Origin of the sequence: Phytohabitans sp. LJ34 (genome assembly GCF_052068095.1) — a bacterium.
Lineage (GTDB): Bacteria > Actinomycetota > Actinomycetes > Mycobacteriales > Micromonosporaceae > Phytohabitans.
The window spans coordinates 1-48426 of the sequence record NZ_JBQHDG010000041.1; the positions used below are offsets into that span (position 1 = coordinate 1).

Annotated in this window: 45 protein-coding genes and 3 pseudogenes; 17 read left to right on the forward strand and 31 right to left on the reverse strand. The window is 69.6% G+C overall.

Going from position 1 to position 48426, the window contains the following annotated elements; translation table 11 throughout:
• Positions 1–1173 precede the first annotated feature (1173 nt).
• The 4 genes from ACTMTJ_RS43600 to ACTMTJ_RS43615 all read right to left on the reverse strand — a co-directional run bounded on the left by ACTMTJ_RS43600 (position 1174) and on the right by ACTMTJ_RS43615 (position 4333).
• Positions 1174–1533, reverse strand: coding sequence for a cellulose binding domain-containing protein (locus ACTMTJ_RS43600; RefSeq protein WP_441224777.1), 360 nt, complete (start codon positions 1531–1533; stop codon positions 1174–1176).
• A 491-nt stretch (positions 1534–2024) separates the two neighbouring features.
• A complete protein-coding gene (locus ACTMTJ_RS43605) occupies positions 2025–2237 on the reverse strand; it encodes a hypothetical protein (protein ID WP_441224779.1) in 213 nt (70 codons plus the stop codon).
• Between the two features lie 404 nt (positions 2238–2641).
• A complete protein-coding gene (locus ACTMTJ_RS43610) occupies positions 2642–3244 on the reverse strand; it encodes a hypothetical protein (RefSeq protein ID WP_441224780.1) in 603 nt (200 codons plus the stop codon).
• A gap of 585 nt (positions 3245–3829) precedes the next feature.
• A complete protein-coding gene (locus tag ACTMTJ_RS43615) occupies positions 3830–4333 on the reverse strand; it encodes a hypothetical protein (protein WP_441224782.1) in 504 nt (167 codons plus the stop codon).
• A 321-nt stretch (positions 4334–4654) separates the two neighbouring features.
• Between ACTMTJ_RS43615 and ACTMTJ_RS43620 the strand changes: the two genes are divergently transcribed.
• Together ACTMTJ_RS43620 and ACTMTJ_RS43625 are read left to right on the forward strand one after the other, a co-directional pair.
• A complete protein-coding gene (locus ACTMTJ_RS43620; protein WP_441224784.1) occupies positions 4655–5110 on the forward strand; it encodes an NUDIX domain-containing protein in 456 nt (151 codons plus the stop codon).
• 160 nt (positions 5111–5270) lie between these two features.
• A complete protein-coding gene (locus ACTMTJ_RS43625) occupies positions 5271–5426 on the forward strand; it encodes a hypothetical protein (RefSeq protein WP_441224785.1) in 156 nt (51 codons plus the stop codon).
• A 61-nt stretch (positions 5427–5487) separates the two neighbouring features.
• Here ACTMTJ_RS43625 and ACTMTJ_RS43630 read toward each other — a convergent pair whose 3' ends face one another.
• The 3 genes from ACTMTJ_RS43630 to ACTMTJ_RS43640 form a co-directional block, all read right to left on the reverse strand.
• Positions 5488–8085, reverse strand: a complete 2598-nt coding sequence (locus ACTMTJ_RS43630; RefSeq protein WP_441224787.1) for a glycoside hydrolase family 44 protein — start codon at positions 8083–8085, stop codon at positions 5488–5490.
• A 266-nt stretch (positions 8086–8351) separates the two neighbouring features.
• A complete protein-coding gene (locus ACTMTJ_RS43635) occupies positions 8352–9242 on the reverse strand; it encodes an NAD(P)-dependent oxidoreductase (RefSeq protein WP_441224789.1) in 891 nt (296 codons plus the stop codon).
• Positions 9239–10108 (reverse strand): NAD(P)-dependent oxidoreductase, encoded by an 870-nt coding sequence (locus tag ACTMTJ_RS43640; RefSeq protein WP_441224791.1) that lies wholly within the window; start codon positions 10106–10108, stop codon positions 9239–9241. The genes ACTMTJ_RS43635 and ACTMTJ_RS43640 overlap by 4 nt, the downstream gene beginning before the upstream one ends.
• A 139-nt stretch (positions 10109–10247) precedes the next feature.
• Between ACTMTJ_RS43640 and ACTMTJ_RS43645 the strand changes: the two genes are divergently transcribed.
• Entirely contained in the window at positions 10248–10613 is a 366-nt protein-coding gene (locus ACTMTJ_RS43645) for a winged helix-turn-helix transcriptional regulator (RefSeq protein ID WP_441224793.1), read from the forward strand.
• A gap of 119 nt (positions 10614–10732) precedes the next feature.
• Positions 10733–11182 (forward strand): VOC family protein, encoded by a 450-nt coding sequence (locus tag ACTMTJ_RS43650; RefSeq protein WP_441224795.1) that lies wholly within the window; start codon positions 10733–10735, stop codon positions 11180–11182.
• A gap of 189 nt (positions 11183–11371) precedes the next feature.
• Here ACTMTJ_RS43650 and ACTMTJ_RS43655 read toward each other — a convergent pair whose 3' ends face one another.
• The 3 genes from ACTMTJ_RS43655 to ACTMTJ_RS43665 all read right to left on the reverse strand — a co-directional run bounded on the left by ACTMTJ_RS43655 (position 11372) and on the right by ACTMTJ_RS43665 (position 13696).
• Positions 11372–12553, reverse strand: a complete 1182-nt coding sequence (locus ACTMTJ_RS43655; RefSeq protein WP_441224797.1) for an NAD(P)/FAD-dependent oxidoreductase — start codon at positions 12551–12553, stop codon at positions 11372–11374.
• A gap of 175 nt (positions 12554–12728) precedes the next feature.
• Positions 12729–12902 carry a hypothetical protein gene (locus ACTMTJ_RS43660; protein ID WP_441224798.1) on the reverse strand — a complete coding sequence of 58 codons (174 nt, stop codon included), beginning with the start codon at positions 12900–12902 and terminating at the stop codon, positions 12729–12731.
• Between the two features lie 86 nt (positions 12903–12988).
• Complete coding sequence (locus ACTMTJ_RS43665) at positions 12989–13696, reverse strand: hypothetical protein (RefSeq protein ID WP_441224855.1); 708 nt, start codon at positions 13694–13696, stop codon at positions 12989–12991.
• A gap of 91 nt (positions 13697–13787) precedes the next feature.
• On the opposite strand from ACTMTJ_RS43665, the pseudogene ACTMTJ_RS43670 reads away from it, so the two are divergent.
• From ACTMTJ_RS43670 to ACTMTJ_RS43685, 4 genes and pseudogenes are all read left to right on the forward strand, one after another.
• Positions 13788–13859, forward strand: a pseudogene (locus tag ACTMTJ_RS43670) (hypothetical protein); the annotation flags it as partial.
• Positions 13828–14058 carry a ClpX C4-type zinc finger protein gene (locus ACTMTJ_RS43675; protein ID WP_441224846.1) on the forward strand — a complete coding sequence of 77 codons (231 nt, stop codon included), beginning with the start codon at positions 13828–13830 and terminating at the stop codon, positions 14056–14058. The pseudogene ACTMTJ_RS43670 and the gene ACTMTJ_RS43675, both read left to right, overlap by 32 nt.
• Positions 14059–14662: 604 nt before the next feature.
• Positions 14663–14896, forward strand: a complete 234-nt coding sequence (locus ACTMTJ_RS43680; protein ID WP_441224800.1) for a hypothetical protein — start codon at positions 14663–14665, stop codon at positions 14894–14896.
• A 488-nt stretch (positions 14897–15384) separates the two neighbouring features.
• Entirely contained in the window at positions 15385–16590 is a 1206-nt protein-coding gene (locus tag ACTMTJ_RS43685; protein ID WP_441224802.1) for a monooxygenase, read from the forward strand.
• Between the two features lie 237 nt (positions 16591–16827).
• On the opposite strand, the gene ACTMTJ_RS43690 is transcribed toward ACTMTJ_RS43685, so the two are convergent.
• The 6 genes from ACTMTJ_RS43690 to ACTMTJ_RS43715 all read right to left on the reverse strand — a co-directional run bounded on the left by ACTMTJ_RS43690 (position 16828) and on the right by ACTMTJ_RS43715 (position 22018).
• Complete coding sequence (locus ACTMTJ_RS43690) at positions 16828–17493, reverse strand: response regulator (protein ID WP_441224804.1); 666 nt, start codon at positions 17491–17493, stop codon at positions 16828–16830.
• 177 nt (positions 17494–17670) lie between these two features.
• Positions 17671–17973, reverse strand: coding sequence for an amidase family protein (locus ACTMTJ_RS43695; protein ID WP_441224806.1), 303 nt, complete (start codon positions 17971–17973; stop codon positions 17671–17673).
• A gap of 439 nt (positions 17974–18412) precedes the next feature.
• A complete protein-coding gene (locus tag ACTMTJ_RS43700) occupies positions 18413–18808 on the reverse strand; it encodes a hypothetical protein (protein WP_441224808.1) in 396 nt (131 codons plus the stop codon).
• A gap of 625 nt (positions 18809–19433) precedes the next feature.
• Entirely contained in the window at positions 19434–20486 is a 1053-nt protein-coding gene (locus tag ACTMTJ_RS43705; protein WP_441224809.1) for a T3SS effector HopA1 family protein, read from the reverse strand.
• The gene (locus ACTMTJ_RS43710) at positions 20483–21562 is read right to left on the reverse strand and encodes a phosphotransferase family protein (protein WP_441224811.1); all 1080 of its coding nucleotides are present in this window, start codon (positions 21560–21562) and stop codon (positions 20483–20485) included. Before ACTMTJ_RS43710 ends, ACTMTJ_RS43705 begins: the two co-directional genes overlap by 4 nt.
• Before the next feature lie 27 nt (positions 21563–21589).
• Entirely contained in the window at positions 21590–22018 is a 429-nt protein-coding gene (locus ACTMTJ_RS43715) for a hypothetical protein (protein ID WP_441224813.1), read from the reverse strand.
• Positions 22019–22207: 189 nt separating this feature from the next.
• Between ACTMTJ_RS43715 and ACTMTJ_RS43720 the strand changes: the two genes are divergently transcribed.
• The gene (locus ACTMTJ_RS43720) at positions 22208–22630 is read left to right on the forward strand and encodes a hypothetical protein (protein ID WP_441224815.1); all 423 of its coding nucleotides are present in this window, start codon (positions 22208–22210) and stop codon (positions 22628–22630) included.
• Positions 22631–23312: 682 nt separating this feature from the next.
• Here ACTMTJ_RS43720 and ACTMTJ_RS43725 read toward each other — a convergent pair.
• The 8 genes from ACTMTJ_RS43725 to ACTMTJ_RS43760 all read right to left on the reverse strand — a co-directional run bounded on the left by ACTMTJ_RS43725 (position 23313) and on the right by ACTMTJ_RS43760 (position 30624).
• Positions 23313–25049: a hypothetical protein gene (locus ACTMTJ_RS43725; RefSeq protein WP_441224817.1), complete on the reverse strand. Its 1737-nt coding sequence runs from the start codon at positions 25047–25049 to the stop codon at positions 23313–23315.
• 21 nt (positions 25050–25070) lie between these two features.
• The gene (locus tag ACTMTJ_RS43730; protein ID WP_441224818.1) at positions 25071–26051 is read right to left on the reverse strand and encodes a CU044_5270 family protein; all 981 of its coding nucleotides are present in this window, start codon (positions 26049–26051) and stop codon (positions 25071–25073) included.
• Positions 26039–26404: an RNA polymerase sigma factor gene (locus tag ACTMTJ_RS43735; protein ID WP_441224848.1), complete on the reverse strand. Its 366-nt coding sequence runs from the start codon at positions 26402–26404 to the stop codon at positions 26039–26041. The genes ACTMTJ_RS43730 and ACTMTJ_RS43735 overlap by 13 nt, the downstream gene beginning before the upstream one ends.
• A gap of 24 nt (positions 26405–26428) precedes the next feature.
• Positions 26429–26731, reverse strand: coding sequence for an RNA polymerase sigma factor (locus tag ACTMTJ_RS43740; RefSeq protein ID WP_441224820.1), 303 nt, complete (start codon positions 26729–26731; stop codon positions 26429–26431).
• 232 nt (positions 26732–26963) lie between these two features.
• Positions 26964–27512, reverse strand: a complete 549-nt coding sequence (locus ACTMTJ_RS43745) for a GNAT family N-acetyltransferase (protein ID WP_441224821.1) — start codon at positions 27510–27512, stop codon at positions 26964–26966.
• Complete coding sequence (gene rsgA, locus ACTMTJ_RS43750) at positions 27509–28576, reverse strand: ribosome small subunit-dependent GTPase A (RefSeq protein WP_441224823.1); 1068 nt, start codon at positions 28574–28576, stop codon at positions 27509–27511. Before rsgA ends, ACTMTJ_RS43745 begins: the two co-directional genes overlap by 4 nt.
• Positions 28577–29077: 501 nt before the next feature.
• Entirely contained in the window at positions 29078–30016 is a 939-nt protein-coding gene (locus tag ACTMTJ_RS43755; RefSeq protein WP_441224825.1) for a CU044_5270 family protein, read from the reverse strand.
• Positions 30013–30624, reverse strand: a complete 612-nt coding sequence (locus tag ACTMTJ_RS43760) for an RNA polymerase sigma factor (protein ID WP_441224850.1) — start codon at positions 30622–30624, stop codon at positions 30013–30015. The genes ACTMTJ_RS43755 and ACTMTJ_RS43760 overlap by 4 nt, the downstream gene beginning before the upstream one ends.
• 5 nt (positions 30625–30629) lie before the next feature.
• Here ACTMTJ_RS43760 and ACTMTJ_RS43765 point away from each other — a divergent pair, with 5 nt between their 5' ends.
• The 3 genes from ACTMTJ_RS43765 to ACTMTJ_RS43775 all read left to right on the forward strand — a co-directional run bounded on the left by ACTMTJ_RS43765 (position 30630) and on the right by ACTMTJ_RS43775 (position 34183).
• Entirely contained in the window at positions 30630–31016 is a 387-nt protein-coding gene (locus ACTMTJ_RS43765; RefSeq protein WP_441224826.1) for a hypothetical protein, read from the forward strand.
• 690 nt (positions 31017–31706) lie between these two features.
• Positions 31707–33044, forward strand: a complete 1338-nt coding sequence (locus ACTMTJ_RS43770; protein ID WP_441224828.1) for a hypothetical protein — start codon at positions 31707–31709, stop codon at positions 33042–33044.
• 257 nt (positions 33045–33301) lie between these two features.
• Positions 33302–34183 (forward strand): fructosamine kinase family protein, encoded by an 882-nt coding sequence (locus ACTMTJ_RS43775; RefSeq protein WP_441224852.1) that lies wholly within the window; start codon positions 33302–33304, stop codon positions 34181–34183.
• A 276-nt stretch (positions 34184–34459) separates the two neighbouring features.
• On the opposite strand, the gene ACTMTJ_RS43780 is transcribed toward ACTMTJ_RS43775, so the two are convergent.
• Positions 34460–35158: an SDR family NAD(P)-dependent oxidoreductase gene (locus ACTMTJ_RS43780; protein WP_441224829.1), complete on the reverse strand. Its 699-nt coding sequence runs from the start codon at positions 35156–35158 to the stop codon at positions 34460–34462.
• Between the two features lie 101 nt (positions 35159–35259).
• Here ACTMTJ_RS43780 and ACTMTJ_RS43785 point away from each other — a divergent pair, with 101 nt between their 5' ends.
• Positions 35260–36150, forward strand: a complete 891-nt coding sequence (locus ACTMTJ_RS43785; protein WP_441224831.1) for a helix-turn-helix domain-containing protein — start codon at positions 35260–35262, stop codon at positions 36148–36150.
• 458 nt (positions 36151–36608) lie between these two features.
• Entirely contained in the window at positions 36609–39848 is a 3240-nt protein-coding gene (locus ACTMTJ_RS43790) for a S8 family peptidase (protein ID WP_441224833.1), read from the forward strand.
• On the opposite strand, the gene ACTMTJ_RS43795 is transcribed toward ACTMTJ_RS43790, so the two are convergent.
• The 3 genes and pseudogenes from ACTMTJ_RS43795 to ACTMTJ_RS43805 all read right to left on the reverse strand — a co-directional run.
• Complete coding sequence (locus tag ACTMTJ_RS43795; protein ID WP_441224835.1) at positions 39833–42160, reverse strand: tetratricopeptide repeat protein; 2328 nt, start codon at positions 42158–42160, stop codon at positions 39833–39835. The genes ACTMTJ_RS43790 and ACTMTJ_RS43795 overlap by 16 nt on opposite strands.
• A gap of 110 nt (positions 42161–42270) precedes the next feature.
• Positions 42271–42573 (reverse strand): DUF305 domain-containing protein, encoded by a 303-nt coding sequence (locus ACTMTJ_RS43800; protein WP_441224854.1) that lies wholly within the window; start codon positions 42571–42573, stop codon positions 42271–42273.
• 49 nt (positions 42574–42622) lie between these two features.
• Positions 42623–42787, reverse strand: a pseudogene (locus ACTMTJ_RS43805) (DUF305 domain-containing protein); the annotation flags it as partial.
• A gap of 238 nt (positions 42788–43025) precedes the next feature.
• Here ACTMTJ_RS43805 and ACTMTJ_RS43810 point away from each other — a divergent pair.
• Positions 43026–43661, forward strand: a complete 636-nt coding sequence (locus ACTMTJ_RS43810) for a phosphotransferase (protein WP_441224836.1) — start codon at positions 43026–43028, stop codon at positions 43659–43661.
• Positions 43662–43719: 58 nt separating this feature from the next.
• Here ACTMTJ_RS43810 and ACTMTJ_RS43815 read toward each other — a convergent pair whose 3' ends face one another.
• Both ACTMTJ_RS43815 and ACTMTJ_RS43820 read right to left on the reverse strand, forming a co-directional pair.
• On the reverse strand, positions 43720–44409 hold the full coding sequence (locus ACTMTJ_RS43815; protein WP_441224838.1) for a RidA family protein: 690 nt from the start codon (positions 44407–44409) through the stop codon (positions 43720–43722).
• Positions 44410–44750: 341 nt separating this feature from the next.
• A complete protein-coding gene (locus tag ACTMTJ_RS43820) occupies positions 44751–45596 on the reverse strand; it encodes a hypothetical protein (RefSeq protein WP_441224840.1) in 846 nt (281 codons plus the stop codon).
• A gap of 452 nt (positions 45597–46048) precedes the next feature.
• Between ACTMTJ_RS43820 and ACTMTJ_RS43825 the strand changes: the two genes are divergently transcribed.
• Entirely contained in the window at positions 46049–46789 is a 741-nt protein-coding gene (locus ACTMTJ_RS43825) for a hypothetical protein (protein WP_441224842.1), read from the forward strand.
• 71 nt (positions 46790–46860) lie between these two features.
• Here the strand turns inward: ACTMTJ_RS43825 and ACTMTJ_RS43830 are convergent, their stop codons facing one another.
• Positions 46861–48093, reverse strand: a complete 1233-nt coding sequence (locus tag ACTMTJ_RS43830; protein WP_441224844.1) for a hypothetical protein — start codon at positions 48091–48093, stop codon at positions 46861–46863.
• Here ACTMTJ_RS43830 and ACTMTJ_RS43835 point away from each other — a divergent pair.
• Positions 48092–48426 (forward strand): annotated as a pseudogene (locus ACTMTJ_RS43835) (hypothetical protein); the annotation flags it as partial. The gene ACTMTJ_RS43830 and the pseudogene ACTMTJ_RS43835 overlap by 2 nt on opposite strands.

Consider the following 48426-nt stretch of genomic DNA (forward strand, 5'->3'; position numbering starts at 1 on the left):
CGTCATCCTATGGGCCTGGCACCGGCACTCGGTCTACCGGGATCGATACCTAGCCATGGCCAACGACCCCCTCTGGCGCCACCTGACGTTCGTACGAATCCAGTCCCGCAAAGACATCCGCCGCCTGCTAAACAGCATCAACTCTGCTCCATAGACTCGGACCCGCCACCACATAACATTTTTTCACTGAGACGCACTGTTCTCGGCAAATCAGGGCGTTGGTGTGGCGATGTGTCGGGTTCAGGGCTGCCATATGTCAAGGGGCGGTCAGGCAGTAACTCGGGAATGGGATGAAAGCATTGGTCGGCGGCGGCATCCGAGTGGGTGAATCAAACCGCAGAGCGGCGTGGAGGGAAATTCCCGCCGCCCGGTCCCCGACCTTCTCCCGGGTCACGGGCGGCAGCGTGTACACGTAGGCCTGACGGCCGGCGTCGTACTTCATCCAAGCTTCGCCCTCGTAGCCAGGGCTGCCGCCGACGCCGTACATCAGGCGCACGGCAACCGAGCCCGGAGCACGGCCGGCGCGGTCAACCCGCACTACCACCAGAGGCTGCTCTGGCGGGCTGGGAGGTATACAGGCGAGGGGATCGATAGTGGCCGGTACGGCTCGAACCGAACGAATGACCGCTGGGCGCTGGGGCGGCGCCGTCGACCGCGTGACCAACGTCGGCAAAGCCGGCGATACCGCCGCCGTTCGTGTGACCGCGGGCGTTGCCGTGGCTGCGGGTCGCCCTGACGCCGTCGACAGCACAGCGGATGACCGAGCCTCCGGCGAGGCCTGCGGCGGATAAGGGATGTCGCCGGTCCGACTCACGCACGCTGCGGCAACGATCACCAGACCAAGCAGGCACCCGGTCGCGTAGCCCGCCCGATGCAAGCGTGAAGGATCAACCAGCGACATGGCATGAGGGTAGAGCCCACACCACCGCCCACGGTACATACCGTCTGGTCCTCACAGTCTCGGTGATCCGAACCTGTCGCTCAGGATCACCAACTCGACAAATTCGGCCAACTGCGATTGGGCCGCCGCCCTGACGCGTCGGGGCGGCGGCCAGCCCGAATCTCGAACCTCCACTACTCGCGGCGAATGAGTGAGCCAGATATTGCGACTGGCGCTGCACAATTTGCGCCGGATGCCCTGCGCCCGGTGGCCGCGGGCGACCTCGCGACGCGCTAGGCCGGCTGGCAGAAGACGTTCGGCGGAACGTACTGGCCCGTCGCGACGTACGGGATGTAGATCTCTCGGCCAGGCGGCAGGACCGGTACCGACGGCCGGAGCCACGTGGTGGTGCCGCTGACGGTGGCGGTGGCGTTCCACACCTGGACGATGACGCCGGGCGGCGGGATCTGAATCGCCACATGCGCGGTGACCGGCACGTCGGAGACGTTCTTGATGCGGATCGTCGCCGCATGACCGCTGCTCCACACGACCACGCTGAGGAGCTCGACCTCGCAGTGCGGCGCGGGCGAAGTGGTGGTGGTCTGAGCGGCGGCTGGCGCGGCGAACGCGAGCGCGGCGAGCAGCCCAGCCACGAATGCGAGGAGTCTTGTCCGGTAACCCATCTTGTCCCCCATACATAGATACGTATGAGCAAACAATCCACTACGGAACAGACCTTCGTCAATGTCCGAGCGGCTTCGTGTTCGCTTCGCGGGAGCTAGGCAGAACTGGACCGGACCTGACGCGAGGCTCGTCCGGCCCAGACCATCCAGCGGGAAAGCGGCGCGTCCAGTGCGCCAGGCGGTTGCTTTTCGAGCGAGATGTCGACAAATCGACCGAATGGCAATCGCAAATCTCGACACACTGTCATCGGCAGATCCGTGCGTTGTTGGGGCGACGTGGCCGTGTTTGCGGTGGCCGGCCACGTCGCTGGCTGCTCAAGATACCCTTGTCCGAAGGATCTGCGCGGACGTCGACCGCGTGCCGGGTACGTGACGCGGTCGGAAAGGTGGAGGGCCTTTGGCTGGCCACAAAGGAGCAGGCGCACGCCGCCCGACTCGAGGCGCTGCTCACCGCGGAAGGGCTACACGACTCGCTGCTCGCGCCGGGCTACCGCATCATCGCGAACACGTTCACCGATCACGGCGGTGTCTTCGTCCGGTTCGTCGAGTCCGTGCAGGAGCTGGACGTCGGTGACCGGGCTTATCCGATACGCGAGGACTTCGAAACCTTCAGCCGTGATGCCGTGACCGGCAGCATCGCGCTGCTGAGAAACCACCATCGCGGCATTGACCATGGACGACGTCGGCCGGCTGCACGCGGTGCTGTCGGCGGCGCTCGGCGAAGACGCACCACAGACACGGGCGGTGGTCGGCCTCGCTGGCCTGCGACCACGACCGACGCACCGCGTCCAGATACCCAACCATGTACCTAACCCACGGCGATACCTGTCTCGGGTGCCAGCCGACCGGCTGGTCATCCGCGGCGACCCAAGAACCGCGTTCGCCTCGGCAACCACGAGCCCATCTGACCGGAACAGGAACTCCTGCCCCGGGCTGCGTCCCGCTCACCTCTGCGAACACTGCCAGCGTCGGCAGCCCCGCCGATACCGGATAGTGCCGTAGCTCCAGCGCCGTACGCCAGCTCCGTAGCACCCTCTCCGCCGACACCTGAAAGTCGGCGGATCTTGGCCGACCTGCCCTAACTGAGGCCTGCTGGCGAACGACGGCGGCTGCCCACCAGCACGACGACGTTGACCGCGATGATCAACACGAGGAGGGCTACCGCTAGCCAGAAACCCAGCCCGATGTGGACCACCTCACCGATTCGCCCATCCAGGTCCTTGCCCTCAACCTGAGGCAAGTAGGTGCCAAGGAGCAGAACGTATTCGGCCAATTCGGTGAGCCGCTCAACGGTCAGGTACTCGGTAACGGCCAGCACAACGATGGCGCCGCCGGCCGCGACAAGAGCCGCGACAGCGCGCACGCGGACGGTCCGGGCTAATGCGGTCGCCGCACCCACGACCATCGCCGCCGCTGCGAGGATCGCAAGGATCTGCACAACCGTCGTCATATGGAACCCCGCTGTCGCGCGTGACTGCTGAGCGGGGGTGAGGGCAAGCCCCCCGGTCGTGTCGAGCCGTTCACGGGATGCGATGAGATCCGCCCCGGTCAGGGACATCTCAATCGTGCCCGCCGCCGTGCTGCTATCTGCGGGTACGTCACACGACGCGGCCGCGAAGGGCAGGAAAAGAAACAGCAGAAGGGCGAGGATGAAGCCGGCCGGCGTGACTCGCCGAGTCACGATCTTCCCGGATACCCCAGGCGCCTGACGACCTTCTGCGCTTTGCACCGGGAGCAACCTCACTCTCGCCTGGGTAGGATCCGTCCCGAGCATCATCGAAGAGCGCCGCCGAACTCCGAACCATCGAGCCCACTTCACCATATCGGTACAGCGATCGGGCTACAGCCCCGACTGGACGGGAGATCCTCCACGGTGGCGGACGTAGCCGACCATGCCGTCGACCGCTTTCATGCCACCAATCCTTCCAGAGCAGGGAAGCCCCAACAAGATCCGGAGCAGCGCCCGCCCTCGCCGTCGGTGACGAGCGGATAGCGGCATGAGCGTGCACCGAAGTTGCGCTTAAGGGCCGCGCCGATCGCGGCAGACGGCGCAGGATTGGCCGTACCCGATGGTCGGTGCGTTCGGGCTGGTCCTCGCGGCGGTGTGGGCCTTGACTCATGTCCGGCTCGTCCGCGCCCTGGCCAGCGGCTGAGGGCGTCATGGTGCGTCGCTGGCGGTCCGGCGGGTCGGGTGCTGGTGGTGGGCTCGGGTGCTTTGCCGGGTGGCGACGCGCAGTGTGTTCGTCATTGCGACCCGTGGTTCGGCTCAGGCGGGAGCTGGGCGGATCACGAGGTGGTACTGCTCGATCGCGGCTAAGGGCTCAAGCTCGTCGAGGGTGACGGGGTCTCCTTGGCGGGCATGCTGCAACTCCAGCAGCCGGCTCGAGGCTTCGTCCCTACCCTTGTGGTGGACGTCCATTGTGTACTGGCCCGCTCCGGTCGGCATTGTCGCGAGGACCGCTTTTCCGGTGACGTCGCCCATCTGTAGCTCGCCGGTTGGACATTCCAGGTGCAGCCCGGTGACACTTGTCCAGGCTGCCGCGTCTTCAGGTGGTGACTCGCTGACCACCGGTGCGGCTGGGCCAGGCGCCCCACAGGGCCCGGCACTTACGTCGCCGGCGCCAACTGTGGAGGTGTGCGAGCCTTCGTACGTCGATTTGAACGGATACTCATCACATTGCAGTCCGCCTTCGGCGTACCCAGCACCCCAAACTGCGGTGCAGATGTTCACCGATGCGCGATGGTTCTGGTCGATGCGGCCGGTGTCCATCAGCCGGTGCAATGGACGCGCCGGTGTGCTGCCAGGGACACTCTTACTTATAAGTGGAGTCCAGGCGTTGGCGTCCGGGATCTGCGCCGCGACTGTCATAAACGATTTACCGGTAAGGCGCCGACTCTCTCAGTTGCCGAGGCAGCTGAAGGTTCGACAGCCGGTTGGTCCGCACCGAGGTACGTGGCGCCGTCGGGGCGTCGGACGAGGCGACTGCCACAGGTGAACCCGCGCGCACACCCGACCAGCGGCAGAGCCGGATGTCTGCGCGTGCCCTCTGGCCGGAGCGAGCTCGTCCTATCCCTGTGCTCTAATCCCGTCATGCATGTCGTCGTCTGCGGCGCACTCGTGGAGAGCGGCGCGGTCCTGCTGGTACACCGCAGCCCGAACCGCCGGGCATACCCGGATCTCTGGGATCTGCCCGGGGGGCACGTCGAAGCGGGTGAGTCGGAACTACAGACCCTCGCGCGTGAGATGCACGAGGAGCTAGGGGTTCACATTGTGGCGGAGTCCTCGTCACGGTTGGGCGACCTGCATGCCGGCAGTGGCGAGGACGCCGTCCACGTGGGCGTCTGGCAAATCAGAGACTGGGTCGGCTCTCCCACCAACCGTGCACCTGAGGAGCATGACGACATCGCATGGGTCGGGATCAGCGAGCTGGGCGGCCTCCCCCTCGTGTTTGGCGCCCTGCCGGCATTGCTTCGTTCCCTGCCTGAGCCTGACCGGCCGGTGACCAGGGCCGGTCCCATCGGGGTCATCGCGCCATCGCGTCGCTGAAGACTGACCACCACGACCGCTACGGCGCCTTGGAGGAGCGGCCCGGCGAGAAGGCCGACAACGGCTGCCTGCATTCTCAACCAAGCGCGGCTAAAGACGACCACGCCGGCGAGAACGACGTCTCGGAGGCCGAGCTGGCCTGAGAGCGCGAGCGCTCGCGGTGCAGCGCCGCACGTACACGCAGAACCACCTCGACTATGTCATCGAGGTCTGCGAGTACGTGGCGGACCTGCTCGGCTACCGGATCGTGGCCGAGCCGCCGGCGGTGCGGCATTCATGGCCCGCTTCGAACCGGCGGACTGAGCCGGCTGGGTGAAGGAGGGCGTCCTCGTACCCGGTCTGCCGGGTACGAGGACGCTCTGCTCAGGTGAGCACTGTCATGGGCTGGCGCAGGTTGGCGCCGGCGCTGGGTTGGTGCCCTGCCAGGTGCCGGTCATCCCGAACACTGTGGACCGGCCGGGCGGGATCGCGCCGTTCCAGACCACGTTGTGGACGCTGACCGCGCCCGCCGCGCCGGTCGTCAACGTCCCGTTCCACACGCGGTCGACCCGCTGGCCGGCCGTGTACGTCCAGGACACGGTCCACGCGTTCATCATGGTGGTGCCCATGTTGCGCACCGTCACCTCGGCGTGGAAGCCGCCCGGCCACTGCGAGACCACCCGGTACGCGGCCATGCACGGCGCCGACTCGGCCGGCGGCGTCGTCACGTCGACGAACGGGGACAGCGGGCCGCTCTGCCCGGCCGTGTCGAGGGCGCGCACGGCGAACCCGTACGTCCGGCGCGGGGTCAGGCCAGTGACCGTCAACGTGGTCGCGCCGTTCGTGTTGCCCGCGCGGCTGACCACATCGCCGACGACCATCACCACCTCGTACCGGGCCACCCCGACGTCGTCGGTGCCCGCCGGCCAGGTGAGGGTGACGCTGGTCGGGGTCAGCGCCGATGCCACCGGCGTGCCCGGCGCGGTCGGCGGCGCGTCGTCGCTGAACGGCAGCTTCACCGGCCCGCCGGATCGTTCCCCCGAGTAATTGCCGGCTGGGTCCTTGGCCCGGATGAAGAAGTGGTACGGCTCGCCGCGCGTCAGCCCGGTGAACCGGTAGATCGAGGACACGCTGGTGACCGTGCCGACCTCCACCTTGCCGTTCCACAGGCTGATCTCGTACTCGTCGACCCCGACGTTGTCACTCGACATCGGCCAGTCGATGGTGAACCCGGTCGAGTTGACGTCGCGCACCTCCGCCGGACCCGGCGTGGTCGGCGGCTCGGTGTCGCGGGCCACGTCGGCCACGAACGTGGTGATGGAGTTCGCCGGGAACCGGCCCGCCAGCGTCGGGTCGACCGCGCCGCAGTCCACGCACGGCGGCCTGGGCATCGTCTGGAACGTCGTGCTTGTGATGGTGTCGAGGTCGGCGGCCGAGTACTGGTACGCGGTGACCGCGCTGTTGAGGTCGCCGGCGGCGAGCCGGATCGCGCTGTTCAGGTCCTCGCCGGTCTTGTTGACGACGACGACGGTGAGCGGCTGGCCGGGCGTCTGGGCGGCGTACACGGAGAGCTTGTCCTGATCGCCGCTGACCGCCTTCACGCTGGTGTTGCCGAACTGACCACCCTGGCCGTCGTAGTCGCGGAACATGCGGAACGCGTACGCGCCGGGGTCGTCGGCGTCCGGGCCGGCCCACAGGGTGGCCAGGTCCAGCCCCTCGCGGCCGAAGATGCCGAGCACGTCGGCCTGGGCGAGCGCGCCGTTGATGTGGTCCAGCGCGCCCCAGTTGTACTCGGTGATGGCCGTCTTCGTGCCGGGGTAGTTCTCCGCCACCATCTCCTTCATCCGCGGGACGAGTCGGGTGGTGTCGTTGATCCAGCTCTCGTCGACGTACGCCGGGTCCCACAGGTTGCGGGTGGAGCGCAGCCGCAGCGCGTTGGTCGCGGGGTCGCTCCCGTTGCCGAACGCGACCCCGGAGCCCTGCGGGTACCAGTGGTTGTCGAAGTAGTCGAGTAGCCGCACGCCGTGCTCCTGCTCGTACGCCCGCAGCTGGGCAAGGTACCACTCGCCGAACGGCTCGCCGCCGTGCGCCGCCCGGTCCGGCGGGTTGCTCCAACAGGTGCCGCCGAGCCGGTTGCAGGTCTCCTGGTCATGGCCGGACATGAACAGCGAGTTCCAGCCCCAGCCGACCGGGCCGAGGGTCTGTGCGGCGGGGTCGGCGGCCTTGACGGCGCCGGCGATCTCGACCGTGCGGTCGCGAATCTCGTCGTACGATGTGCCGGCCGGGTGCACGTCGCGGTGCGTCGAGTGCCAGATGTCCGGCTCGTTGTCAAGGTTGTAGAAGCGCACGCCGCCCCCGTCGGCCGTGCCGTACTTGCCGGTCAGGTGCTCCAGCCAGTCGGTCACGTAGTCGGCGCCGGCCTCGACGCTGGTGTCGCGCGGGTCGTTCCCCGTCACGAACGTGCCGTCCGGCTTCACACCGTCGCCGCAGTCCGGCCGCCATTCGGCGTCGTTGCGCCGCTGCGGCCCGTACTTGGCAATGCTGAACCCGCAGCTGTAGTCGCGGGCCTTCGGCTTCCAGCCGATCAGCGGCACGGTCAAGATCGTGTCGGTGCCGGTGCGCCGGTCCTGCTCCACGAAGACGTCGGTCTCCGAGCCGTTCGGCAGGTCGGCCGGGTCCGCCGAGCCGGGCACGTTCTCGAAGAACCAGTCCGCGCCGCGGTTCGTGGTATCGGTGGCGAAGTCGTACCGGGTCGTCGCGTTGCCGCCCCAACGCCGGACGGGCAGCCGCAGCTCCTCGGCGAGCGCCTCGCCGGCACCGTTGATGCCGTAGATCTCCGGGCTGATCGGGTGGCGGGGCGCGGCGAGGTCGATGGTCAGGCTGGGGCCGGCGGCGGCCGCCGCGGGGGTCGCCGGCAGGGCAACGGCGCCGGCCGCCAGCAGGGGTACGGCCGCGAGGGCGACCAGGGTACGGACCGGTGGGGTTCGACGGGGCATGCCAGATCCTCACGATGAAATGAACGCATGGTGCGCTAGGGGCGCTCCACGAGGTGACCGGGCCCGGCGTCCGAACAGTACCCAGTTCATATATGACGGTCAATGACCGCGACGCGTTCGGCCTGCTGCATACGCCGGTGTGCGCACGCAGGAGGCGGACGGTCGCGCGGTCCAGGGCGATGGTGCGGCGGCTGGCCCTGGCGCCGAGCGAGAGCGAGCTGCGCCTCCCGGTGGTCGGCGGGGCGGGCGCTGGGCTTTTGAGCTACCTACCCGCCGGCCTTGATCACCTCGTAGAGAGCGGTCCAGTTTCTGGTGCCGTGGCCGGCGGCGATTGCCCGGTCGTAGTGTGACTTGACCGCTGTGGGCAGCTCGATGTCGACGCCGGCCTGCGTACTGGTCCGCAGGATGTGGTCGGCGGTCGCGCCCATCATCAGTGCCGTGCTGAGGTCGCCTGGGTGTTCGCCGGCCTCCAGCTCGCGGGCCAGCTCCAGCCCGTCGCCGATCATCGTCGGGATGCCGGTGAGGGTGTCCAGTGCGCCGGGGAGGAACTCGGCCGCCGGCACGCCGGCCGCCGTAACGAGCGCCGTGGCGTGCAGGAGGCTGGACAGGGCGGTGAGGAAGACGTCGAGATGAGCCTGGTAGAAGAGCTGGGCCAGCCCGGGATCGGCACCGAGGTACTTGGGCTCGCCGATCACCTTCAGCGCCGGCTCGTGCAGGGCGAAGACGTCCTGGGGTCCGCTGTAGAAGACGTACGCACCCGGCCCGCCGACCGCGGGAGCGGGCACCATCACCCCACCCGTGACGAACGCCGCGCCGTGTTTGGCGGCCCACTGCGCTGCCTCGCGGGATGCGTCGGGCGTGTCGGAGCTGAGGTTCACCAGTGTCTTGCCGGCGAGGAGACCCGCGACCGGGCCGAGGATGTCGTACATCGCCGGGTAGTCGGTGAGGCTGAGGACGATCAGCTCGCCGCCGGCGACGGCGGCCGCGGGCGAGGCCGCCCGTGTGGCTCCTTGGGCGACGAGGCCGTCAGCGCGACCCGGCGTGCGGTTCCACACCGTGACCGGGTGCCCGGCCCGCATCATGGCGGCGGCCATCGCTCGCCCCATCGGGCCGAGGCCGATGACCGTGACCGGTTCGCGGTCGTTGGTGGCGCTCATCGGGTGCTCCTCAGTTCCTCGAACATGCGGGCGGTGCCCTCCTCGCCGAACCCCGCGGCGATCTGCCGGCGGACGATGTCGTGTACGGGCTTCAGCACCTCGGCGTCGACGCCCGCGTCGTTGCTGGCCCGCATCAGCGCGGCGAGCGCTGTCTCGGTGAACCGCAGGCTCTGCTGGCCCTCGCCGGTGTAGTCCTTGGCGTCGATGATGGCGGCCAAACCGGCGAGCCCACCGGTCATGGCGGCCAGGAAGGCCGCCTGCCGCTCGGCGAACTCGGTCGCCGGCACGCCCGCGGTGCCGACCATCGCCGCGCCGTGCATGAAGCCGGCGAACATCGTGTACATGCCGGTGAGCATCGCCATGTCGTAGAGCGAGGCCATGCCGGCATCCGGCCCCAGGTACGTGCTCTCACCCCAGCGGTCGAGCAGCGCCCGGTGCTGCTCGAAGGCGATCGCCGAGCCGCTGTAGAAGATCACCGAACCGGCGCCGCCGATCATCTCCGGCACGGCCAGGATCGCGCCATCGAGGAAGGTGATGCCCCGCTCGGCGGCCCACGCGGCGAGCTCCCGCGACTCGTTGGGCGTAGTGGTGGTCAGGTTGATCACGGTACGTCCGGACAGGTTGCCGGCGACCGGATCGAGCACGCCGTGTACCGACCGGTGGTCCAACAGGCAGGCGACGATCACGCCGTCGCCGGCGACCGCCTCCTCGACGCCGCCAGCGACAGTGGCGCCGCGCTCGCCGAGGGCCGCTGCGCGGCGCCGGGTGCGGTTCCACACGACGGTGGGCCGTCCGGCGTCGAGAGCTGCCGCAGCGAGCGCACTGCCCATCGCTCCCAGTCCCAGGAACGTGGTGCTGGTGGTCATTGGATACTCCTTCGCCTCGCCCGTGAAGTGGTGGCGCGCCGATCGCCATCCTCTGGCGCGTACATTCGTGTTGACAAGTACCTACTAATTTGTTCAATACTTACCTTCTGGTAAGGATGGGCTTGACCTGGGAGGTCCGATGACGTCAAGCATCAGGCGCGGGCCGTACATCTGCGGGATCGACGCCGCGATGGACGTGGTTTCCGGAAAGTGGAAGTCGCTGATCCTATGGGAGCTAAACAACTACGGCACCCGCCGCTTCGGCGAGCTCAGGCGCGGGCTGCCGGGCGTCAGCGAGAAGATGCTCATCCAACACCTTCGCGAGATGGAGGAGGACGGGCTGATCCACCGCGAGGTCTACCGCGAGGTCCCGCCCCGGGTCGAGTATTCGCTGACCAAAGACGGTAAGTCGCTCAACGAGGCCCTGCGCCCGCTGGGCGAGTGGGGGACGAAGCGTTCCATGCGCCTTGCCGCGGGCGGCGAGCTCATCGACCAGGCGTCGTAGAAATCGCCTCGAGCCCAGTGAGCACCTGGGGCACGTCTACGCGCCCTCGCTGACCACCGCCGCCGCACCCTCCACGCCCCGCAATCACCGGGCGAGGCAATCCCAACACCCTGGAAGGTGTGCGCAACGATGGCCTGATGATTGCCAACCGGTCGATCCCGTCCGCAACCGTCATCCCGGTACTCGTGTATCCCGACGTCCGAGCCGCCGTCGCCTGGCTCACCGAGGCATTCGGCTTCGTCGAGCGCGTCCGCATCGGCGAGGACCACCGGTCGCAACTGCGTATCGGCGACGACGGTGCGGTGATCGTCACCGATGCGCGCCGCGAGCAACAGCCCCCGCAGCCGGGCATCGTCACCCATGTCATCAAGGTCCGCGTGCCTGATGTGAACGCCTATCTCGAACGCGCGCAGGCGCACGGCGCCACGGTCTTGCAGGAACCGACCGAGTACGAGTACGGCGAACGCGAGTGCACGGTCGAGGATCTCGGCGGGCACCGCTGGCAGTTCACGCAGACCATGCGCGACGTGGCGCCGGAAGAATGGGGCGGCGTCACCGTCAACCCATGAACACACAACCACGTCGCCGGCTCTTGCCCAGACGCGGCCGAGGGTACGACGGATGGACCTAGGCGTGCAGCGTCGGCCGGTAGCCAGCACACAACGTCACCATATGGGTCACCGGGAACCCGAAATGCGCGTACCACTACCGAACGACCGACTGAAATCGGAGCACGAGATAGAGGTCTACCCACTCGACTACGACAGGGAGGGCGGGGTGCCGAGTCCGTTGCGCGATGAGCGACCGGGCACTGCACGAACTGGACCGTCGCTGAGCCGTGGGTCGACCGTGGGAAACGAGCGGTCGCCAAACAGGATCCGCGCCGCCATCGCACGACCGGCACGGCCGCGCAGCAGGGCCACCGCCGCTTCCGCCGCGGCGGGGGATCGGATGCCGGCGAAGGCGCGGCGCAACAGCAGCCGGCCGCGAAATCGGGCCCGCAGCGCGTCCCCCGAGTACCGGTCCAACACTCGCTGGTCGCCGGTGCGCAGGTAGGCGGCGGCCACCGCCGCGGCCAGCTCGGACATGCGCAGGCAGGGGTCCAACCCGCCGGCCGTCAGCGGCGACACCGCGCCCGCCGCGTCGCCGACGAGCAGCCCGGCGGGGCACGCCAGCCGCCGCAGCACACCGCCGATCGGGATCGGACCCGCCCGGCGCTCGATCGGGCCGCTCGGCGCCGCCCGGCCGGGAGCGTCCACTGTGAACGCGTCCAGCAGGTGGCGGATGCCGGTGCGCATCGCGTGCGGATATCCGGCGACGCCGACGTGCGCGTGCCGGCCGTCGTCGATGACCCAGCCCAGGTACCCGGGGGCGAACCGGGGGTCGAGTACACAGTGGAACGCCGGGAGGGTCGTGCCCGGCGCGATCGGGTGGACGATCTCGGCACCGACGAGGAAGCGCCGGTTGACGTCGAGGCCGAGCTCGCGGGCCACGCGGGAGCGGGCGCCGTCCGCGCCGACGACGAACCGCGCGGTCACCGGCTCCGCGTCCGCGAACCGCACCAGGCCCGCCGACCCGCCGGTGTACCGCACTCCGAGCAGGACCCGCGCCCCGGCCGACTGCGCCGCGCGGTGCGCGTGCTGGTAGACGGCCGCCATGTCGGCCACCCGGTACTCGTCCCGGTCGCTGGTGAGCCGGATCGGCGCCCGCCGGGACGGCGGATACAACAGCATGTCCCGGACACCGGGGCCGAGCAGGTGGTCCGGCAGGTCGAAGTCGTCGAAGGTGCGGCGCACGAAGATCCCCGTCGTACGGATGCCGGCCGACAGCGACCTACGGCGGTCGACCACCAGCACATCCAAGCCCTGCGCCGCCAGCAGGCGGCCGGTGTGCAACCCAGCCAGGCCGGCACCCACGACCAGTACGTCAACGGTCCGCACACCCGCGACGGTAGGAGGCGACGCCCGGCCGCGCCACGACCGGCACACAACCCGCCCGGTACCTTCACACCCCCGCCACACCTGAAACCGTGACACTCGGTCCCGCGCACGATTCCTCGGTGCACGAAGCCGATCTTGTCGACGAGTTCACGGTAAGCCAGACCTCTCGATCGGCCTAGCGGCCCTCGGGCTGGTTGACGAACCTGACGTAGCCCTCGCCTTCGCCGGTCCGGGTCACAAGCCCCACGTACCGGCCCTGGCGCGGAGGAAATACCTCGTAGACGTGCCGGTCTTCCTCACGTTGCCCGCCCAGGCACCAGCAGTTCAAGATCCGTGTCCGCCGGTCCACGTCGACCAGGGCAGCAGCCGCGCGGGTCGCGGCAGATCCGGATACTGTCCGCCCAAGCCGCGCAGCCCGGTTGTGACGGTTGCGGCTCAGGAAAGGCCATTGTTCCGACCCGTGGCAAGCCACCTTCGCCAAGTCCTCCGAGTCACACGCTGCCCGGGATCGTCAAGAAGGTCCACCAGGAACTGAACGCGCAACCGCGTAAGCGGGTCGACGGCATCGACCATAGGTGCAAGCGTCCCGCGCAGCAGAGCATCGGGGATATGCCTGACGAGGCCGGCGTAATGCCAGTCCTTGCATCGGTACGGGCGCCGGACCGCGGCCGCGACCAGGCCGGTCAGGTCCGTTAGCACTTCGTCGGGGACACCCTCGGCGGCGAACCGCTCCAGGACCGCGGCCTTGGTCGTCCAGGGCGAATGCCACCACGAGCCCGGCTCTCGCCACTCGACGGGGTACCGCGCCTCCCACCGCAGAAACAGCACCGCGAACGGCGCATACACCACGTGGGCGACCGAGCCGCTCGGATGCAGGCCGGTGAACGCGGCGACCGGCCCGCACAGGGTTTGGTCAAGATTCCAGCCCATCGCCGCACGCGCCTGGTCCATCTCCGCTGACAGGTGCGCCTGCTCCGGCGCCCAGGAGCCGGCCCGCGCCCGCGCCGCATTCAACCGGTGCAGCGCCGCACCGGCCGCCTCCAGCGACTCCCGGTGCCGCGTCAACACAGCCGCACGCCGATGCTCGTCCTCACACACGAGGTCGAATAACCACGAGCGATCACCCGACAGCTCTGGATGCACCACGACATCCTGCCACCAGCACCAGGAGCCAGGTCACGCCCATCGAGGCAACTTATCAACGCGGACTCCGTGCCAACGCGCACTCGCGCGGGACCCCGGCAGCCGCGCCCGCCGCGTGCTCAACGACCTCGGTGTCAACATCGCCGCGATCAAAGGCGAACTGCACCGCTACATCACGGTCAACCCGACCCCGGCCGGCCCGCTGGTGGAAACGCCGCCCACCAGCCCAGCCGGACTGTTCGTTCTGCGGCCGACCAAGCCCGGCCGGCGGCCAACTCGTCAAAGGTCCTGGTGTGGCCATCTGCGGCGCATGCGTCGCGCTGGCCCACGAGATCCTCGAACGCCAGCATTCCGCAGCTTGAGGGCCCCGGCCGACAAGTCCACCCTCGGGGACGGCCGCCGCGGCGGTGAACGAGGAAGAGCGGCTGGAAAGGCCGGGGCCCGGCGCCGCCGTGGTCGCGGTTGCAGGACGTTACGCATCGAAACGGTGGATACGATCGGTGCCATGGCGATCCCGTCCGCGTTCCTGCGCGTGTTGGTCGGCGTGGTGGTCGTAGCCGCCGGCGGCGCCTGCGACCCGGGCACCCCGGACGCGGGCGCGGCGACGAGTCCCGCCACCGCCGGCCCGCCGCCCTCTCCGGTCGTGGAGGGCCGGGAGCGTCCTGTGAAGATCACCGGACCGCAGGCCGGTCTGCTGACCCAGGATCAGATCGAAGCGGCCGTGCCGGGCAAGTCGGGCCCGGGCGTCTCGTTCACCGAACAGGTGCTGCCCGAACTGCAGGAGAAGACACTCCACATGGGAGATGTCCCGGGGAAGATCACCACAGCCACCTGTGCCGGTGGCAAGATCAAGCTGGCGCCCATGGCGAGCACCTGGTGCACCGTTGTCTTCCGCGGCCTGCGGGTGGATTGGAACGTGGTCATCGAGCACGACTACCAGCCGGGCGATCGTGTGATCCACTACACGTGACTCCCCGTAAGCGCATACTGACCGCAAAGCGGCTGTACAACGACGCCTGGCTGCACTACCGCGACATGTCGCGCGAGGTGCGGTGCGACAAGCTCCCGGAGATCTGGCTGGCCGACAAGGGGAAGACCGGATACTCGTGCCAGTACCTCCGCACGGTGTCGGACACCGAACAGCGCTGGGTGGACGCGGAGATCTTCGTACGGGATGACGGCGAGTTCCGCTTCGATTGAAGCTACCCGGGGAGTCGCCGGTGACTGATGCCGCTCGACCGCACCATCCGTCCAGCGCCGAACAGCTCGTTACCCGAATCTCGGTATGCCGTTGCGAGCAGGTCAGTGCCGTTGAACGCCCTTTCAGAGCCGGTTTGCACGGCCCTTGCGAGCCGCGCGTCTGGACAGCGTCCAGCCCGCGTCCGCCTCCGCGCTTCGGACCGCGCCTACCCCGCATTTCGTATGGGCCATACGTGGCAGAATAGGAACCGCGTTCTCCCAGTACAGGGCCCATGCGCCGACTTCGAACCTCCGCGCATTGTCTGCGGCATGAGAGTGTGTCGATCGAGGTTAGTTGCGATGGTTGAGTCGACACGTGACCCTGGCCCTTGATTCTCGTGCGGTGTCGAACGGCGCTTCGGAGAGTAGTGCCGTGGTACCACCTCCCTCCCGAGGATGACGACCGCGGTACGACGAAACAGGATGGAATCGGGCCTAGCGTTCAGGCTATGACGAAACCTGACAGTCCACTGCGGAGGTTCGGGGCGGCCACCATGGCGCTGGCGACGGCGTTCGCTGTCGCCGCCTGCGGGTCGGACGCCGACAAAAGTGCGGGGCCCGCCGCGGCCGGCTCGCACAGCGCGCACGCGGGCGGGTCGCTTTCTCCACCGCAGCCGCTGCGCGCCGGCGAGCGGTTCGTCGACCTGAAGATGGCCGAGGCCTACACGCCCGCGCCGCCGGAGGGCGGCGGCACGGACGAGTACCGGTGCCAGGTGATCGATCCGGGCCTGACCAAGGCGGCGTTCCTGACCGGGACCCAGGTCATGCCGGAGAACGTCGCCATCGCGCACCACGCCATCGTGTACGCGGTGCCGCCGGGCGGCGCTGCCGCGGTGCGCGAGCAGGACGCGAAGACTCCCGGCCTCGGCTGGCAGTGTTTCGGCGGGACCGGCGTGGACGGCGCCGAGGTAGAAGAGGGGGACGCGGCGTGGGTGGACACCTGGGCGCCGGGTGCCACGGAGACGCTGCTCACCCAGGACGCCGGCTTCAAGCTGGAGCCGGGCAGCCTGCTCGTCCTCCAGATGCACTACAACCTGCTCGCGACCGACGGCAAGCCGGCCGGGTCGGACCGTTCGGCGGTGCGGCTGCGGCTGACGGACGGCACGCCGCAGACCCGGGAACTCGTCACGTGGTCGCTCGACGCGCCGATCGACCTGCCCTGTGCCGCCGACGAGTCGGGTCCGCTCTGTGACCGGGCGGCCTCGATCGCGGACGTGACGAAGCGGTTCGGGCCGGAGGTCGGCGACATGGCGGACGAGCAGCTGGAGGAGTGCGGCCAGAGCGCGCCGAAGCCCGGTGACACCCAGACCTGCGACCACAAGGTGGAGGCGCCGGTGACGCTGTTCGCCGGTTTCGGCCACATGCACCTGCTCGGGCGGGCCATCAAGGTAGAACTCAACCCGGGCACGCCGAACGCCAAGGTCGTGCTGGACGTGCCGCAGTTCGACTTCGACAACCAGCGGCTGGTGAAGCTGCCGTCGCCGGTGGAGATCGGTCCGGGGGACACGCTGCGGGTGACGTGTACGCACGACGCGGGGCTGCGCAAACGGCTGCCGCAGCTGAGCAAGCTGCCGCCGCGCTACGTGGTGTGGGGCGACGGCACCAGCGACGAGATGTGCATTGGCATCATGACGGTCTCCCCCCGCACGTCCTGACGACGCGTCGAACGTGTGTGAGCTCACCGAGGTCAACAAGCCGAAAACAGCTCTGAGCTCACACACGTCCGCACTGAACTCACACCCGCGCGGCGTCGTGGCGGTCGGACGGGCGGTGACATGGGCGGCTGCACGCGGACCCGGCAGCGGAGCGGTCGATCACGCCGAGCGGATCGGCCCGGAGCGGTGCGGCTGGGAACTACGGTCGCGCCCCCGACGGACGCGCGAAATGAAGCGCTAAATCGGCCGGGTGAGTCGCAGGTCGTAGGCGAGGATGACGGCCTGGATCCGGTCTCGTGCGCCGATCTTGGCCAGGACCCGCCCGACGTGAGTCTTCACCGTCGACTCCGACAGCGTGAACCGTTGCGCGATCTCGCCGTTGGTGAGGCCGTGGCCGATGGCGACGAGGATCTCGCGCTCGCGGTCGGTCAGGGAGTCCAGCCGGGGATCCTCCCGCACGGGCTCGCAGAGGTCATCGTCGAGCCGGTCGGCGAACGCGTCGAGCAGCCGCCGAGTCAGCGCCGGCGCGATCACCGCGTCCCCGGCGGCGACGGCCCGGATGCCGGCGAGCAGCTCCTCCGGGCGGGTGTCCTTGAGCAGGAAACCGCTCGCCCCGGCCCGCAGCGCGGCGAGCGCGTACCGGTCCACGTCGAACGTCGTCAGCACCAGGATCCGCGAACGCCCACCGGCGGCGACAATGCGCCGGGTGGCCTCGATCCCGTCGACGCCCGGCATGCGGATGTCCATCAGCACCACGTCGGGATGCAGCTCGGTGATCCGCCGAACGGCCTCGGCGCCGTTCTCGGCCTCGCCGACGATCTCGGTGTCGGCGGTGCTCTCCAGCAGCATGCGAAACCCGAAGCGCCGCAGCGGCTGGGCGTCCACCACGAGCACAGTGATCATGAATGGCTGCCTTTCAGGGTCGCGTGGACGGTCCAGCCGCCGTCCGGTGCGGGCCGGCGCTGACCATACCGCCGTAGAGCGCCGCGGGTTCGGCCATGCCGACGAGGCCGAGACCCGCGTCGCCCGGCGATGCCTACGTCATACCGAGCGAACCTGAGACGACTGTTAAAACGGCACTCAGGCCGGTTGGCCGCCGGCGCGGGTACGTCGTCGGGCGGGCCGCTGTCGTGCACGACGATGTGGACCTGGCAGTAGTCGGCCGCCAGGCTCAGGTCGACGGTGGTCGGCGAGTTCCTCGGCGCCCGACGTGGTGCGCATGCCCGCGACTTCCAGGGTGTCCTCTGTGGTCATCGGCAGGCCGTGCAGCGGGCCCAGTGGCGTGCCCCGCATCAGCGCCTCGTCGGCCGCGGCCGCATCGCGTCGCGCCCGCTCCGCGTCGATGGTGACGACCGCGTTGATCGGGGGGTTCAGCCGCCTCAATCCGGTGCGGGTACAGGTCGAGCAGTTCCCGGCTGGAAATCCGGCGGTCGAGCAGGGCCTCGGTGAGCCGTCGGGCGGACCAGAGCCCGATGCCGTCCAAGTCACTGCCGGTCGACCTCAGTACGCCATGCCGGACCGCTTCGCCCTGAACGGAGTGCCCTGCGCGCCACGCGCGTGATCAAAGCCATCGACCCCAACCACGGCACAACCGGCGCAGCGACGTGGTCTCCGCTCATGCTCGACGATGCCGTGCTGCTGAGCTGATCGGCCCCAAGACCCGGCACGGCACCAGCCCACACGACACGACCCTTGCGGCCGGTCGACCAGTCCCGGTACCGCCCGATCGGCGGCAGAAGAGCGCACCGGATCTTGACCGGCCGGCGACCGGCAGAACACCGTGTCCGAGCTGTCGGGTATGCGGGCGCGTCTGCGCCGAGGGTCAGTCCTTGTAGCGGTTCGGGATTGCGAACACGTCACCACGTAGACAGTTGCCCCTCAGGTCTGGCGACAGGGGGAATGGTTCGTTTATTACGGCCTCGGCGCGCCAGCCTTCAACAGCAAGCCCGTCGACGGCGTGACCGGCAAGCCGATCGTCGGTCGCGTCGCCAAGTAGACCGGCATGCTCAAGGATGACGAACAGCGCGTCCGCGGCACAGGTCACCAACGCGCGGGCTTCATCCGCACTCACGTCCGGATTCAGCTCGCAGTAGAGGCGGCGAGCAGCTACGAGCAGACGACCAGCGTCGGTCACGGTGAAGTCGCGCCGCAGCCGCACGGACAGAATCATCCCGTCAACGAGCGGCTCGTCACCGATCACACCGTCCTCGTCAGACACGCCGACACGGTACGCGAATACGCCAGCTCGGCGAAACCTAGCCCGGGCCGCGCACCATCCCGCCCACCCTTCAAGCCCGAACCCGCGGCGACGACAAGACCACATGAACCGGGAAGCCGCCGACCCGTCCGTATCGTCGCCTCAATCAACTGCACCGTCATCGACACGCACGGCTGCGGGCCGGGCGCGTGGTCTGCGGCATGACAGTGCGTACGAACGGGCGAAATCGGCGAGCATGCGACAGCTATGAAGAAGCCGGAGTGGTCGTCACAAGCGTAGATCGGCCGAGTAAAGGAGTCTCCCCACGGGCTCCCCCGCAAGAAACTCCAGCGGTCACCGGCGGCGTCGTGGGTGAGTAGGTCGTCAGCGGGCGGGTGCCGCCGTCGACTCCCGCTGCACGAACTCCGCGCGGACGGGTCGCGGCTCGGGGACGTCGTCGTCGCCGAGGGCGTCGAGAATATGGTGCACCGCCTCCTCGCCGCCGAGGTCGAGGGGCGTGCGGATGGTCGTGATCGGCGGCGAGGTGAAGTACGCGTGACACCCGAGAGTCGGCGGCGTCCCAGTTCCAGGTTTCGCTGACCATGTTGACGGGTCGGTTCGAGGAACAGCTGTCAAGCGACGCGGATCATAGCGCCGCCAATACCGGGTAGACATCGCTGGAGCCGGGGTTCAGATGAGCTCGGTCGAGGTCGATCCCGTGAGCGTGCAACCGTTCGGCGACGGCTGCCATCCGCGACTCGGCGAAACCGCGCCAGTGGCGCCCGAGCCGCCTATGATGCCCTTGCTCGTCATGTGTTTGGTCGTGATGAGCTTGGACCAGGGCGCGTGCCACCAGGCCGCAGCGATGCAAGCCGAAGCTGCCACCCTCGCCCGGGTCCTCCGCCAGGGCCAGACCGGGCGCCAACTCTTTGGTGAAGGCCGGCCCGCCGGGCACGAGCGTCTCGCGCAACAGCTCGAACCGGGCGGAGAGAAGCGCGCCGGCCTGACGATAGTGGCGCCCCAAAAGGTAGAGCACGCCGGAGTCACGGCGACCGAAGCGTGCCGGGTCGTTGACCACCTTGAATTGGAACGGGATTAGTGCCTCGTTGAGCGTCGAGGTCACCACCCGCAGGGCAACTGGCGCGCCTTCGGGCGTGAGGTTCCAATAGATCCGAATCAGGGGATTGCCCGCGCCCATCTCGGGAAAAGCCGCATCCCCAAGGGCAAGATAGAAGCCGGGCGATCGGTGCGGCAGAGCGTTGGGCAGCCGGATGGAGACCTCGTCACCAGGTCCGGCGCCATGCCCGGCGACCAGCTCGTCGGCGGTGACCCACAGCTGCAAGCCGTGCCGGTCGACGACGGTGTGTTGTCCGTCGACGCCGACCACCCGCCACTGCCCCTCTGCGCTGCCGGTGCCGAGGTTGGCGGCGGACAGGCTGTCGCGATAGGACGGTGTGTCCCGCAGCTCCGTGTCCGCGGGGCGTGCCGGCGGGTCCGGGACCGCCATACCGGTGCAGTAGAAATCGACGTAGAGCCGTTGCCGCAGCGCATCCGTCAGGTACCGGAGCACCGTGGCCCGATCCATGGCCGCCGCTCTGGCGGGCAGTACGGCGTGCCGCCTCCCGAACCAGGTATACGAAGTGTTGTTTATCCACAACGCGTCGAGGGCCTCGGCAAGCCGTGCGCGATGGTCGTTCACCCGCCGCCGCCTGGCTCTAATCCCAGCAGGTACACCACGGCGTCCCTGGGCCGTTCCAACATGTTGCTCGCCACCTGTAGCTGAAGAACCTGAGTTATGTCCGGCTGCGCGGACGATTGGGCCGACTCCAGAGCCGTGTGTACCAGGCGCGCGGCGACGAATGGCACCGTCGCCGCCAGCATGCGGTCCGCCACGCCATCGGCCAGGCCTATCCCGGCCGCGTACGTGCGCCAGCACACCCGGATGGCCCGTTGGACGCCCTCAAGCGGGCGTGCGGCCAGACCTGGCAGACTCACCGGATCATCGGCCGCCGAAACCGGAATCGACCCGATCCACAGCGTCAGGTAGGCGGCCAGCGCGGAGCCGATGTCCCAGCGCGAATCGCCGGGCCCTGCCAGTTCCCAGTCCACCACCACGAGTCTGGGCCGTCCGCCCCGGTCCCCGGTCAGCAGGAGGTTGCTCCAGCGGATGTCACGGTGGATGGGTGCGGTGCGGGACCAGGCCGCGGCGACCTCGTCGAGGCGCTCTGCGAATCCCGGTGTGGCTTGGACGATCCGGACGAGCTCGAGCATCCCACGGCTGGCGGTCCGGTAGAACTCCAGGCTGGGGCGGTGCGGCGAGAGGAACATCGGGCCGTGCATCGGGGGGTCCAACCCATCCCATCGAGCCATCGGCATCCGGTGTAGCCAGGCCAGTAGCCGGCCGATCGAGGCGGCAACGAACGCCGACGGCTTTCGCCGGCGCGCATGGTAGACGTTCAGATCTACGGCGTCGGGCAGGAACTCCGCCAGCAGAACCCGTTCGGCCGCATCATATCCGTGGAAGCGGGGCAGATGCCCACGCAGGCGGGGCTCCCCGGCGAGCAACCGGTAGACCCTCGCCTCGTGCGCCACGGTTCCCGTCTCAAGATCGGAGTCCTGCTTGAGCAGGTGACCGCAGGCGTCTCGGCGGTACGCGCCGAAAGCACGGTTGCGGCCCGACAGCTCACGCACGACCAAATCAACGTCCACCATGGACTGTTCGTCGAGCAGCCCGCAGTCCAGCAGGTAGCCGGGAACGCCGGCCAGGGTCAACATCTGCGGTGGACCGGTCGGGTCGCCGCCTCACCGCTCGGGATGACCGTGGCCGCCGTTGAGATCGCAGTACACAAAGCCGCCGGACGTGATGCTCGGCACGTCCCACTCCCCGATGACGCTACGCATCAGCAAGGGGTTCAGCGTTGCCGAGGCGAGGTGTCCGGCGGCGATCGACCCGCCGAGGAAGCTCGCCGACGACTTGCTCGGCTCAGGCCCGACGGCCTTGAGCTCAAGGTCCCGAGGGACCCACACCAGGGTGCCGTCCCCATCGGGTAGCCGCTGGCTGTGCAGGATCCTCGTTTCCGGGATGATGACGTAGCTGTTGAGCGTGCGATTGAGGTACAGCCGCCATTCGGACTTCTTCGTCGAGGGGCCGAGGAAACCGCGCAACACGACCGCATCGAGTGGTGGCGCCGCAGGATCCGGTGCGAGCGCCTCCACGAGCGGGTCCGGCACCAGCCTGGTCTGCTTCTGTACGGGCATGCCAAGCACCCCTTCGGATCGGGAAAGACGAACGATCCCTCAGACCGCTCAACGTAGTTGTATCACCGCAGCCCGCCCTCAAGGTCAATATGCCGGAACCCGCACACCCCCAACCCACTCCGGTTAGCTTGACAGGACCGATTGCGGCGAAAGGACGGCCCGATGCCCAAAATCGAGAACCTGACTTGCGTCCTGTCTCAGGATGGCGATCCCGTCACCATCTCCGTCGCTTGCCATCTGAAGTTCGAGCGCGACGAGGAGGGCACGCCGTACGAAGTGAAGATTGAGATCGTGGACGACGAGAGACAGTTCCTGCTCGGACCGAACGTCCTTTACACCTTCAGGCATAGCCTCCTTCTTCTGCTGGAAAGAGACCACATGGTGGTCAACGGAACCACCGCGGGCGTAGACATCAATGAATCCCGCACTTTCCCGCGGGATACACTCGACGAAGATCCTGGGATCACGGTGACCGGTAGACCACCGTTCACCGCGATCCGCCCAAACCCGGACAACTTCCGGGCCAGGGTGACGGTAAGTCAGGTGACCGAAGAGCTTTCCGCCATCCAGACGATCACCGCCTGAGGGCCCGCAGCCGGTCGGTTCAGGCGCAGCAGGACCTAATCCGGGTCGAGCCGGCGGCGCCCAGCAGGTCGATCGATTTCCATCGACGGCCGGTGTAAGACAGCGATGCGGTAACTCCAAATCAGTTTGCGAACCGGTACGGCCTCATCTGGTAGCCACCGAAGTACGGGTACGGGATAGCCCGATGATGGGTACCGCCGCTGCCGGACTGCTCGTACCCGACGTACCTGCTCATCGTCGCGTCGGTCCATCGATCGAAGGTGACCACATGGCCTGCACCAGGCGGCGCCGAATTAACCAACAGGTCGCCGGCACGCAGCTCGCTCCCCTCGATCGGCGTGGACCGCGCCGCCAAGCCCGCCGGTTCAGCCCAGGACCAGCCAACCCGAGCGCCCTGGACGCGTACCCCGAGCAATCACGACGATACCCACGGAACCACCTCGCCGAGTCCGAACTGGACAGATACGGCACCGGACCGCCATCCCATGCGGTCAGCCACGTCGCCGCCCGCCCCAGGACCAGCGTTCCCCGGTGAGCGACGAGTCGCGCGGCCAGGCCCGGCAACGGCTTCCTGGAGTGGATGACGGACTGGCCGACGCGCCAGCCGATGCACCGGGCATCGACGGCCGCGTCGGCCAGAGATCAATTGAATGTGACCATGCCTCCGATGGTTTTCGGAGCTTCAGCGTCGTCGGGCGTACGCCCTGATCGTGCTCTGCTCGACCGTGTCGCCGGCCCCGTCGGTGGCGGATGCGCGCAGCGACACGTACCCGGGGCCGGGCGGATGCCGCAGCGTTGCCACCCACCGGTCGCCGAGCCGCACCAGCCGCACGGGCCGCCAGGTGGCGCCGTCGTCGAACGATGCGTCGACGGTCAGCGACGCGAGACGCACCCGGCCGGTGGTGCCGTTGCGCTCGGCGTACACGGTGAAACCGGTGAGGCCGGCCGGTGCCCGGTTGAGGTCGTCGAGTTCGATGTCGTAGCGGACGGCGAGCAGCGGCAGGTCGGTCACCCCGCCGGCGGCCCGCGATGTGAAGCTCCAGGAGGTCCGCTGCGAAGTGGAGAGGTTGGTCCAGCTCGCGTTCCGGGTCGACGACGTGGTGAGGACGTACCGGGTGCTCTCTGGGCTGACCGTGAACTGGCCGAAGCCGGTGCGGTCGCTGGTGCCGAGCGGCTTGCCGGCCACTGTGGACAGGACCGTCTCGCCGGTTGTCGCCGGGTAGTCCCCGGCCGGCCCCGCGGTGCCGCCGTCCCGTCCCAGACCGGCGTCGGTGTACATCGGGACCTGGACGTACAGCGTGTCGCCCTGGCGGAAGGCGGCCGATGAGGCGCCGGGCACCTCCCGCGGCGCGGCGACCCCCGGGCCGAGCGGTGCCCGGCCGAGGGCGACGGTGCGCCGGACGGCCGTCGAGAACCGCTGCCCACCGACCGTGAAGTAGTCGCCGCCGGAGCAGTCCGCCGGTCCGACGTCGGCGCTGAGCTGCCAGACGACGTCCGCGGCCGGGGTGACATAGACGGCGTTTGGATGGTCGCCCGGCGTGGCGTCGACGCGGATCGACCGGCCGAGCCCGATCGGCAGGTCGGGGTCGTAGCCGTTGGTGACCAGCCGGGCGCAGCCGGCGTCGCCCGAGCCTGCCAGCCGCACGTCCACCGGCGCGAGATCCGCGGTGCGGGCCGCGTAGCGCGGATGCGCCGGGATGCCGCCGGACTCGTGGAACATGACGTTGTAGAGGTACGGGCTCTGCTCCGCACCCCGGTCAGTCAGGGCGCCGTAGACGTCGAGGGCCAGCCCGGCGGCGTTCGCGGTGGGTTGGACGAACAGGCCGCCCGGGTAGTCGAAGTCGGCCGCGTACCAGATAGGCCCGCCCGGCGATGCCTGGGTGACCTGCACCGTGCCGCCGCGCAGCGCCGCGCCTGTCCGGTCGACGGAGACATCGACCCGCGCGGTGCCGCGGGCGTCGAGCGCGACGTCGGTATCCCCGGCGACGTCGACCCGGGCGCGCATCGGCATGCTCAGCGAGCTGATCCCGTCGGCGCCGGTGGTCACCACGAACGCCTGCACCAGGTACGCGCTGGCAGTCACCTCGGCCGTGCCGGCGCCGTCGGTGAGCGGCACCACGGTCAACTCGCCGGTGGCGAGGTCGAAGGCGAGAGCGTAGCCGGCGTGGTCGCTGTCGGGCGCCGCCCCGGCGCGGTCCCGGACCGACACGGCCAGGGTGGCGGAGCCGGCGGCGAGCTTGCGGGCCGTTGCCTTCGGCGCGGCCTGCCCGAGCCGGAAATGCCGGGGGTCGGGGCCGGCCGCGACGCTCGTGCCCGGGGTGGTCTGGGCGCCAGCGGTGGTGGCCACCAAGACACCGCCCGTGACGAGCGCGATGCCGGCGGTCGCCGCGCAGATCGCGCGGATTCGGCGGATTGCCATCGGATTCCTTCCGGAGGGATTTCAGGGGAGCTGGCGGGCGCGGTCGACGATGCCGCTGCCGAGCAGCGCCCGGCTGTGCACGACGGTCCCGGCGGCCACCCCGGCGAGGTCCAGGTAGCGGCCGGCCTGGATCAGAACCATGCGGTAGCCGAGGTACTCGCTACCGTCCGCCTTGAAGACCAGCTCATAGCGCATGCCGTCGTTGGTCCAGGAGACTGCGGTGCCGATACGGCCGGCCGCATCCGCGACGGACTGCTCGGTCTGGACGCCGGGCAGCCGGGCCACCGCCCGCACGGTGGCAGCGCGCAGATCCGGCGGCGCCAGCGGGCTGGCCAGCACATCGGTCAGCATGCCGGCGAGCGTCACCGGCACAGCGTCGGGCGAACCGGCGGGGATGGTCCCGCGCAGGGTGGCGAGCAGCTTGTCCGGGTCGCGGGAGAGCGACATCAGATAGTGGTACGAGTCGATGTCCGCGCCACCGACGGCGGTGGGCGGCGCGGAGGCGTGCGCCGGCTGGTCGCAGTCGAACTCAGCGAGCGGTTCGGTGACCTTCCGGCTGCACGTTACGACGTCGGTCGCCGGATTGCCGACCGATTGCCACGAACGGTGCTGTTCCCGGTGGTCGCCGCTGGCGTCGGTGTCGATCACGATCTGGTCCCGGTACGCGTACTGGTCGGCGCGCGGCGCGGTGAACGGCCGGGCGGCCGCACCCTTGGCCGCGGCGTCGAGCAGCCCCGTCACCGCGACGGGCCCGGCAGGAGGCTCTTCCCGGACCGCCACCGCGGTGAGGCCGGCCACGGCGACGAGCGACATGGCGGCGGCCCAGGTGAGCCGCCGCCAGGCGAACCGGGGCCGGTCGGCGCCGCCGAGCCGGTTCTGCCTGGGCGCGCCGTCGCCCAGCCGAATCTCGTGGTCAAGGCGAGCGCGGGCCGTGGCCACCGCGGTCGGGCTCGGCCCGGTGGGCTGCGGGCGCAGGCTCGCGACCACCTTTATCTCGTCCATCTCAGTCCCTCTTGCGTGTTGGCGGGTGGGTGCGTTGCTGTCGCGGGTGGTTGCAGGTGTGGCGGGGCGAGGCTGTCGTGGGCGTTGGCAGGTGGGTGGTGGGGAGGTGTGGGGCGGTTGTCATCGGGATCGCGGAGCGCGGCGCGGATCCGGCGGCGAGCGCGGTTGAGGCGGGACGCGACGGTGCCCGGTGGGATGGCCAGCGCGGCGGCGACCTCCTCATAGGTCAGCTCCACCCACGCCACCAGCAGCAGCACCTCGCGGTCGGCGGCCGAGAGCGAGGCCAGGACGCTGGCCAGTCGAGGTTCGAGCCCGTAGCCGCCCTGGTCGGCCGGCGCCGTGTGCGTGGGGATGACCGGGTCGGCACCGACCCGGGCTCAGGTGCGCAGCGACCGCAACTCGGCGCGGCGGTGCCGGCCGATGAGGTTCGACGCGATCCCGAACAGCCAGGCGCGGACCGGGCCGCGGTCGGCCGTGTACCGGTCGCGGCGGCGGAAGGCGATCAGGAAGACCTCGGCGGCGATGTCGTCGGCGGCCGTCTCGCCGAGGCGTCGCACCGCGTATCGATGCACGTCGGCGAAGTGCCGCTCGAACAACGCGGCGAACTCGTCGGGCGTGCCGAGCGAGCGCCGTACCGTCTCGGCATCAACGCGCCCCGCCGCGTCTGATGTGATCCTCACGCCCATACTTCTCCGCGGGCGGTCGCATCCTTCACCGCAGCGGTATGACCTGGCACACACCGATGACTACGTCTGGCCTGGACCAAAGGCGGACACCGCCAGGTCTCCGGGCCTGCCCGTCATTTGCGGCGCTGTAGGCAGGGCCACGGTGATACTCCGGATTGAGCTGCGGTCCGGAACATGGAGGTGCGGGGCGGTCGATCCGCCCCGCACCTGACGGAACCGCTAGGGATCAGACGCCGAAGGCCGCCGCGTAGCGGATGGTTCCACTCGGGACAGGGCGACCGGGGTCGAATACCAGCGCCATCATGTTTTCGTCGGGCACTTCGAACGGCGGCCGGATTCCGTACCCGGACGCGGGTATGAAGCCGAACCGGGGGTAGTACGGCGCGTGACCGAGGACGAGGACGAGGTTCTCCCCCGCCGCCCGCGCCGCGTCGAGAGCGGCGCGAATTGTCGCCGATCCGGCGCCTCCGCCTTGGCGTTCGGCCAGCACCGCGCACGGACCGAGGGCGAGAGCCGGTACGTCGTCGACGTGACATCGAGTCAGCAGGGAGAAGCCGACGACGGTGCCGTCGGTGTCCTCGGCGAGCCACGAGGACCACGGCAGCCACGCCTGCCGGTCCGCACGCAGCGCGTCGACCAGGTCGGCCTCCAGCGGGCCAGGGAACGCGGACAGGTTGATCCGGCGAATCGCGGCGCGGTCGTCCGGCCCGTCTTCCAGGCGGGTGTGCCAGATGCGAGTGGACGGTTTCGGCGATTCAGGATGACGGGCGGTCATGACTGCTGCTCCCGGAAGCCGTAGGTTGCGCGGAGGTGCTGGGTGATCGCCTTGCGGTGCTTCTCCCGCTCCGCGCGCAGGCGTGCGTCGTCCCGCGAGGCCGCCCAGGCAGACTCGCGCTGGAGTTTGCGATAGCTGTCCAGCCGGCGCGGCGACAGGGTTCCCGCATCTATCGCCGCACGTACCGCGCAACCAGGTTCGTTCGCATGCTGGCAGTCGGTGAACCGGCATTGACGGGCGAGTTCCTCGATCTCCGCGAAAACCTGCTGGATGCCGTCTTCGCTGTCGTGCAAACCAACCGCGCGCAGGCCCGGGGTATCGATGAGCACGCCGCCGTTCGGCAATGGGACTAGTTCACGGTGAACGGTGGTGTGCCGGCCCTTGCCGTCGCCTGCGCGGACCGCTCCGGTAGCCAGCAGTTCGGTGCCGAGCAGGGCGTTGCCGAGCGAGGACTTGCCCACGCCGGACGGCCCGAGCAGCACGATCGTCCCGGTCAGCAGCGCGGCGAGGATGTCCAGGCCCTCGCCAGTGGCCACGCTGGTGACCAGGACATCGACGCCGAGGGCCAGCGCGGCGACCTCCTCACGTACGTCGGCGGGGCTCCGCTCGGCGAGGTCGGCTTTGGTCAGGACGATGACCGGGATCGCCCCGCTGTCCCAGGCAAGCGCGAGCATGCGCTCGATCCGACCGGCGGAGATGGGATTGGCGATGGATACCACGATGGCGGCCGTGTCGACGTTCGCGGCCAGAACCTGGGCGTGAGAGGTGCGCGACGCCGTGGACCGCACAATGGCGGTCCGGCGCGGCAACACCGCGACCAACTCCGGCTGCGTGGTGTTGGTGATGGCGACCCAGTCCCCGGTACACGGCGATGGTGACAGTCCTGCGTGTGCCGACCAGGTGGCGCGTACCGAGCCGGTGGCGGTGACGACCGTGGCCTGGCCACGGTCGACGAGTACGACGCGGGCGGGCACCAGACCGGCGGCCTGGTGCTCGGCGAAAGCATGCTCGTATGCCTCGTCCCAGCCGTACGAACGCGGCGCGTTCAGGGATGGGGTCGGCACAGAAGATGACGATGACAACGGAGGAAACCCTTCGGAGAGGGGCCCCGACAGACACCGGCGCTACCCGGGCGGGATCGAACGTCCCGTCGAGCGAAAGAAACAGGCTGGGTCAGGCCGAGGCCCGGGGCACAAGATTGATCCGGGCGCTGCACACAGCAGCAGCCGCCTTCGCGGTCATCAACCTCGCCCCCCTTTCTCCCATCCGATGTCGCATCAACGTCACCCGAACCTTACCACGGGGATGATCGAGCGATTGTCGACTTGGTCGACTTGGTCACTGAGCCATTCCGCATAACGACGGGTAACGCTGTGTAGCCGACTGTCGGCAGGTGGGGTGACACGCCGGGTCGAAACGGCTGGCGCAGGCTGATGTCCGCCCGAAGGCAGTACCACAACCAGAAGATCATGTACGTGGACGTGGGAGTCATTTACGAGAGAGCACTTACCGTGATCAAGGCGTCCTTCAAGTCGTCATAGCAACGTGAAGGACGCCTCGATCATTCACTTGGGCAGGTCGCCCGGTCGGTCGACGATCGCGATTTTCAGGCAGGCGGAGCCTTCCATCTTCCCGTCAGGGGTCGCCGGGGGCGATGCCGTCGCTATGCTGCGCGGAGCAGCCGTGAAGTGGCGGTTGCCGAGGTAGGCGTAGGTCCTCGGGTCGAAGATCAAACCGTGGCCGCCCGTTTCGACGGCCAGGCCGGATCGGCCGGCTGCGTCCTTCACGCCCTCGACCACGCTGATCCCGGGGATCCGAGCCATGGCCGCGAAAAGCGCGGACCGCGACGCGGGCGGCACGTACGACTGCCGGATCGTCCAGAAGGCGATCGTGAACTCGTCCGCGACCGGGTCGGCGGCGGCCCGCTTGACCAGGTGCTGCCACATCGCGTCCGGATCGGTGGGCAGGTCGTCCTTGAATCCGGGGTACCGGGTGCAGCCCGGCCGTTGCGCGGCCACGCACCCCTCGATGGGCTCCTCCGTCTTCGGGGCGCCGCTCTGCTCCCAGCGCCTGAGCCCGTCGCGTGTGCCGTTGACGGACCGCCACACCCGTTCGGTGCCGCTGTTGGTCGGCCGTGGTCCCTTGTAGACGGTCTCGATGTACACGAACTGGTCCGGCCTGGCCGTCAGCGTCGGCTCCTGCTGTGCGGCGAGAGCGGCCGAGCGCAGGACCGTGGCGGCGTCCGGGGCCGCGCCGCCGGTCGGCGGCTGGTCGCCCGACGGGGCGGTAGCCACGGCCACCGCCACGCCCGAGGCCAGTACCAGCGACAGCACGCCCGTGGCGGCGAGTCGCCAGCCGAGACGCGGCCGCGGCCGGACGGCCCGGGTCATGGCGACGGGACCACCGCGGGTCTCGGACACCAGCCGGGCGCGCGCCCGGGCGAGGGCGGCGGCGGCGGCCGGCTGGTCGCCGCGCATGCGGCGCAGGAGGTCGATCTCACTCATGAGGGGTCCGTTTCTGTGTACAGGTCAGGAAAATGGGCCGGGTCGAGATCGGCGAGCGACGTGCGCAGGCGCTTGCGGGCGCTGCTGAGCCGGGAACGGACCGTGCCGATCGGGATGCCGAGGGCCGCGGCGATCTCCGCGTACCCGAGGTCCTGCCAGGCGAACAGCAGCAGCGCGTCCCGCTCACCGGCCGACAACCGGGCGAGCGCGGCCGCCAGTCGCCGGCCAGCCTGCCCGGCGGCCACCCGATCCAGCACACCGTCGGCGTCGTGCTGCACGATCGGATCGGCCTCGCCCTTGGCCAGCGCCCGAAAGCGTCTGACCTCGGCGCGGTGGTGGCCGCGCAACATGTTGGTCGCGATGCCGTAGAGCCACGGACGCGCATCCGGGCGGCTCCCGTCGTACCGCGCCCGCTCACGGAAGGCGACCAGGAACGTCTCGGCGGTCAGGTCGTCGGCGGCCGAGGCGCCGGCCCGACGTGACAGGTACCGGTAGATCTCAGCCGCATGGCGGTCGAAGACGGCGGCGAACGCCTCGGGGTCGACGCGCGAACGCTCGATCAGCAGTCCGTCCGGCAGCGCCTCCTGGGCCGGACCGTCCGTCGCCATCGACGTTGTCACGCCTCGTCACCAAGCTCGGACAACGGTCGCTCCTCTCGCAGTGGGAAACGTTCCTCTACCTCTCCTTGACCGAACAAGCGGATCCGGTTCGAGCCCTCGTCAAAGACGACGACTACCGTCTCCACAGTGAGACCGCGCACTGGCGGCCGGCGCTGCGACCGTCGCTTGTGGAGCCCTGCTGTGGCGCGGAATCGCGCCCGGACCGGCCCCTGGCCGCGACACTCGCCGCCGTGTCGCTCGGAGCCGGCCCGGGCGAGCCTGCGCTGTTCGGTTTCGTCGCCGCGGCGTACGCGTTACCGCTGATGGACCACCAGACCTGGAACCGCACCGCGGCGGAGATGTACCACGGCATTTCCTGCGCCAGGCGTCTCCACACCTAACGACGTCGCACCGACCATCACCGCGACCGTACCGACCCGGCAGCGGGCGGCCTCACCGCGCCCAGTCGCTGGCCGGGATCGCCGCAGCGCTCGTCATCCTCCACGTCGACCACGCTCGCACCACATGACCGCGTTCAGTAGTCAGCCGCTTGCGCGGAATGGCTCAAGGTCCGTGACTACGGAATGGAAGTTGCGGCGTCGGCGGCCGCTGCGCTGATTGTCCTCAACTACGCCTTCGACCCCGGTGAGGTACACCTCTGGCAACTCGCCACCGTCACGGCTGTCGTACCACTCCTGTTGCCCCTTCCGGCCGCAGGCCGGGGGCGAGGGCTTCGGCGAACCGTCGTATGTCGGCGAGCCGGCGCTCCTCGTAGGTCGCGTAGGCGGGCCGCCGCGGAGGGGGCATGCTCCACCTCGTACCCGCTGCGGCGCAGGGCTGCGGTCAGCGCGCCGGCGAACCGGACATCGTCCTCCACGAGCAGCACCCGCACGGTCGTCCACCTCCTGTGCACAGTCCTCGTCATCGTGGTACGCCCGACCGCGTAGCGCGAGAGTGGCCAGCCTAAATGTTTGTCAAGTGACGGACTCACGGGCATCCCGCCGACCCTACGATGGCGCAGCCGAGGGGAAGGGCTTCCCCCTGCCAGCCGTCCAATGTGCTCAGCGCTGAGGACCTACGGAGGTTTCGCGATGGCGTTCCGGCAAGAGCTGCGGGAAAAGGTCGAGGCGCTCAAACAGACAGCGCGTGAGGCGAACGCCCGGGAGGCCGACCGCGGCACGGGCCTGCTCGAAGGGTTCGACCCGATCGTCGACACCAGCACCTGGCCGGTCGTCGGCGACGGGGACGGGCCGGTGGGGCTGGAGGACCAGGTGCACATGTCCGGTGACGACCTCGAGGCGTTGCTCGCGGATGTCGAGGCCAGCTTCGAGCCCTTCATGGAGGGCAGCCTGGCCTCCTTCGACGAGATGCTGACCACGCTGGACGAGGACGTCTTCCGCCGCACGCTGCGGAAGGCGAGGAACGAGGACCTGCCGTTCGTGAAGAGCGAGCTGAGCGGCTGGGTCGGCCAGGCCGGTGACATGTTCCGCATGTACTACCTACGGGGGTGGGAGACGTCCGTCGACTACCAGTTGGCGTACGTCCAGGAGATCGGCCGGGTCGTGCACGCGTACCGCAAGCTGCTGGCACATACGCAGGACGACATCAAGGCCATCGCGAACGACGCCATCGCGGCGCTCAACCGGGAGGATCCACCGGGCGACGCCAGCGGTTTCTTCACGATCCTCGGCGTCATCGCGTCGGTGGCCCAGGCCGAGCCGCACGTCGGCGCGGCGATCACCGTCGCCTCGCTCTTCGTCTCCGGTATCGCCGAGGAGGGCGCTCGCGGAGCCGGCGACAACCCGGAACGGCAGGTCGAGGGCGAGTTCGTCTTCCAGATCCTCCGCACCACGCGCGAGGCGATCACCAGGCTGAACGAACTGGTGGACACCCAGACCGAGCGGATCCGGAACGCGATCAACGATGACCTCGACCAGGTGGAGGGGCCGAACATCTACGTCCGGGAGGACGGCGAGGGCGGCGGGATGATCCTGGAGCGGCCGGACGTGCGACTGGCACCGCCCCCGGGCCAGTCGAGCGGCGAGCTGTCCGTCGACCTCACCAAGCTGCACATGGCGGGGTGGGCCCACCTGCCGGCCGCGGCCTACCGGTACGAGGAAGCGAGGCTTCAGCTGTTGGCGGTCGCCGACCGGCGCGACATCGCGTTCGGCACGCCGTCGCCGCTCGGGCCGCTGAACTCCTACTATCTCAACCGCCTGTGCGAGCGGTGCGAGTACGCGCTGCGCAGCACCCGCGACATCCTGATGGAGACCGGTGACGCGCTCGTGTTCACGGCAGCGACGTATGCCCAGACCGACGCCGAGGCGGCCGAGCTGATGCGCGAGCAGACCGCGATCGAACTGGAGAACTTCGAGACACCCACACTCCGCGAGGAAAGCCCACGGACGCCGGCCATCCTGAACGACTAGCGATCGCCACGACCGCTCAGGCCGCCGGCCCGGCCGACCCGCACGATCCAGTGAGCCGCTCCCATGACGCTCCGTAGCAAGCGGATCGCGGCATGAGCGTGCACCCGATCAAGGGTCCTGGCGATGGGCGCAGCGCACGATCGGCGGCTTGTTGGGTCGTCGGACCTTCAACCCGGAGGTCGGTCTTCAGAGGTATCCAACTGTTGGTTACATAAGATCTTGCGAACAAGCACCCGGACAAGGAGGAGCCTGTCGTGATGCGCTCGGCAACGTTCCTGCTGGAGTGCTTGCTCCGGGCTGGGATGCGCGATGTCATCACAGTGGAGCCGGCGACGGGTGGACTCGCGGCGCTCGCGGGCATAGCCACCCGCCGGGACGCGCCGCCGGTGTTCGTCAAGGCCTTCACCGACTCGCCGGCCGACGACGCCTTCGTCGCGGAGGCCGAAGGGCTGGCCGCCCTGCGCGAGCTCGGCGGCATGGCGACACCCGAGGTGATCCTGGCGGGCCGAGAACTGCTTGTGTTGTCGGTGCTGCGGCCGAGGCCGCGCAGCGAAGCCTTCTGGGAGCAGTTCGCGCACGCGCTCGCTCGCCTGCACATGAGCACGATCCATCCTCGCTTCGGATGGCACCGCGACAACTGGCTGGGCCGCCGCCGGCAGACCAACCCTTGGAACGACGACGGCTTTGCGTTCTTCGCCCAGCACCGGCTGCTTCGATGGCTCGGGGAGCCCCGCGTTGAGGCGGCACTCGACCACGCAGACCGGGCGGCGCTGGAGCGGCTGTGTCACCGGCTGCCCGACCTGCTGCCGGACCGGCCGGCATGCCTGACGCACGGCGACCTGTGGGCACAGAACGTCCTGGCCACTTCGGACGGGCAGCCCGCGCTGATCGACCCGGCGGTGTCCTACATGTGGGCCGAGGTCGACCTCGCCCATGTGTGGTCCACCTCGCCCCCGCCCGAGGCGCAACCGTTCTTCGAGGTCTATGCAGAACTGACCTGCCTCGATAGCGACTGGCGGGCCCGCATGCCGATTGTCCAACTGCGACAACACCTCGCGGTGCTGGCCCAGTTCGACGACGACTGGGGCGCGGGCGGCCAGATCCGTGCCACCCTTGCCCCATTCCGGACACGAACCTGACCAGAGGCCCGACGGTTGATCGCGGCTTGCCTCAGGGCATTCGCTAGGTCACCCTCACTCACATCGGCTACGACCGCGCGCCCCGCCGGCCGTAGGTGGGCGCTCGGATCGCGGCAGATGCGGATGTCGGTCAGGCGTCCGTTGACGCATGGCCAAGACGTGCGATTGCGAACGATCTCTTCAGTCATCCGCTGGAGAGTGTCCGGGCGGCGTCGAGGGGTCACGTCGGCCGACAGGGGGCGCTGCCCGCAGACGCGCCCACCGGCGATTAGCGGTTCAAGACCACTTGATCTCACCGGCACGGTCGACGAAACGCCCGGAGTGGTGTCCCGGTCCTTCGGTGGCAAGGTCGACGACGACGTCGGTGCCTTCGGTGACGGTTTGCGGGCCGGTGTTGCCGTTGAGATCGGTCGCTGTGTAACCCGGGTCGGCCCCGTTGATGCGGATGTCGGTCAGCGCCTTGGCGTACTGGGTCGTCAGCATGGTGAGCGCCGCTTTGGAGGAGGTGTAGGCGGGGGCGATCACCCGGGACTCGGGTCGCGACGGATCGTGCGTGGCGGCGAGAGATCCCATCGAGCTGCTGACGTTGATGATGACCGGGTCGGCCGAGCGTCGTAGGAGCGGGAGGAACGCCGTGGTGGTTCGCACCACGCCGACGAGATTGACGTCCAGCACGGTCATGATGTCGGCGCCCGTCAAGCCGCTCGGGTCACCGTGCGGGCCGTGAACGCCAGCGTTGTTGATCAACACGTCTATGGCACGTTCGTGCTGCTCGACGTCGGCTGCCGCCGCCGCGACCGACTCGTCGTCGGTGACGTCGATCTGGACGAAGCGGGCGCCGAGTTTCTTGGCCGCCGCAGCGCCGGCTTTCGCATCGCGAGCGCCGACTAGCACGGTGTGGCCATGTTCGATGAGGCGACGGGCGGTCTCGTAGCCCAGGCCCTTGTTGGCCCCGGTGATAAAGGTGATCGTCATGCGCCCATCGTTCGCCCGCGCCGCGACGTGTGCCAGGGAAGGCGCGACGGTAGGAAAACGGTTACCACCCTCGGCAGCTGGCCGCGCGAGACAATCGTCGTATGGCCACTCACGCCACGGAGCTTGGTGCGACTCTGCGCGCTTGGCGCGACCGCGTCTCCCCAGCAGCCGTGGGGCTGCCAAGCGGGCGCGCGCGCCGAGCGAAGGGCCTGCGCCGGGAGGAGCTTGCCGAGCTCGCCGGGATCTCGGTCGACTACGTCGTACGCCTGGAGCAGGGACGGTTCACCACCCCCTCGGCACAGGTGGTCGCCGCACTCGCTCGTGCCCTGCAACTTCGCATCGCAGAACGCGATCATCTGTTTCGGCTGGCCCGGCTTGTCCCTCCCACCGACGGGGAGATCTCCGACCACATCCCGCCCGGCATCCACCGCGTTCTCCACCGACTCGGTGACGCTGCCGTCGCGGTCTTCGCCGCGGATTGGCAGCTGATCTGGTGGAACCGTGGCTGGGCGGCGCTTCTTGGCGACCCGTCATCAACGCCGCGGGCGCTTCGCAACTTCGCCCGTGACAGCTTCCCGATCGATGGCGACGGTCCACGGCTGTCGCAGTGGCCGGTGACCTCGCTCGCGCGCGACACAGTTGAGGCCGCCGTCGTGGCTGACTTGCGCCGCGCCACCGGACGCTTCCCGAACAACACCCGCTTGACCAACCTGATCCGGGTACTCACCGCGGGCAACCACCGCTTCGCCGAACTGTGGACCGCAGGCGCGGTCGGTGCACACCGCGAAGACCACAAGATCGTCGAGCACCCGACGGTAGGGCCGATCGCGGTTGATTGTGACGTCATGACCGACGGCGACGCAGAACTCAAGATCGTGATCCTTACCGCGGCCCCCGATACCGAGGACGAGACCAAACTGCGGCTGGCCTTCCTGTCCGGCGTCCCCGACCCCGCGCGCAGGTCACGCGAACACGCCAACCGTTCCGCGTAGCGCCGGAGTTCGAGCGGACCCGGAATCAAGGAATTCGCAGAAGCCCGATACAACACACAGCAGTCCGTAGTAGCCGGGCGCCACCGAGAAGCTCGCGCAGATCGATCGGCGATCCCGCAGGGCGCTACCGTGTTGATCTTTGCTCTTGCCAATGGATCGGCAGGATTGGGCGGACACGCTATGCCCGGCCTCGGCGCCGGGTGACGGACCAGGTGCGGCCCCGCCGCCTGCGCCGACCGGCAGAACGACCGGCAGCGGTTCCGGCGGAAAGTTGCCCCTTCGGACGCGACGAATATCACAGGATTGCCCGCCGATACCGGCGCTGAGCTGCGCGAACCGCGATTTTGCCGCCTGGTCTGTGCGGCCGGCGAAACAGCGGAGGTATCGGTTGCGAAACCGGCTGATGAGCAGACTCTGAGCAACCGGAGGATTGATCAACGCCGAACTGGAGAGCCCTGATGCGACAACGCCGTCTTCTGGCGTACGGCACGCTCAGCGCCGTGCTGGCGACGCTGCTCATCGCCAGCGGCCCCGCTGGCGCCCAACCGTCCACCGTCCCGGCCCCGCCGGCTCCGGAAGCCGGAAGGCAGGAGCCCATCCGGACGGTCACCCTGCTCACCGGCGACCGGGTTTCGATCACCAAGGACGATCTGGCCGTGACGCCGCGCGGCGGGGTGCACTTCGCGCGCTTCCGGCGGGACGGCGCTGACTACGTCGTACCCTCCGACGCGATCCCGTTGTTGGCGGCCGACCGGCTGGACGAGCGGCTGTTCAACGTGACGGCGCTGCTGGAGTACGACTTCGACGAGCTGCCGTACCTTCCGCTGGTGATCTCGGATGCGACCGCCGTCCGCGGACTGTCCAGCGTGCGACCGCTGGCCGCGGTGGACGGCTTCGCCGCGAAGGTGCCGGTCGGCGAACTCGCGAAGACGTGGCAGACCACCCGCGCCTCGCTGACCGGCGGGAAGATCTGGCTCGACGGCATACGTGAGTCCACATTGGATGTCAGCGTACCTATGATCGGGGCGCCGGCGGCCTGGGGCGCCGGATTCGACGGCACCGGCGTGACCGTAGCGGTGCTCGACACCGGGATCGACGACACCCACCCGGACCTCGCCGGCAGCGTGACCGCCCGGCGCAACTTCGTCCCGGACGTGGAGACCGGGCTGGACCTCAACGGACACGGTACCCACGTGGCGTCGACCATCGCGGGCAGCGGTGCCGCCTCGGGCGGGCGGTACAAGGGTGTGGCGCCCGGCGTGACGCTGCTCGACGGCAAGGTGTGCTGGAATGTCCAGGGGCGCGGCGCCTGCTCGGACTCCGCCATCCTGGAGGCGATGCAGTGGGCGGCCCAGTCCGGCGCCAAGGTGGTCAACATGAGCCTGGGCGGGCCCGACGCGGCTGGTGTCGACCCGCTCGAGCAGGCGATCAACGACCTGTCCGCGGAGTACGGCACGCTGTTCGTGTGTTCGGCGGGCAACCTGGGCATCAAGCCGGCGCCGGTCGGCTCGCCGTCTACAGCGGACGCCGCGCTGTCGGTGGCCAACTTCGACAAGGCCGGGAGCCTCAACTGGAGCTCGCTGCGCGGCCCGCGGGTGGGTGACTACGCCGTCAAACCCGACATCGGGGCACCCGGCACCGACATCGTCGCCGCACGCTCCCCCAGCGGTCTGGCGCACCTGCCGGAAGGGCAATACTTGCCGCTCACCGGCACGTCAATGGCCAGCCCGCACGTCGCCGGCTCCGCCGCCCTGCTCGCGCAGGTCCACCCTGACTGGAACGGCGCGCGGATAAAGGAAACGCTGATGGCCAGCGCCGTGCCGGTGCCCGACTACGACGTCTTCGCCCAGGGCGCCGGAATGGTGAATGTGGGCAGGGCGCTGAACCAGCGACTCACCGTCTCCCCCGCCTCGCTGAGTGTCGGGGTGCTGAGCTGGCCGCACACCGAGGCGCCGACGTCGCGAAAGCTGACCTACCGCAACACCGGTGACCAGCCGCTCACCCTCGACCTCGCGCTGGACGGCGACGCACCCGCCGGCTTACTGACGCTCAGCGCCTCGACGCTGACGGTGCCGGCCGGTGGCGAAGCGAGCGTCACGGTCGTCGCGGACGAGGCGGCCTCGCAGGCCTACGGATTCTACAGTGGACGCGTCGAGGCCACCGGCGGCGGCAGCACGCTCCAGACCCCGTTCAGCGTCTATCTCGAGGCGCCGGCCGCCGACCTCCGGTTCACCGTGATCGGCCGGGATGGCCGCCCGGCCCGGACCGTGATGACGACGCTGTTCAAACCCGACCCGTCCGCCCCCGACGACGCGGTGTCCTACAGTGCGAGCGGTACGGTTCGGGCGCCCCTGAACAGCACCTGGCACGTCGCGGCATACGTCGAGGAGGGCGGCATCACCACCCTGCTTACCAACAACAAGGTCGTCGTCACCGCGGACCGCGACATCGTCCTCGACGCGCGAAAGGCACGGCCGCTCGACATCACGGTGCCCGACCGCCAGGCGACCGCATATGACGCCGCGGCGATCGTCAACCGCGCCGCCGATGGGTTCCCGACCTACAGCGGCGTCTCCGGCGATCCCGGCACGCTGCGCACCGCGGACGTGGGGCCCAAGGGTCTGCCCGGCGTTGTCACCCAGGTCCACGCGGTGTTCCAGGGCAAGCCCCGCGAGGGCCGCGCGCCGGACGTCTACCAGCTGGGCTGGCGGTCGGAAGGCTCCTTCGTCACGGGCTTCGTCAGGCACGTGACGCCGTCGGATCTGGCCACAGTGGACGTCGTCTACGCGCGGAACGCCACCGCCGTGCGGTCGTCGCGCGCCAACAACATCCCCGAACCGTCGCTGGCCGGCGCGTATCCGTACAGCAGCCAGCTCCCGCCGGTGACGACGCCGGCCCGGCGCACCGAGTACTACGCCGGTCACGTGCCGTGGGTCTCGGCGGTGCAGGAGCAGACCGTCGCAGATGGACAGTTGGTGCTCGACCTCCGGCAGGAGGAAACCCGCTACCGGCCGGGCCGCGCCTACACGGAACGCTGGAACGGCGCCGGCCTCAACGTCACCATGGCCCCGGTGACCGGGTCACCTGCCGTCACCCGCTACGAGAACACCATCTGGGCCACCCTCACGGGCTGGGCCGACGGGGACGGCCACGGCGCACACCCCTACCCGGTGACGAACCACCGCCTCGGCCTGTGGCGGGACGGCGTCCTGCTGGGCGAGTTCACCGGCGTGTTCGGCGCCTTCGGTAACTGGGAGGTGGCCGCCGAACCGACGACCTACCAGCTGACGTACTCGGCGGAACTGCCCGCGCCGTACCGGCTGTCCCGGCGAGTGGAGTCGGCCTGGACGTTCACCACCGCGGCGGGTGAGCCGAACGAGCTGCCACTCACCTCGATCGGCTTCGCTCCCGAGTTGGGGCTGTACAACGACGCCGCGGCCGGAAGCACCATCGCCATCCCCCTGACCGTCGCCCAGCAGGCGACCGCGGGACGGATCAAGTCGGTGACGGTCTCCGTGTCGTTCGACGGCGGAACCACCTGGGTGGCGGCCCCGACGGTCAAGCGCGGCGGGACCTACACCTCGACCGTGCGCCATCCGAAGGCCAGGACGGGATTCGTCTCGCTGCGGGCGACCGCGGTGGACACGGATGGAAACCTCGCCACCACCACCGTCCACAAGGCCTACGTGGTCAGGTAGTGGGACGCGCGTGCGGGCCGGGTGGCAGCTGCCCGGCCCGCACCGGGTACCGGGCCGGCTGCCGCGCGCGGGCCGATCTCGGCGAGCCGGGCCAGCGCCTGGTCCACCACGTCCGCGGGCCCGACCTGCCGGGCCATCCGCACGGTCCGGCGCAGCTGGGTGCGCGCCTCGTCGATCCGGTCCAGCCTTGTCAACGCGTTGCCGAGGCCGCACCGGCAGCGAGCCTCGCTCTGCTTGACGCCCGACCGCTGCACGAGCGGCAGCGCCGCCTGGAGGCTGTCCGCGGCCGGCTTCCACCGCCCGAGCGCGAGCTGGCTGAGGCCGATGTTCAACAGCAGGTGGCCGGCGGTGATGTCGCTGACCAATGGGGACGGTGCGCGGCTCGGCTCGGCCAGCAGCGCCTCCAGCCGGCGGTACTCGTCGATGGCTTCCCGGTGCCGCCCGGCCTGGGCGAGGCTGCCGGCCAGCAGCGAGAGTGCCTGGGAGTAGCCGTCCCACTCCGCCACCGCCTCGAACAGCGGCAGCGCCTGCCGGGCCGCCTCCTGCGCCCGGGCGGCGTCGCCGTGCCGCCGGGCCGCGGCGCCGATGCACACCCAGGACCAGCCCTGCTCCCGGAGGTCACCGACCTCGCGGGCGAGCCGCATCGCCTCCAGCGCCGGGGCGTCGGCGAGGTCGTGCCGCTGGGCGAACGTCGTATAGGCCCAAGCCACATAGTTCAGGTGGATCGCCTGGCGGCGCCGGTCGCCGAGCGCCTCGGCCGAGGCCGCCGACATCTGAAACACCTCGAGCCAGGAGCCCCAGTGCCGCCACCGCTCGGAATACCAGTGCATGGCATGGGCGACTGTGGTCACCTCGGTGTGCCAGCCGGCGGCGAAAGCCAGTCGCAGCGCGCCGAGCCAGTTCGTGCTCTCCCGCTCCAGCCACCGGTCGGCCTCCTCGGTGGAAGCGGGTGCGCCCGGGCCGGGTGGCGCGGTGCCGGCGGCCCGGCCCGCGAAGGTCGGGTCGAACCAGCGGCCCGCCGCGGTCGCGGTATCGAGCAGCCAGGTGACCATCCCGTCTTCGGCACGCTGGCGCTCTCGCGGGGTCTCCTCCCGCACCAGGCACTCGCCGGCGAACAGCTTGGTCAGGTCGTGTAAGCGGTAGCGACCGCCCGCACCCGGCTGGAGCAGCCCGACCTCGGTCAGCTCCTCCAGCGCGGCCTCCGCCTCGGGCTCGCTGAGACCGGTGAGCTGAGCCGCCAGCTCCGGCCCCGCGTCCGCACCGGGGACCAGGGACAACCTCCGGAAGGCCGCGGCGGCCGGCGCGGACAGCCTGCGGTAGGAGAGCGTGAACTGCGCCGACATCCGTAGGTCGCCCGCGACCAGCGTCCCGAGCCGCCGGTCCCGGTCGGCGAGCCGGCGCAGCAGGTACTCGGTGTGCCAGTCCGGACGGTTGAGCAGCCGGTTGCCGGCGATCCGCAGTGCCAGCGGAAGATCTCCGCAGGCTTCGGCCAGGCCGGACAGCGCGACCTCCGGCTCGGCCGCGGCCCGCTGCTCGCCGATGATGCGGCGCAGCAGGGTGACCGCCTCACTCCGCGTCAGGACCGGTAACGCGACCCGCTCCACCGCCTCCAGGCCGGAGAGGACGCGGCGGCTGGTGACGATGGTCATCGCGGTCCCGGACCCGGGCAGCAACGGGCGGACCTGGGCCTCGTCGGCCGCATTGTCCAGCAGCAGCAGAACGCGCCGCGAGCTCAGCGCGGCACGGTACTGGGCGCTGCGGGCGTGCGCGTCGCCCTGCACCCGCTCCTGCCTCACCCCGAGGGCGACGAGCACCCGCAGCATCAGGTCGGCCGGGGCGGGCGGGGCGGCGTCCAGGCCACGCAGGTCGAGAAAGAGCACACCGTCCGGAAACGCGGCGGCGTGCCGGTCGGCCGCGTGCAGCACGAGCGCGGTCTTGCCCGTGCCGGGCGGGCCCGACACCACCGCCACCCCGCCGGGCGGGCCGGCGACAAGGTCACTCACCCAGCGCAGCTGGGCCTCCCGACCGGTGAAGTCCCGGACCGCTCTCGGCGGCGCGAGCGCCACCGGACGCGCCCCGCCACGACCCCCGTGGGCGGCCGCACGCAGCGCCGCCGCCGCAGCATCCGCGAGGCCGAGCGCGACGATCAGGGCGTCGACGGTACGCTGCCGTGGCACCAGGCTGCGCCCACGCTCCATGTCGCTGATAGCACGGACGCTGACCCGCGAGACGGCCGACAGCTCGTCGATGGTCAAGCCGGCATCGGCGCGGTGCCGCCGCAGCAGCGGCCCGAAACGGTGCCCTCCGCTCACCCGCGCCGCCGTCGTCGCGACGGGCCGCCACCACGCATACACACAGTCGACACTCAGCTCTCCCGCTCATCTGCCCAGAAACTCCAGCCTGAGGTGCCGGACCAGGATCGTCAATGGGCAACATCAGCAGTACTCGCCGAGCCTCCACCGATCTGGCCGCCGGCGCGGCCGCCTCTTTGGTCACGGATGGGGCGGCGCTGCCAGCAGCTTGGACATGACGTCGTTCTCGGAGCCCTGTTCGTTGACGACGTGCTTGGCGAGGTTGCGGATATACGCGTTGCGCCCCACGGTGAGTACCCCTTGGCCATGAGGATCGCACCGTTGTGGGGTTCGATCATCTGCTCCAGGTAGAGCCGGGTCGGGGCCGGCCCGGCAGCGGCGGTGAGTGCAGCCATCTGCTGCTCGGTCATCATGCCGTGGCCTACGCCGTGCCGCGTGACGGCTGGGTCGTCTGGTGACACCGCGGGTGAGCCCCAGGGCGACCCGCCAGGCGTTCATTTCGGTGATCTCGCTGCTCTGGTCGGTGCGGATGTAGTCGGCGACCGCGATCACCCGCACCGGTACGCCGGCCTTGCTGAACAGGGTCTCATTTACCCGCACGGCCCGAGCGTGGTGGGCGATCATCATTGCCGCGAACCCGCACTGGCCCAACCCTGGCTCCGCGCCCTCGTCACCGAACTCAACAGCTGAACCGCGCACGCAGTGTGCGGCAGATGAGTGGGTTGATCTTGGTGGAGGTCGCTCGATCGGTTTGTCGGTCCGGATCAGCGCAGCTGGCCACGCAGTTCGGCGTTTCCGCGCTCGGGATGAAGTCTGAGCCGCATGCGTCGTCGCGGGTCGTGCCGGTTGTGTTGTAGTGGGCGTCGTGGATGCTGCGGAATTGGCCGACCGGTTCGGGCTCGGCCGGGCCCGGAAGCTGTCCGACGGGCCGGTCGCTCGGGGCCGGCAGGGCGAGGTGTGGCGGCTTGAGACGGCGGACGGCCGGTGGGCGGTGAAGGTGCCGTTCCACGAGTCTGGCGAGGACCAGGTGCGGGCCTCGACCCAGTTTCAGGAGGCGGCATGCACCGCCGGCGTACCGGCGCCGGCGGTGCGACGTACCGCGGACGGGCGCGTGCTGGCCCGGGTGGGCGGCCGGCAGGTGCGGGTGTACGAGTGGGTCGATCTCGAAGCGCCCGATCCGGGTATGGACCCGGTCCTGGTGGGCGCTGCGGTGGCCGCGATCCACTGGGTGTTGGTCCCCGCCGGCGGTCAGGTGGACCCGTGGTACACCGCACCGGTGGGCGCCCACGGCTGGGATCAGCTGGTCGAGCAGCTACGCGAGGCCGGGGCACCGTTCGCCGGCCGGCTCGCGGCACTGCGCGACGACCGCCCATGGGATCTGCCGGCTCTACAGACGCGCGCGGAGGGTGATCCGGATATTCGGCAGCCGGCGAGCCCGTTCGGCGGCACGATCGTGCGTCGGGCAGCTAGTCCACCCGCCTGGTGCGCGAGGACCGTTTAGGCGTGCCGGATGTTGGTCGCTTTGGGGAAACCGGCGCGGTTGCCGTCATGCGGGCGCGTCAGGACTTGGGGCGGCGGAACCGGCTGTGCGGCACGACGGCCAGTGGCACCAGCTCGATGAGCAGATCCGGCACAACGAGTCCGGGCACCTGTATCAGGGTGCTTGTGGGCGCCGTGCCGGCCGTGAAGTGCTGCGACCGCACCTGTTGGATCGCAGGAAGATCCGCTCGGTCCACGAAGTAGATCGTCATCGACACGATGTCGTCGAGGATGCCGCCAACTTCCGCGAGGATCCTGCGGACGTTCTCGATGGATTGTTCCATCTGTACCGCGGCATCTTCCATGCCGACGATGACACTGTGCTCGTCCCAGGCCACCTGTCCGGTCACATGGACGACGACGCCGTCGCCCTGGATGACGCCCTGTGAGAACGCCCGGTTGCCGGGCGCCCAGACGCCGCTTGGGTTGAAACCGTCCGCCATCCAGTCCTCCCCTGCGTCACGCGGTGTGGCACGCCCACTTCGGTACCCATCCTGCCCGTCGCGACAGCGGCGTCCAGACCGAATCCCCAGTGCCGCACGACCGGCCCACAGGGCATCGAGGTCGCTGCCGAAGGCTTCTGCGTCGTCGGCCACACCGATGCGCCCGGAATGTCCCCCGAACATCGCCAGCGCGGTCCGCGCGGCCCAGGCGCCCAGGGGCAGACCGAACTTTCCGGCATGGCTGAGGGCGGCGAGCTGGATGGGCATGCAGGGCTCGGCGGCCCCCGATCAGATCGCCAATCTGCTCGACCCGACCGGTCTCGATCGGACCGGCCGTCACGTGACGAGCGGATCGCGGCAGTTCCGCTGGTACCACTGGGCGTTGCTGCCTCGCATGCGCAGGTCGCGCACCGCCGCTCATTCTCGATCTGTCCGCCGCGATGGCGTACCGTGCTGCCCGGAAGCACCAGCACCGCGGACGCCCGCGTCCTGGAACTCGACCGACCAGTGGACTGCGCCATGACCGTCGCCCCGTACCACCTTGCCTGCCAGGTGTGCAGGGACATCGTTGCCTCCGACGGCCCGGCGGTAGCCACCTTCAGCACCGATCACGACTTCCGGTGGGTGCCCTTTGTCGAAGATCTTCGGACCAGCAGCGCATCGCTGATGCACGCCGCCTGTTTCGCCACCCTCCACGGCGTAGACGCACTCGTCGCTACCGTCCACCGCCATGACGAACAGCAGCGACGATCACGCTTCCAGGACTTCGTGAAGGTCACCGAACTCGAACAACAGCTCCGTACCCTCCGCGAAGACAGACCACGCCAACGCGACCGGTAGCCACGGGACCACAACAGCGGAACTCTCGCCACGCCCACGTCGCGTATCGCCACACTATCCGACCACCATCCAGGAACGCGGCTGAAGCGTTCCTTGTCCGGGATACGCGCTGCCAGGTTCCACAGCCGGTGCGCGTCGCCGACGTCCTCTCGGTCGAACCCGACGGTGTCGAACTCGGACCCGGGCGGGCCATGCAGGATCTGGGTGGTCGCGGCAGACGCCTCGTCGTTGAGGTCCCCGGCCAGCACCAGCCGCCGGGTCCGGCCCTCGCCAGCGAGCGGACCGTCCACAAGAGCGCGAACGGTGACCGCCTCCGCGGCGCGGCGGTGCAAGGCGTAGGCGGCGTAGCGGGCACGTTCTGCCTCATCACGCGGGTTGAACCGGGTCCTGCCGGCTTGGCCAGGAAATGAGAGCAGCTTCGACTTCAGGTGCACCGAGACGACGCTCAACGGCCCGCTCTGCGTGACGACCTCGACCGCCAACGCACCGCGCCCCATCCGAGACGTCAACGCGCCGCCATCGTCCGTGCGGACCTGTCTCAGCTGGTCGGGGAACGTGTCGGCCTGCGCGACCTCCCACACGGGCAGCCGAGACAGCACGAATGACGCCAGCAAGCGCGGCGACCTTGCGTTGGTACGCGGCCTTGACCTCCGCCGCTGCGCCAGCGTCCGGACGGAACAGATTTCTCCAGGTTCCACGTCGCGGCCTGCTTGAACGTGCTGCCGAGGAGCGCCTCCACACGGGGCAGACAAACCGGTACGCGGCGTTCGAACCGCCGATCCCGCTCGGACCCGCCTGCGCTGAGCGAAACGTCCCACCAGGCGCCGGGCTTGTGACCCGTCCTTCACGTTGGCAGAGGGGGACGTGACGGACAGCCACTTCCTGCGACGCTCACCCGAGGCACGTATCGGCCCAAGTCGGACGCGACTTGCACCTGCATCTTGACCGTCCATGTGGGACGTTCAACAGAACTTCGCGAATCGGAGTCATGATCTCCCGGTCGCCCTGTCCTGGTGATGAGGAGACCCGTGTCCGAGGTTTCGGCACCTAACCGTGGGAGCGGTTCATGGCGATGGCTGGCGACCGGTGGCTCTCGGCGAAGGCCGCAGAGCGACGCGCCCGGACGAACATTCGATACCAGACGGGCGCCAAGGCGCTACGGAGCGCATGGCGGTCCGGCGCCACCGAGAACGGATGGGCGCTGGAGGATTGGTGGGTTCCGGGCGTGGACGCGCTCACCCGGGCACTGATCGAAGGACGGGCGGCCACCTCCGCGTACGCGCAACTGGGCCGCGAGCGGGCAGAGTCCGGGCACGGCATCCGGGCGACACTGGCCGATGTGTTCACGCTCCACCAGCAGATGGCCTCATCAGACCGACCACCAGCGCCGGCCATACGCGCGCTGGCACAGGCGTGGGCGGCCGCAACGCTGGCACCAGTCCGGGTCATGCTCTGCGCCGACTTCGCGAGCCCTGCGCAACTGCGGGCCGGGTTCATCGGGCTGTTTCGCGACGCGCTCCCGGACGGGCTGGCTGTGCTCGTCGTCGAGGCGCCGCAGCCGGCCACCAACAGCGAGTGGGAGACGGTGACGCTGCTTCTGGAAGCAAGCGCCCGTACGCCGTCGGTCTTCGCGGCTGAGGCGCCGATGGCCCGCACCTCACCGCAGCGGGCGGTCGCCTTGGTCCGCTACGAGGCTGGCCCCACTCTGCGTCGAGCCGGCCTGAAAAGCATCCAACTCGTCCCTCTGCCCAGAGACCTGTCCGCAGCCGGCGCGCTGGTCGCCCAAGCAGGAAAGGACCAGGATTGACGACTCGGTGGACGACGTACAGAGACGAGGTCGTTGGTTGAGGTATCGCCGAGGTGTTGCTGCTTGGGAGATCAGAGGTGGGGATCCGATACGAGCGCGATGGGGCCGAGGAGCCATGAATCCGTCGTCGACGACGCGGCGAGTAGCGCCGAGCGTGGGTCGGCTGGCAACACGCGGGCGTCCGTGCCGAAGGTGTGCCAGTCCGCCGGGGTGCCGTCTGACCGGCTTCCGGCTACGTTGCTGCCGCCGACCGCCGTGCCGCCGACCGTTAGTCGCTCGCTGGCCAGCGCGCGGTCGCCTTCCCACGCGACCAGCCCCACGCTCGCGGCCCCGGGCACAGCCCACAGCGGAGAGGTGTAGGAGCGGCCGCGCGGCAGTGGCGTGAAGCCGTCGAAGACCGCGACTGTCCGCTGTGGACCACGGCTCTCTGCGACCATGAGCAGCGCCCACCCGCCGTACGCATTGTAGCCACCTTTGAACGCCTTCTTGTCCACCGCGACCCACCACGTGCCGCCTTGGCTGCGCCGCACCAGCGAGGTGACGTCGGCGGACGCCTGGTACACGGCCCCGAAGTCGGCTCCCGACGCGGTGTCCACCCGGGTGGCCGCCACCGGGACGTACCGGTCGGATCCGGGCATCCGCAGCCGCGCGGTGGCTTGGCTGGGCCCAGGGCCGGTGCCGGACCAGTAGAGACCGGCCCAGAGCACCGTGCCGGGTACGGAGATCCTTGCCCCGCTGACCGCCGCGCCGGACGGGTAGCCGCGTGGTGCGGCCGGATCGGCGTACCGGGTCATGTTGTAGTCACCGTTGTCGGCCATACGCCGACCGGCCCGGACGTCGTGGCAGGTGAGTGAGATGCCGCCACAGGAGAGCAGCGAGTTCCCGCCGGCCTCGAGCGTGGCCGGCGCCGTGCCGGCGAACAGAGCCGGGAGCCCGCTGGCCTGTACCCCAGCGGAGGCGGTGGCCATCACCGCCCCAGCGCGAGGTGCGGTAAGCCGCACCTGAAGGGCATCGTCGCCGGCCGTGCCGGAGATGGTGACGCGCAGGTACGCGCGCGTGGTGCCACCCGCGGCCAACGTCGGGCGCCGGCAGCTGGTCCCAACGCAGGTCCAGCCGTCGCCCGCCGGTCCTGAGCGGAGGCTCACTCCACGAGGGAGGGTCAGCCGCGCGGTGAGCGGGCCGGTGTCCGGCAGTGCCAGGCTGCCACCCACACCGCCCTGCTGTCCGGAGTGGACGACCGTCAGGGCGAGCACGCCCGGCCGCCCGCGCACCAGGGTGCCGACCGGCTCCAACCGCGCCGCCATGCTCACCATCCCCGGCAAGGCCGTGCCCAGTGGCAGCGCCGCGGGCGGCGTCATCGGCGACGGCGGTAGCACCCCGGGCGGCAGCGACGAGGACACGCGCGGAGACGGCAGCGTCCGCGCGGGCGGCGGAGCAGCCGAAGGATTGGTGGCGCTCCCAGGAGGCGGCTCGGCCACCGGCGTGGGCTGGCTGGTCGGTCGCATGGCCAGCGCCGCCGCTACCAAAGCGAGCACCACCGCACCCACGGCCGCGGCCTGTACCGAGCGGCGCCGCAGCAGCCGCCGCACGAGCGCGGAACCCGCCGAGCCCGCGGAGCCGGCGCCGGCGCCGCTCAG

Bases quoted from the DNA above. Each gene is read 5' to 3' on its own strand.
- ACTMTJ_RS43605 (WP_441224779.1), bottom strand. From the start codon at position 2,237: ATGGTCAATGCCGCGATGGTGGTTTCTCAGCAGCGCGATGCTGCCGGT.
- ACTMTJ_RS43615 (WP_441224782.1), bottom strand. From the start codon at position 4,333: ATGGACACCGGCCGCATCGACCAGAACCATCGCGCATCGGTGAACATC.
- ACTMTJ_RS43620 (WP_441224784.1), top strand. From the start codon at position 4,655: ATGCATGTCGTCGTCTGCGGCGCACTCGTGGAGAGCGGCGCGGTCCTG.
- ACTMTJ_RS43630 (WP_441224787.1), bottom strand. From the start codon at position 8,085: ATGCCCCGTCGAACCCCACCGGTCCGTACCCTGGTCGCCCTCGCGGCC.
- ACTMTJ_RS43635 (WP_441224789.1), bottom strand. From the start codon at position 9,242: ATGAGCGCCACCAACGACCGCGAACCGGTCACGGTCATCGGCCTCGGC.
- ACTMTJ_RS43640 (WP_441224791.1), bottom strand. From the start codon at position 10,108: ATGACCACCAGCACCACGTTCCTGGGACTGGGAGCGATGGGCAGTGCG.
- ACTMTJ_RS43645 (WP_441224793.1), top strand. From the start codon at position 10,248: ATGACGTCAAGCATCAGGCGCGGGCCGTACATCTGCGGGATCGACGCC.
- ACTMTJ_RS43685 (WP_441224802.1), top strand. From the start codon at position 15,385: ATGACGAAACCTGACAGTCCACTGCGGAGGTTCGGGGCGGCCACCATG.
- ACTMTJ_RS43690 (WP_441224804.1), bottom strand. From the start codon at position 17,493: ATGATCACTGTGCTCGTGGTGGACGCCCAGCCGCTGCGGCGCTTCGGG.
- ACTMTJ_RS43710 (WP_441224811.1), bottom strand. From the start codon at position 21,562: ATGTTGACCCTGGCCGGCGTTCCCGGCTACCTGCTGGACTGCGGGCTG.
- ACTMTJ_RS43720 (WP_441224815.1), top strand. From the start codon at position 22,208: ATGCCCAAAATCGAGAACCTGACTTGCGTCCTGTCTCAGGATGGCGAT.
- ACTMTJ_RS43725 (WP_441224817.1), bottom strand. From the start codon at position 25,049: ATGGCAATCCGCCGAATCCGCGCGATCTGCGCGGCGACCGCCGGCATC.
- ACTMTJ_RS43730 (WP_441224818.1), bottom strand. From the start codon at position 26,051: ATGGACGAGATAAAGGTGGTCGCGAGCCTGCGCCCGCAGCCCACCGGG.
- ACTMTJ_RS43745 (WP_441224821.1), bottom strand. From the start codon at position 27,512: ATGACCGCCCGTCATCCTGAATCGCCGAAACCGTCCACTCGCATCTGG.
- ACTMTJ_RS43755 (WP_441224825.1), bottom strand. From the start codon at position 30,016: ATGAGTGAGATCGACCTCCTGCGCCGCATGCGCGGCGACCAGCCGGCC.
- ACTMTJ_RS43760 (WP_441224850.1), bottom strand. From the start codon at position 30,624: ATGGCGACGGACGGTCCGGCCCAGGAGGCGCTGCCGGACGGACTGCTG.
- ACTMTJ_RS43770 (WP_441224828.1), top strand. From the start codon at position 31,707: ATGGCGTTCCGGCAAGAGCTGCGGGAAAAGGTCGAGGCGCTCAAACAG.
- ACTMTJ_RS43775 (WP_441224852.1), top strand. From the start codon at position 33,302: ATGCGCTCGGCAACGTTCCTGCTGGAGTGCTTGCTCCGGGCTGGGATG.
- ACTMTJ_RS43780 (WP_441224829.1), bottom strand. From the start codon at position 35,158: ATGACGATCACCTTTATCACCGGGGCCAACAAGGGCCTGGGCTACGAG.
- ACTMTJ_RS43785 (WP_441224831.1), top strand. From the start codon at position 35,260: ATGGCCACTCACGCCACGGAGCTTGGTGCGACTCTGCGCGCTTGGCGC.
- ACTMTJ_RS43790 (WP_441224833.1), top strand. From the start codon at position 36,609: ATGCGACAACGCCGTCTTCTGGCGTACGGCACGCTCAGCGCCGTGCTG.
- ACTMTJ_RS43800 (WP_441224854.1), bottom strand. From the start codon at position 42,573: ATGATGACCGAGCAGCAGATGGCTGCACTCACCGCCGCTGCCGGGCCG.
- ACTMTJ_RS43815 (WP_441224838.1), bottom strand. From the start codon at position 44,409: ATGCCCATCCAGCTCGCCGCCCTCAGCCATGCCGGAAAGTTCGGTCTG.
- ACTMTJ_RS43825 (WP_441224842.1), top strand. From the start codon at position 46,049: ATGGCGATGGCTGGCGACCGGTGGCTCTCGGCGAAGGCCGCAGAGCGA.
- ACTMTJ_RS43830 (WP_441224844.1), bottom strand. From the start codon at position 48,093: ATGGCGGCGCGGTTGGAGCCGGTCGGCACCCTGGTGCGCGGGCGGCCG.